Annotated in this window: 52 protein-coding genes and 2 rRNA genes (1 of these 54 only partly in view); 37 read left to right on the forward strand and 17 right to left on the reverse strand. The window is 40.0% G+C overall.

The genetic code is table 11. From position 1 onward, the window contains the following. Positions 1 to 935, forward strand: a 23S ribosomal RNA gene (locus AC0VXV_RS00630) (it extends 1,994 nt beyond the left edge of the window). Positions 936 to 997: 62 nt separating this feature from the next. Then, positions 998 to 1,113 (forward strand): 5S ribosomal RNA (gene rrf / locus AC0VXV_RS00635). Positions 1,114 to 1,192: 79 nt separating this feature from the next. Here rrf and AC0VXV_RS00640 read toward each other — a convergent pair. Further along, the gene (locus AC0VXV_RS00640; protein ID WP_475529904.1) at positions 1,193 to 1,864 is read right to left on the reverse strand and encodes a LytTR family DNA-binding domain-containing protein; all 672 of its coding nucleotides are present in this window, start codon (positions 1,862 to 1,864) and stop codon (positions 1,193 to 1,195) included. A 215-nt stretch (positions 1,865 to 2,079) separates the two neighbouring features. On the opposite strand from AC0VXV_RS00640, the gene aceA reads away from it, so the two are divergent. From aceA to AC0VXV_RS00665, 5 genes are all read left to right on the forward strand, one after another. Beyond that, positions 2,080 to 3,363, forward strand: coding sequence for an isocitrate lyase (aceA, locus tag AC0VXV_RS00645; RefSeq protein WP_475529905.1), 1,284 nt, complete (start codon positions 2,080 to 2,082; stop codon positions 3,361 to 3,363). Positions 3,364 to 3,791: 428 nt separating this feature from the next. Beyond that, complete coding sequence (locus AC0VXV_RS00650; protein ID WP_475529906.1) at positions 3,792 to 4,967, forward strand: pyridoxal-phosphate-dependent aminotransferase family protein; 1,176 nt, start codon at positions 3,792 to 3,794, stop codon at positions 4,965 to 4,967. Positions 4,968 to 5,095: 128 nt separating this feature from the next. Then, on the forward strand, positions 5,096 to 6,835 hold the full coding sequence (gene ade, locus AC0VXV_RS00655; RefSeq protein WP_475529907.1) for an adenine deaminase: 1,740 nt from the start codon (positions 5,096 to 5,098) through the stop codon (positions 6,833 to 6,835). Positions 6,836 to 6,885: 50 nt separating this feature from the next. Then, positions 6,886 to 7,596 carry a glycosyltransferase gene (locus AC0VXV_RS00660; protein ID WP_475529908.1) on the forward strand — a complete coding sequence of 237 codons (711 nt, stop codon included), beginning with the start codon at positions 6,886 to 6,888 and terminating at the stop codon, positions 7,594 to 7,596. An 85-nt stretch (positions 7,597 to 7,681) separates the two neighbouring features. After that, positions 7,682 to 8,065: a YkvA family protein gene (locus tag AC0VXV_RS00665; RefSeq protein WP_475529909.1), complete on the forward strand. Its 384-nt coding sequence runs from the start codon at positions 7,682 to 7,684 to the stop codon at positions 8,063 to 8,065. Positions 8,066 to 8,116: 51 nt separating this feature from the next. Here the strand turns inward: AC0VXV_RS00665 and AC0VXV_RS00670 are convergent, their stop codons facing one another. From AC0VXV_RS00670 to AC0VXV_RS00685, 4 genes are all read right to left on the reverse strand, one after another. Continuing rightward, a complete protein-coding gene (locus tag AC0VXV_RS00670; protein ID WP_475529910.1) occupies positions 8,117 to 9,064 on the reverse strand; it encodes an N-acetylglucosamine kinase in 948 nt (315 codons plus the stop codon). Further along, positions 9,057 to 10,580 (reverse strand): argininosuccinate lyase, encoded by a 1,524-nt coding sequence (gene argH / locus AC0VXV_RS00675; RefSeq protein WP_475529911.1) that lies wholly within the window; start codon positions 10,578 to 10,580, stop codon positions 9,057 to 9,059. Before argH ends, AC0VXV_RS00670 begins: the two co-directional genes overlap by 8 nt. A gap of 131 nt (positions 10,581 to 10,711) precedes the next feature. Next, the gene (locus AC0VXV_RS00680; protein WP_475529912.1) at positions 10,712 to 11,626 is read right to left on the reverse strand and encodes an EamA family transporter; all 915 of its coding nucleotides are present in this window, start codon (positions 11,624 to 11,626) and stop codon (positions 10,712 to 10,714) included. An 18-nt stretch (positions 11,627 to 11,644) separates the two neighbouring features. Continuing rightward, the gene (locus AC0VXV_RS00685; protein WP_475529913.1) at positions 11,645 to 12,205 is read right to left on the reverse strand and encodes an N-acetyltransferase family protein; all 561 of its coding nucleotides are present in this window, start codon (positions 12,203 to 12,205) and stop codon (positions 11,645 to 11,647) included. Positions 12,206 to 12,354: 149 nt separating this feature from the next. Here AC0VXV_RS00685 and AC0VXV_RS00690 point away from each other — a divergent pair, with 149 nt between their 5' ends. The 5 genes from AC0VXV_RS00690 to AC0VXV_RS00710 all read left to right on the forward strand — a co-directional run bounded on the left by AC0VXV_RS00690 (position 12,355) and on the right by AC0VXV_RS00710 (position 16,565). Continuing rightward, positions 12,355 to 13,302, forward strand: a complete 948-nt coding sequence (locus tag AC0VXV_RS00690) for a carbohydrate kinase family protein (RefSeq protein ID WP_475529914.1) — start codon at positions 12,355 to 12,357, stop codon at positions 13,300 to 13,302. 278 nt (positions 13,303 to 13,580) lie between these two features. Next, on the forward strand, positions 13,581 to 14,687 hold the full coding sequence (locus tag AC0VXV_RS00695; protein WP_475529915.1) for a helix-turn-helix domain-containing protein: 1,107 nt from the start codon (positions 13,581 to 13,583) through the stop codon (positions 14,685 to 14,687). Between the two features lie 12 nt (positions 14,688 to 14,699). Further along, positions 14,700 to 14,900, forward strand: coding sequence for a PLD nuclease N-terminal domain-containing protein (locus AC0VXV_RS00700; protein ID WP_475529916.1), 201 nt, complete (start codon positions 14,700 to 14,702; stop codon positions 14,898 to 14,900). Beyond that, positions 14,897 to 15,796, forward strand: a complete 900-nt coding sequence (locus tag AC0VXV_RS00705; protein ID WP_475529917.1) for an ABC transporter ATP-binding protein — start codon at positions 14,897 to 14,899, stop codon at positions 15,794 to 15,796. The genes AC0VXV_RS00700 and AC0VXV_RS00705 overlap by 4 nt, the downstream gene beginning before the upstream one ends. After that, the gene (locus AC0VXV_RS00710; RefSeq protein WP_475529918.1) at positions 15,783 to 16,565 is read left to right on the forward strand and encodes an ABC transporter permease; all 783 of its coding nucleotides are present in this window, start codon (positions 15,783 to 15,785) and stop codon (positions 16,563 to 16,565) included. Before AC0VXV_RS00705 ends, AC0VXV_RS00710 begins: the two co-directional genes overlap by 14 nt. A gap of 91 nt (positions 16,566 to 16,656) precedes the next feature. On the opposite strand, the gene AC0VXV_RS00715 is transcribed toward AC0VXV_RS00710, so the two are convergent. Further along, positions 16,657 to 17,337 (reverse strand): YetF domain-containing protein, encoded by a 681-nt coding sequence (locus AC0VXV_RS00715; protein ID WP_475529919.1) that lies wholly within the window; start codon positions 17,335 to 17,337, stop codon positions 16,657 to 16,659. Between the two features lie 183 nt (positions 17,338 to 17,520). On the opposite strand from AC0VXV_RS00715, the gene AC0VXV_RS00720 reads away from it, so the two are divergent. Further along, positions 17,521 to 18,720, forward strand: a complete 1,200-nt coding sequence (locus AC0VXV_RS00720; RefSeq protein WP_475529920.1) for an MFS transporter — start codon at positions 17,521 to 17,523, stop codon at positions 18,718 to 18,720. Positions 18,721 to 18,762: 42 nt separating this feature from the next. On the opposite strand, the gene AC0VXV_RS00725 is transcribed toward AC0VXV_RS00720, so the two are convergent. The 5 genes from AC0VXV_RS00725 to AC0VXV_RS00745 form a co-directional block, all read right to left on the reverse strand. Then, positions 18,763 to 19,443 (reverse strand): LutC/YkgG family protein, encoded by a 681-nt coding sequence (locus AC0VXV_RS00725; RefSeq protein ID WP_475529921.1) that lies wholly within the window; start codon positions 19,441 to 19,443, stop codon positions 18,763 to 18,765. Next, positions 19,440 to 20,867 (reverse strand): LutB/LldF family L-lactate oxidation iron-sulfur protein, encoded by a 1,428-nt coding sequence (locus tag AC0VXV_RS00730; RefSeq protein WP_475529922.1) that lies wholly within the window; start codon positions 20,865 to 20,867, stop codon positions 19,440 to 19,442. Before AC0VXV_RS00730 ends, AC0VXV_RS00725 begins: the two co-directional genes overlap by 4 nt. Before the next feature lie 19 nt (positions 20,868 to 20,886). Then, complete coding sequence (locus AC0VXV_RS00735) at positions 20,887 to 21,603, reverse strand: (Fe-S)-binding protein (RefSeq protein ID WP_475529923.1); 717 nt, start codon at positions 21,601 to 21,603, stop codon at positions 20,887 to 20,889. Between the two features lie 109 nt (positions 21,604 to 21,712). Then, complete coding sequence (locus AC0VXV_RS00740) at positions 21,713 to 22,417, reverse strand: FadR/GntR family transcriptional regulator (RefSeq protein ID WP_475529924.1); 705 nt, start codon at positions 22,415 to 22,417, stop codon at positions 21,713 to 21,715. A gap of 68 nt (positions 22,418 to 22,485) precedes the next feature. Next, positions 22,486 to 23,172, reverse strand: a complete 687-nt coding sequence (locus AC0VXV_RS00745; protein ID WP_475529925.1) for a histidine kinase — start codon at positions 23,170 to 23,172, stop codon at positions 22,486 to 22,488. A gap of 332 nt (positions 23,173 to 23,504) precedes the next feature. Between AC0VXV_RS00745 and AC0VXV_RS00750 the strand changes: the two genes are divergently transcribed. The 13 genes from AC0VXV_RS00750 (at position 23,505) to AC0VXV_RS00810 (ending at position 33,869) form a co-directional block, all read left to right on the forward strand. Beyond that, complete coding sequence (locus tag AC0VXV_RS00750; RefSeq protein WP_475529926.1) at positions 23,505 to 25,916, forward strand: Na+/H+ antiporter subunit A; 2,412 nt, start codon at positions 23,505 to 23,507, stop codon at positions 25,914 to 25,916. Continuing rightward, complete coding sequence (locus tag AC0VXV_RS00755) at positions 25,903 to 26,325, forward strand: Na(+)/H(+) antiporter subunit B (RefSeq protein WP_413079875.1); 423 nt, start codon at positions 25,903 to 25,905, stop codon at positions 26,323 to 26,325. Before AC0VXV_RS00750 ends, AC0VXV_RS00755 begins: the two co-directional genes overlap by 14 nt. A gap of 1 nt (position 26,326) precedes the next feature. After that, complete coding sequence (locus AC0VXV_RS00760) at positions 26,327 to 26,665, forward strand: Na(+)/H(+) antiporter subunit C (RefSeq protein ID WP_008407452.1); 339 nt, start codon at positions 26,327 to 26,329, stop codon at positions 26,663 to 26,665. After that, entirely contained in the window at positions 26,658 to 28,142 is a 1,485-nt protein-coding gene (locus tag AC0VXV_RS00765; RefSeq protein ID WP_413079876.1) for a Na+/H+ antiporter subunit D, read from the forward strand. The genes AC0VXV_RS00760 and AC0VXV_RS00765 overlap by 8 nt, the downstream gene beginning before the upstream one ends. A gap of 14 nt (positions 28,143 to 28,156) precedes the next feature. Next, positions 28,157 to 28,639 (forward strand): Na+/H+ antiporter subunit E, encoded by a 483-nt coding sequence (locus tag AC0VXV_RS00770; protein WP_413079877.1) that lies wholly within the window; start codon positions 28,157 to 28,159, stop codon positions 28,637 to 28,639. Continuing rightward, positions 28,636 to 28,920, forward strand: a complete 285-nt coding sequence (locus AC0VXV_RS00775) for a Na(+)/H(+) antiporter subunit F1 (RefSeq protein WP_475529927.1) — start codon at positions 28,636 to 28,638, stop codon at positions 28,918 to 28,920. Before AC0VXV_RS00770 ends, AC0VXV_RS00775 begins: the two co-directional genes overlap by 4 nt. After that, positions 28,898 to 29,302 (forward strand): Na+/H+ antiporter subunit G, encoded by a 405-nt coding sequence (locus tag AC0VXV_RS00780; RefSeq protein ID WP_350479775.1) that lies wholly within the window; start codon positions 28,898 to 28,900, stop codon positions 29,300 to 29,302. Before AC0VXV_RS00775 ends, AC0VXV_RS00780 begins: the two co-directional genes overlap by 23 nt. A gap of 485 nt (positions 29,303 to 29,787) precedes the next feature. Continuing rightward, complete coding sequence (locus tag AC0VXV_RS00785; protein WP_475529928.1) at positions 29,788 to 30,159, forward strand: GntR family transcriptional regulator; 372 nt, start codon at positions 29,788 to 29,790, stop codon at positions 30,157 to 30,159. A 4-nt stretch (positions 30,160 to 30,163) separates the two neighbouring features. Continuing rightward, complete coding sequence (locus AC0VXV_RS00790) at positions 30,164 to 31,051, forward strand: ATP-binding cassette domain-containing protein (protein WP_475529929.1); 888 nt, start codon at positions 30,164 to 30,166, stop codon at positions 31,049 to 31,051. Next, positions 31,017 to 31,730: a silver transporter gene (locus AC0VXV_RS00795; protein WP_475529930.1), complete on the forward strand. Its 714-nt coding sequence runs from the start codon at positions 31,017 to 31,019 to the stop codon at positions 31,728 to 31,730. The genes AC0VXV_RS00790 and AC0VXV_RS00795 overlap by 35 nt, the downstream gene beginning before the upstream one ends. 38 nt (positions 31,731 to 31,768) lie before the next feature. Next, a complete protein-coding gene (locus tag AC0VXV_RS00800; RefSeq protein WP_475529931.1) occupies positions 31,769 to 32,398 on the forward strand; it encodes a glucose-6-phosphate isomerase in 630 nt (209 codons plus the stop codon). 37 nt (positions 32,399 to 32,435) lie between these two features. After that, positions 32,436 to 33,254: a metallophosphoesterase gene (locus tag AC0VXV_RS00805; protein WP_475529932.1), complete on the forward strand. Its 819-nt coding sequence runs from the start codon at positions 32,436 to 32,438 to the stop codon at positions 33,252 to 33,254. A gap of 258 nt (positions 33,255 to 33,512) precedes the next feature. Continuing rightward, positions 33,513 to 33,869, forward strand: a complete 357-nt coding sequence (locus AC0VXV_RS00810) for a rhodanese-like domain-containing protein (protein WP_475529933.1) — start codon at positions 33,513 to 33,515, stop codon at positions 33,867 to 33,869. Between the two features lie 195 nt (positions 33,870 to 34,064). Here the strand turns inward: AC0VXV_RS00810 and AC0VXV_RS00815 are convergent, their stop codons facing one another. Beyond that, entirely contained in the window at positions 34,065 to 35,240 is a 1,176-nt protein-coding gene (locus AC0VXV_RS00815) for an alanyl-tRNA editing protein (RefSeq protein WP_475529934.1), read from the reverse strand. A gap of 134 nt (positions 35,241 to 35,374) precedes the next feature. On the opposite strand from AC0VXV_RS00815, the gene AC0VXV_RS00820 reads away from it, so the two are divergent. Then, complete coding sequence (locus AC0VXV_RS00820; protein WP_413079883.1) at positions 35,375 to 35,683, forward strand: DUF6509 family protein; 309 nt, start codon at positions 35,375 to 35,377, stop codon at positions 35,681 to 35,683. Between the two features lie 35 nt (positions 35,684 to 35,718). Here AC0VXV_RS00820 and AC0VXV_RS00825 read toward each other — a convergent pair whose 3' ends face one another. The 3 genes from AC0VXV_RS00825 to AC0VXV_RS00835 form a co-directional block, all read right to left on the reverse strand. Further along, the gene (locus AC0VXV_RS00825; RefSeq protein WP_475529935.1) at positions 35,719 to 36,174 is read right to left on the reverse strand and encodes a helix-turn-helix domain-containing protein; all 456 of its coding nucleotides are present in this window, start codon (positions 36,172 to 36,174) and stop codon (positions 35,719 to 35,721) included. A 213-nt stretch (positions 36,175 to 36,387) separates the two neighbouring features. Continuing rightward, positions 36,388 to 37,989: a gamma-glutamyltransferase family protein gene (locus tag AC0VXV_RS00830; RefSeq protein ID WP_475529936.1), complete on the reverse strand. Its 1,602-nt coding sequence runs from the start codon at positions 37,987 to 37,989 to the stop codon at positions 36,388 to 36,390. Between the two features lie 154 nt (positions 37,990 to 38,143). Beyond that, positions 38,144 to 39,082 (reverse strand): Gfo/Idh/MocA family protein, encoded by a 939-nt coding sequence (locus AC0VXV_RS00835; RefSeq protein ID WP_475529937.1) that lies wholly within the window; start codon positions 39,080 to 39,082, stop codon positions 38,144 to 38,146. A 165-nt stretch (positions 39,083 to 39,247) separates the two neighbouring features. Here AC0VXV_RS00835 and AC0VXV_RS00840 point away from each other — a divergent pair, with 165 nt between their 5' ends. From AC0VXV_RS00840 to AC0VXV_RS00860, 5 genes are all read left to right on the forward strand, one after another. After that, positions 39,248 to 40,579 carry an FAD-dependent oxidoreductase gene (locus AC0VXV_RS00840; RefSeq protein WP_475529938.1) on the forward strand — a complete coding sequence of 444 codons (1,332 nt, stop codon included), beginning with the start codon at positions 39,248 to 39,250 and terminating at the stop codon, positions 40,577 to 40,579. Between the two features lie 592 nt (positions 40,580 to 41,171). After that, a complete protein-coding gene (locus AC0VXV_RS00845; RefSeq protein ID WP_475529939.1) occupies positions 41,172 to 41,417 on the forward strand; it encodes a spore protein Tlp in 246 nt (81 codons plus the stop codon). A 228-nt stretch (positions 41,418 to 41,645) separates the two neighbouring features. Next, positions 41,646 to 44,243 carry a cation-translocating P-type ATPase gene (locus AC0VXV_RS00850; protein ID WP_475529940.1) on the forward strand — a complete coding sequence of 866 codons (2,598 nt, stop codon included), beginning with the start codon at positions 41,646 to 41,648 and terminating at the stop codon, positions 44,241 to 44,243. Positions 44,244 to 44,410: 167 nt separating this feature from the next. After that, the gene (locus AC0VXV_RS00855) at positions 44,411 to 45,406 is read left to right on the forward strand and encodes a nucleotide kinase (protein ID WP_475529941.1); all 996 of its coding nucleotides are present in this window, start codon (positions 44,411 to 44,413) and stop codon (positions 45,404 to 45,406) included. A gap of 194 nt (positions 45,407 to 45,600) precedes the next feature. Further along, entirely contained in the window at positions 45,601 to 46,383 is a 783-nt protein-coding gene (locus tag AC0VXV_RS00860; protein WP_475529942.1) for an SDR family oxidoreductase, read from the forward strand. Between the two features lie 63 nt (positions 46,384 to 46,446). Here the strand turns inward: AC0VXV_RS00860 and AC0VXV_RS00865 are convergent, their stop codons facing one another. Then, entirely contained in the window at positions 46,447 to 46,800 is a 354-nt protein-coding gene (locus AC0VXV_RS00865) for a YbgA family protein (RefSeq protein WP_475529943.1), read from the reverse strand. 252 nt (positions 46,801 to 47,052) lie between these two features. Here AC0VXV_RS00865 and AC0VXV_RS00870 point away from each other — a divergent pair, with 252 nt between their 5' ends. From AC0VXV_RS00870 to AC0VXV_RS00880, 3 genes are all read left to right on the forward strand, one after another. Continuing rightward, the gene (locus AC0VXV_RS00870) at positions 47,053 to 48,348 is read left to right on the forward strand and encodes an acetamidase/formamidase family protein (RefSeq protein WP_475531376.1); all 1,296 of its coding nucleotides are present in this window, start codon (positions 47,053 to 47,055) and stop codon (positions 48,346 to 48,348) included. Positions 48,349 to 48,459: 111 nt separating this feature from the next. After that, on the forward strand, positions 48,460 to 48,978 hold the full coding sequence (locus tag AC0VXV_RS00875; RefSeq protein ID WP_475529944.1) for a hypothetical protein: 519 nt from the start codon (positions 48,460 to 48,462) through the stop codon (positions 48,976 to 48,978). A gap of 199 nt (positions 48,979 to 49,177) precedes the next feature. Next, positions 49,178 to 50,620, forward strand: coding sequence for a Fe-S-cluster redox enzyme (locus AC0VXV_RS00880; protein WP_475529945.1), 1,443 nt, complete (start codon positions 49,178 to 49,180; stop codon positions 50,618 to 50,620). A gap of 45 nt (positions 50,621 to 50,665) precedes the next feature. Here AC0VXV_RS00880 and AC0VXV_RS00885 read toward each other — a convergent pair whose 3' ends face one another. Beyond that, positions 50,666 to 51,850 carry a CaiB/BaiF CoA transferase family protein gene (locus tag AC0VXV_RS00885; RefSeq protein WP_475529946.1) on the reverse strand — a complete coding sequence of 395 codons (1,185 nt, stop codon included), beginning with the start codon at positions 51,848 to 51,850 and terminating at the stop codon, positions 50,666 to 50,668. 655 nt (positions 51,851 to 52,505) lie between these two features. On the opposite strand from AC0VXV_RS00885, the gene AC0VXV_RS00890 reads away from it, so the two are divergent. Continuing rightward, positions 52,506 to 56,963, forward strand: a complete 4,458-nt coding sequence (locus AC0VXV_RS00890; RefSeq protein ID WP_475529947.1) for an S-layer homology domain-containing protein — start codon at positions 52,506 to 52,508, stop codon at positions 56,961 to 56,963. A 206-nt stretch (positions 56,964 to 57,169) separates the two neighbouring features. Next, positions 57,170 to 57,643: an IS200/IS605 family transposase gene (gene tnpA, locus AC0VXV_RS00895; protein ID WP_475529517.1), complete on the forward strand. Its 474-nt coding sequence runs from the start codon at positions 57,170 to 57,172 to the stop codon at positions 57,641 to 57,643. Positions 57,644 to 57,671: the final 28 nt, after the last annotated feature.

Below are 57,671 nucleotides of genomic sequence, written 5' to 3' on the forward strand. Positions count from 1 at the left end.
CACGAAAGGCGTAACGATCTGGGCACTGTCTCAACGAGAGACTCGGTGAAATTATAGTACCTGTGAAGATGCAGGTTACCCGCGACAGGACGGAAAGACCCCGTGGAGCTTTACTGTAGCCTGATATTGAATTTTGGTACAACTTGTACAGGATAGGTAGGAGCCAGAGATCTCGGAGCGCCAGCTTCGAAGGAGGCGTCGGTGGGATACTACCCTGGTTGTATTGAACTTCTAACCCATGCCCCTTAGCGGGGTAGGAGACAGTGTCAGGCGGACAGTTTGACTGGGGCGGTCGCCTCCTAAAAGGTAACGGAGGCGCCCAAAGGTTCCCTCAGAATGGTTGGAAATCATTCGTAGAGTGTAAAGGCATAAGGGAGCTTGACTGCGAGACCTACAAGTCGAGCAGGGTCGAAAGACGGGCTTAGTGATCCGGTGGTTCCGCATGGAAGGGCCATCGCTCAACGGATAAAAGCTACCCCGGGGATAACAGGCTTATCTCCCCCAAGAGTCCACATCGACGGGGAGGTTTGGCACCTCGATGTCGGCTCATCGCATCCTGGGGCTGTAGTCGGTCCCAAGGGTTGGGCTGTTCGCCCATTAAAGCGGTACGCGAGCTGGGTTCAGAACGTCGTGAGACAGTTCGGTCCCTATCCGTCGTGGGCGTAGGAAATTTGAGAGGAGCTGTCCTTAGTACGAGAGGACCGGGATGGACATACCGCTGGTGTACCAGTTGTCTTGCCAAAGGCATCGCTGGGTAGCTATGTATGGACGGGATAAGTGCTGAAAGCATCTAAGCATGAAGCCCCCCTCAAGATGAGATTTCCCATTACGCAAGTAAGTAAGACCCCTGAAAGACGATCAGGTAGATAGGTTCGAGGTGGAAGTGCGGTGACGCATGCAGCTGACGAATACTAATCGGTCGAGGACTTAACCACATTTTATTGCGCAATTCAATGAAACGTTTATCCAGTTTTGAAAGAATGAAATTCTTTCATAGTGAAGTGATGATGGCAAAGAGGTCACACCCGTTCCCATACCGAACACGGAAGTTAAGCTCTTTAGCGCCGATGGTAGTTGGGGGCTTCCCCCTGTGAGAGTAGGACGTCGCTTCGCACATGTAAAACCCACTGAGAAATCAGTGGGTTTTTTTGTTTTGTTATTTCTTTTTTTAGCCCTGTCACTCTATCACATTTTAAAACTCCAGAACTGCCCGTAAGTTATTGATATAGGATTGACTTACAGGTAATTCTACGCCATCCTTCAGCTGAACAATAAAGTTAGAAGTCAGATCCCGCGAGATTTTCTTTATATAGCAAATATTTATAATATAGGAACGATGAATACGAAGAAAGTTATTGGGTAGTCGAGTCTGCAACTCTTTAAGTGTAATGGCTGTTTTGTATTGCTCACCTTTGGAGTAAAACCATGTACGCTTTTGCAGACTTTCAATATGCGAAATTTCATCAATCGAAATGGGTATCCAATCTTCTATTTGTTTCCCTGTTAAAAACTGATACATATCTGAACTCTTTACTTTAAATAGTGGGGGCAGGACGACAACTAAAGCTCCTTGTTCACCGTTTACCAAAATCGGATACCCAATCGCATAATAAGGTGTTTCAAAAAGTGTATTCTCCATAACTGCATCTACTTTTTTTCCTGTTTGAAGTACTTTATAAGCGATACTGTCTTTCGGAACTGCGGAACCTACTTTCAATGAAAAATGGTGATGACCTGTACTGAAATAAATAAAGCTATTGTTTACTGCTATTGCAATCGATGCATCTTGAGGAATCCAATCTTCTAAAATAACTTTATACTGATTTAAAATGCTCTTTTCGATTTCAATATTTTGTAATGACAATACAAATCCACTCCTTCTGTATTATTGCCTAAATGATAATTCATCCGCCAAATATACCCATTCATCCTAAATTAAAGTTAATTTGTCAGAAAATAATGAAAAATTAAACATTCTGTTATACATTATATTACATCAAGATGTTCTGTTATGGAACAGTTAATTACAAATTTTTCTAACAGAATATCCATACACAATGGGGAAGGTGGAAATTTATTATGTCAACTCGTCAAGAAAGAATCGAAGCTTTACAAAAGGATTGGGCAGAAAACTCACGTTGGAAAGGAATTGAGCGTGGCTATACAGCAGAAGAGGTTGTAAAGTTACAAGGTTCATTCATCCAGGAGCAAACATTAGCAAAACGAGGATCTGCTCGTTTATGGAAGTCATTACATGAAGCACCTTTCATTAATGCTTTAGGTGCTTTAACGGGGAATCAGGCAGTACAGCAAGTAAAGGCAGGTTTACAGGCAATCTACTTATCAGGGTGGCAAGTAGCGGCTGATGCAAACCTTTCTGGTCAAATGTATCCGGACCAGTCTTTGTATCCGGCAAACTCTGTACCAGCAGTAGTAAAACGTATTAACCAGGCGCTTCAGCGTGCTGACCAAATCGACCATGCGGAAGGCCGCGATGATGGTTTTGACTGGTTTGCACCGATTGTAGCTGATGCGGAAGCAGGCTTCGGTGGTCCATTAAACGTATTCGAATTAGTTAAAGGGATGATTGAAGCGGGTGCTGCTGGTGTGCATTTAGAAGATCAATTAGCTTCTGAGAAAAAATGCGGACACTTAGGCGGGAAAGTATTATTACCAACACAAAACGCTGTACGTAATTTAATTGCTGCACGTTTAGCAGCTGATGTGGCAGGCGTTGATACAATTTTAATCGCACGTACAGATGCAGATGCTGCTGACATGGTAACATCGGATATCGACCCACGAGATGCAGAGTTCTTAACGGGTGAACGTACTCCAGAAGGATTCTACCGTACTAAACCAGGTATTAAGCAAGCAATTGCACGCGGGTTAGCTTATGCACCATATGCAGATTTAATCTGGTGTGAGACTTCTCACCCGTCATTAGAAGAAGCTCGTGAGTTTGCTACTGCAATCCATGCTGAGTACCCAGGAAAAATGTTAGCGTATAACTGCTCGCCTTCATTCAACTGGAAAGCTAAGTTATCAGATGAAGAGATTGCAGAGTACCAACGTGAGTTAGGTAAACTTGGATACAAATTCCAATTCATTACACTTGCTGGTTTCCACAGCTTAAACTACTCAATGTTCGAGCTTGCGCATGACTACAAAGACAATGGTATGGCTGCTTACTCTAAACTACAACAAGCAGAGTTTGCTGCTGAAAGTAAAGGTTACACTGCTACTCGTCACCAACGTGAAGTAGGAACTGGTTACTTTGATGAAGTATCGCAAACAATTTCAGGTGGTACATCTTCGACAACTGCTATGTCCGGCTCTACTGAAACAGAGCAATTTGTATAAGATTGAGGTTTAGTAGGCAGTGTTATGATTATAATCATAAACGGGGAACTGCTTATTCGGATTAACGTATTCCTTTTCTTCTATCTTACCGATTCAAGTGACATTGGGGAATGTGCACTAAGTAAATAAGCGTTATGCCGAAGCGACTATTGAAAGAAAAGTAAGATGTGGAAGAGGAATAATTTCTTGAACTTGAACAGCTTGACTACTATGAAAACTGCTAAATCGAATTGGAACGCGGTTTAGTATGGGATGCCTCCCAACATATAAGGAAAACTAAGGGGTTTTTATAAAGATGAATGTCTTTTTAGCTTGGATGGGGCTAAAAAGGCATTTTCTGTTTTGTAGAAATAAAGGAGTTCTAGTAAAGAGTAGAGAATGTTATATAGATAGAATATTTTTACTATTAAGAAAAGGGTGTAAAATCAATGAAAAATAAAGAATTATTATTAGTACCTGGGCCGACACCGGTAATGGATGAGATTTATGATGCTTTGGCAAGTGAAACGAGAGGCCATACCGATCCTAGGTTTGTAGAAACATTTAAAAATGCGCTTGCCAATACGAAAAAGCTGTTTAATACAGATGGGGAAGTATATGTTGTAGCGGGTTCAGGTACATTGGCAATGGAAATGGCAATAGTAAATACTATTGCAAAAGGTGAACGCCTGCTTGTTATTAGCCATGGCTATTTCGGTGATCGATTTACACCACTTGCAAAAGCATTTGGAATTGAAGTTGATGTACTGCAGTCAACATGGGGTGAGCGTGTAGACGCAACGCTTGTTGAGGAAGCAGTGAAGGCTAACAATTATAAGGCGGTAACAATTACACATGCCGATACATCTACTGGAGTCGTGTCGGATTTAGAAACACTTGTACCGATTATTAAAGCATCTGGTGCACTTGTCATAGTCGATGGTGTTGTCGCAACAGCGGCATTGCATGAGGACATGAGTAAAGCTTACGGTGAAGAAGACTATAAAATTGATATTGTTTTAACAGGATCCCAAAAGGCGATCGGTATTCCTCCTGGGCTGGCGATTGTCGCTTTCGGTCAGCAGGCATTGGCTGCCCGTGAACAAATCGTGACAGTGCCGGCCTATTATGCGGATATACATAATTGGCGCAATATTATGGATAACCCAGCAATGTATTTTGCGACGCCTCCGGTTAACTTAATTTACGCATATGATGTTGCATTGAATATTGTATTAGAAGAAGGTATGGAGAAACGTGAAGCGCGTCATATCGCATTTGGTAAAGCGATCCGTGCGGCACTGCGTTCTTACGGGATGACACCATTGGCTAATGAAGAAGTAGCTGCGCCGACATTAAGCTGTATTTTATATCCTGAAGGTATTGAAGATGGCAAGTTCCGAGCAAGTCTAGCGAATCGCGGCATTATCGTAGCGGGTTCTTTAGCCCACTTAGCAGGAAAAGCGTTCCGCATTGGACATATGGGGAATACGACAGCGGAAATGCTGGAGCAGGCGATTGTTGTGATTGGTGAAGCATTGCAAGAGCAACAGCTGCAAGTCGATATTGAAAAAGCAAAAGGCATATTTACTAAAGAGATAGAAGCTGCAACGGTACAAAGCTAAAAGCTGCCAGAAAAGCTATATAGAGATTTGGTGCAATTATAGGAAAGGGGACGGTGCGATTTTTGAAGCGTTCCCTTTTTTATTTAATTATTAAAAAATTATAGTGTGAGATAACCAGGGGGTGGCATATGAAGCAAATTATCGATCAATCTCAAAAACGAGGTAAAGCGGATTTCATTATTCAACATGCGCAAATTGCCGATGTCTTTAATTTACGTTGGCGACAAGGCGATGTTGTAGTGGCAAACGGCAAAATTATTGCGGTTTCAGAGCCAGGTGAATTTGAAGCGGAGCAAGTAATAGATGCAAGCGGAAAATATATTGTACCGGGGTTTATTGATGCACATATTCATATTGAATCATCCATGCTTGTACCAAAACAGTTTAATCGAATCGTGCTTCCACATGGTGTAACGGCTGTCGTTACAGACCCGCATGAAATTGCGAATGTCTCAGGAAAAGCAGGATTGAAGTTTATGCTGCAGGATATTGAAGATGTCGAAATGGATATTTACTTTATGCTACCTTCCAGTGTACCGGGGACCTCTTTTGAAAATGCAGGAGCTGTGCTGACGGCAAAAGATTTAAAAGAATTTATCGGTCATAAGAATGTATTAGGTTTAGCAGAGGTAATGGATTTTCCTGCTGTACTGAACGGGGAAAAGGAAATGCTCGCAAAACTAAAGCTTGCTCAAGAAAATGGGATGGTCATTGATGGTCATTGTGCTGGCTTAACAAGTTGTCAAATACGTGGTTACCGGGCAGCAGGAATTACAACAGATCATGAATGCGTAACAGCCGAAGAGGCATTGGACCGAGTGGAGCAGGGGATGTATGTGTTGATCCGGGAAGGTTCAGCAGCCAAGAACTTAAAAGCTATTTTACCTGCTGTAACAATGGCGAATGCGCGGCGTTTTGCTTTTTGTACGGATGATAAGCATTTGGATGAACTGATGGAGCAGGGAAGCATTAACTACGCAGTGGCACTTGCGATTGCGGAAGGAATGGATCCTTTACTGGCGATTCAGCTTGCATCATTAAATGCCGCTGAATGTTATCGTCTGAAAAATAAAGGCGCGGTTGCTACAGGCTATGATGCAGATTTTATAGTAGTTGAGGATTTGCAGACGATGAAAGCACTGGCTGTATGGAAAAATGGCAGAAAAGTTGCGGAAAATGGAGAAATGCTATCACCAATCCGGGAAAAATCTACTGTGGAAACAACCATTTTACAGTCGATGCATTTACCAGAGCTGACAGTTGAAGATTTACGCTTGCCGTTTACAGGTAATCGGGCAAATGTAATAAAAATTGTGCCAAACCAACTCATTACAAAGCGGGTTGAGGTGGAAGTCGACGTAGCAAATGGACATTTTGTACCGTCGATCGAAAAGGATTTATTGAAGCTGGCAGTTGTAGAGCGGCATCACCACGTTGGGACAAAGGCAGTCGCAATCGTACAAGGTATTGGCATTCAAAGCGGTGCTGTAGCGACAACGATTTCCCATGATTCACATAATGCGATTGCCGTAGGAACAAATGATGAAGATATGTTAATTGCACTTAAGGCACTTCAAGAAATTCAAGGTGGGCTTGTCGTAGTAAATGAAGGAGAAGTGATTGCTTCGCTCATCCTGCCAATCGCAGGTCTTATGACAGATGCTCCTGCTGAACAGGCTAAGAAAGAGCTGCAGAAATTACATGAAAGTCTGCATACCATTCATCCTACACTTGACTATCATCTATTTCTGACTTTATCATTTCTCGCTTTGCCGGTTATTCCTGATATTAAGCTTACAGATACAGGATTGTTTGATGTAACAAAATTTCAGCATATTCCCGTTGAGGTTATAAATGCTGATGAATAGCTTTCTATTCTAGATTTTTTCATTAAATATTCTATGAAGGAGCATGCAAAATGGAACAAGTCATTGTTATGATTCCAGCGCTAAACCCTTTACCGGCTCTACTGCAATTTGTCAGGAAGCTGAATGCATTGCCGATTGCCAATGTTATTGTCATTAATGATGGCAGTGAAGAAAAATATAACGGTCTATTTGAACAACTACAGCAAGAAGGTTGCGAAGTATTAACACATGACAAAAACCTGGGGAAAGGCCGGGCACTTAAAACAGGGATGGAGTATATACTGAAATCCCGATTGCCGGCAAAGGGAATTATTACAGTAGGAGCGCATGGTCAGCATTCTGTATTGGATGTGGAACAGGTGTTATCGAGTACGAAAATCTTTTCTGACGGGATTATATTAGGTATTCGCGATTTCAAAGATTCAGACTACCCGTTAATTAGTAAACTGCAAAACCGTGCCTACTCGATGATGTTTGAACTGTTTATCCGTAAACGTTTGCTCGACATCCAAACAGGATTACGTTACATTCCAAGAGGACATCTGCCATGGCTTTTTAAAGTGAAGGGAGAGTCTTATCACTATGACACGAACATGCTGATTGAGGCGATTAGACGAAAAGTTCCTGTCTACGAGGTGCCGATCGGTCATGCAAAGCTCCGGAAAAATTCAATTATTTACTATGATGAAGTATTGAACCCGACAAAAATATTCCAGCAACTTTGGTCAAATTTCCTACATAAAAGGCAAAATACGAAATGAATCTTTTCTTAATGCGAAAACGTATAGGATTACGAGTCGCATATTTGAGGAATAATAATGTAATAGCAAGGAAAGGAGCATTCGTATGAGCGAACAATATAACTTCGAAAAAATGATTGAAGGCCAAGACCAACATTATTCAGATAAAAAGTTTCTGCATAAAATGAAAAAAACAGGTGGAGGGTTAGGCTATAAAGCGATGCAGGCAGCAGCCACACTTTACGTTGCCCTGCGTAGTCCGGACATGCCTAAATCGAGTAAACTCATTGTTTTAGGAGCGCTGGGGTACTTCATTTTACCATTGGATTTAGTTGTTGATTTCCTTCCTTTATTCGGTTTAACCGATGATGCTTTTGTCATCTTAACTGCACTGGGAAAAGTGTATTTATCGATTACAGATGAGATGAAGGATGAGGCAAAAGGGTTAATCGATTCTAAGCTTGGAAGTCAGGAAGACGTAGTACAGTAAAAGATAAAATCCCCTTTAAGCAAATGCTGCAAAAAGGGGATTTTTCTATGCCTACTTAACAGGGTGGGCACCGTTCAATTCACGTAATCCACGATTGAAAATAGCTTCAATCGGCTTCTCCTCACATAACTTCAATGTTATGTGAGGGTGTGTTGTTTGGAGCTGTGTAGTTATTAACTCAACCAGCGCAGGATTATTTTTTAAAATCCCGCCATTTAAATACAGTGTATGGACTTTATTTGCATAACCTGCATTTTTTAATGTTGTTGCTGCCAATAAAACAAGTTCATCCGCTGCTTTTTGCATAATTTTCTGTGCAACGGCATCACCCATTTCGACCGCCTGTTGCAAATAAGAACTGAAGCTGGCCAATCGGGCATTTGTATAATCCGCTGAATAAATGAGATTGAACAATTCATCTGTGCTATTAACATGATGGCCTGCTAAAACAAGTTCTGTTAATATGGTCGACTTGTTGCGTCCGTCAGCAGCGCGGAAAATCGATTTCGCAATATGTTTTCCAATCCAGTAACCGCTTCCTTCATCACCAATCCGGTGTCCCCAGCCGCCACCACGGCTAATCTTGTCATTCATAAGACTATAGCAAATAGCCCCTGTACCCGAAATAAGCAGGCTTATATTGTTCTTCCCAAGTCCCTTTAACGTTGCTTCAACATCATTTTCTATGAAAATTTGACCGAATGTAAAAGGGGAACGGGCGATACTTTCTTCAATAATTTCCTCGATTATCTTTTTGTCCTGATCGGTATCAATGCCGGAAAGCGCAAAGATTGCTACATCAATAAACAGACTCGGTAAATGGGCTGCTGCACTCCTGAGCAGGCCGGTAAATACATGTTGGACATGTTCAATTCCAACAGCCTGGTAATTCGAACCTGTGGAAGTAGCGGTAAATAGTTCACGCCCATCTGTAGAACGAATGCTCATTACTGTTTTTGATGCACCACCATCAACGGCAAATACATAACGATTACTCATGTTCCGTCCACTCCTTTAAAAATTGTTCCAATCGATTTTCGGCTTTTAAAATTGCCTCTGTCTTTTCTCTCAGCCAACTTTCAAGGTGTACCGTATCATCTTCTGCCTGTTTTAGCGACTTTCGCATTGTTGCAGGCGCAGGCCCTCCCTTTAATGTACGTATATTAACGAAGTACTCCGGCTGAATCGCCTGGTAAAAGGCAATCTCATTAATTTGAAGCGGCTTTCCTGTAACTTCCATGCATTTCTCGTTTGCCAAGTTCCATGTCAGGCTTGCGAGTGATTCTTTATTATTTGCCATCAGTTCCCGCACACATAGGCTGACAATTTTATGTGACTGGCGGAATGAAATACCCTCGGAGCGTACGAGGGAATCAGCAAGCTCTGTTACGTTGGCAAAGCTGTTTTGCGCACGTTTCAGCAAGTTTTCCTTATTCACATCCATCGTGAGGATCATACCTGCAAAGAGCTTATATATCCCGACTAAACGGTCAATTGCCCTCCATAAATATGGTTGCATATCGTCTTCCGTATCGACAATATCCCCAAATGGTGTATTGTGGACCATCTGTAGTACTGTTGCCGCATCCCCGACAACCGATGAGAGCAGCGAACGTGTATGCTCAATGGAAACAGGGTTCCGTTTTTGAGGCATAATGGAGCTGATCTGTACATAAGGACTGGCAAGCTTAAAAGCATTGAATTCCTGCGTTGCCCAAAGTAAAAAGTCTTGCGATGTGCGCCCTAAATTGAGGGCAGCGAGCTGGACGATGCTAGCCGCTTCCGCGATATAGTCAGCACCGGCAACGGCATCCCAGGCATTTTCGATTAAGTCATCAAATGCAAGTAATTCTTGCATTCGTTCGCGGCTAATCGGGAACCCTGTTGTTGTCAAAGCAGCCGCGCCCATACTGCTGCGGTTAATCGTATTGTATGCGGCCTGCATTCGTTTATAGTCCCTAGTGAGCTGATCAATGACAGCCTTTAAATAATGGGCAAACGTTGTCGGCTGTGCCTGCTGTGTATGTGTATAGCCAATCATGATCGTCTCTACATGCTCTTCGGCAAAGACGAGCAGCGATTGACGTAAATTCAAAAGTTCCTGCATGAGCGTGAGCATCTTTTTACGTAGTGTCATTCGGTAAATGGCGATTCCCATATCGTTTCTGCTGCGTCCAATATGTAAATTTCCGGAAATATCGCCTCCGAGTTCGATTAGCTTGTTTTCAATCCGAAAAAACAAATCTTCAAATTGCGGGTTATAATCACGGGTTTTATAATATTCCAGATCAAGTTTTTGAATAGCTTGACCGATGCGACATGCATTTTCTGGGGTAACCAATTCCTGTTCTTCAAGCATCTTTAAATGGGCAATATGAATTTGAAGCATCGCATCCAAAAAATGCTTGCGTGCCTCATCATAAGCGGGCTGTAAAACCATTTGACGATAACTATTGGAAGGAAATAAAATTCCTTCTTTTTCATTTATTAGATTGCGGTAATTCTGAAAGAACATGTTGAATGGGCCTCCAATCAAATGATAGAAACTACTTCCTAATAATCTCATTCTACAATTATTAGAAAATTTTATCAATTCAAATAAATAATGTAAACTAATAGGAAATATAAAAAACAGCCGCCCTAAAATTAGGACAGCTGCTGTGTTTGATCGATAACACGTACTTTTTTTGAAGCAAAATAGGATGGCAATACCATACCGAACAGTACAAGTACGATACCGAAAACTTGGAGAAGCGTTAAATTTTCATTTAATACAATGACAGATACTGTAATTGCTACAGGCAGCTCCATTGCACTCAAAATTGGTACAAGTGCACCACCGACTTTTGGCGCGGCAATCGAAAATAGTAAAATCGGCAAAATAATACCGAAGAGCCCGAGAGCCAGACCGAACTTCCAAAGACCACCTGTCAATTGGCCGTTCCATACAATTTCAGGCGATAAAAAGATACAAACGATGATCAGTGATACAACAGATAAAATAAATGTACGTCCAATCGTCGTCACTCCTTCAACAGGCTGAGCGTTAAATTGCATAAAAGCAGCAAAAGTAAAGGCGGCCAATAACCCTAGTGCCCATCCTTGCCAAGCGATTTGAGATAAATCTACATCAATTACACCGGCAGCAAAAATCGTGCCTACAAATAAAAATACTAACGAGATTAATTCAATACGTGTTGGCAGGCGTCTTCTCAGGAAGCAGTCCATGAACAATCCAATCCATGTGAATTGGAACAGCATAACAACTGCCAATGATGCAGGTAAATAATTTAGGGAGTGTCCGTAAACAATACCCGTAATCGCTGTACATGTCCCGGCTAAAAGTAAAGTGATGGCACCTTTCTTTGAAAGCTTCGGTAATGTGCGTTGTGTTACAACAAAGAGCACGAGTGCGAGTAAAAATCCAACGAAATATTGGCTCGTCACGGCTTCTGACGATGTATAGCCGTGCTGCATAGCAACTTTTACAATTGTTGATAATACTCCGTAACTACTAGCCGCTATTACGATCAATAGCGGGTAAATCCAGTTTTGTTTCATTTAGTGTTTCTTCCTATTCTAAAGCGATTTCACCATATGATGAAATGGCTCATTAATTATTGTCCAGCTTTCGATTGTACGATAGCCTATTTTTTCATACAAGCGCCGTGCATCGTATTTCTCTAGTTCCACATTTAGAGAAATTTTTTCGAAGCCAAGCTCCTTGCCTTTTTGCTCGGCAAATTGCAAAAGGAGCGTACCGATGCCAAGACCGCGCGCTTTTTTTGAGACACAAATGGTATCGATGTAATATTCATCCATATGTGCTTCGACATCCAATGTAGTCTGTATTCCCTTTTGGGCCAGCTGCTGTTCAAGCTGGCGATCGAGCTTGTACCCGAGACGGCCTTCATAAAGCACGACAATCCCAACTATTTCCCCTTGTCGTTCCGCTACAAATGTATTCAAATAGCTGTGTCGATTTGTCGTTTCTGTGACATACTGTTCTAAAGCAGCTAAAATCCGTGAAAATTCCTCTTCACCAGTCAAATTGTTTGCAATGTCTCCGATTGCATCATAAATTAAAGGTGCGACAGCTTTCGCGTCATTTCGATCTGCTTGTCGAATGGTAATGGTCATTACAATCATCTCCTTACCGAACAAAGTATAACAGAAAATAAATTCATTCGCGAAGAAAGCATTAGTTTCAGAATAGTATAAAGTTTTATAAATATATCTTTTCTATGGTAAATTAGTAAGAACATACAACGTCGGAGGTTAGACAATTAATGAGTCAAATAGACAAAGAATTCATCTTAGTTTATGGAGATGCATTCGTTGATTATATTGCAAATGATCAGACCAATACTTCATTTACGAAGTATTTAGGTGGCGCAACAATCAATGTTGCAGCAGGGATTAGTCGTATTGGGGCACCTTCAGCACTTATTACAATTACAGGCGATGATGAAACATCGGAATTTTGCCGTCAGGAGATTACAAAAGAAGGTGTGAATCTTGATTTCTCTGTATTTGATGCGAAGAAGCGTGTAAGTGGTGTATATGTGCATTTAACTGAAAAATGTGAACGAGTATTTAAAGATTATGTCGATGAGACGCCGAATTTACAAGTAACGCCTGAGCAGTTACAGGAAGAAGCATTCAAACGTGCTTCGATTTTAAATGTTTGTTCAGGGACGATGTTTGAAGAAACTGCATTAAAAACAACACGTGCCGCAGTGGATATGGCCAAGGATAAAGGAGCGATCATCGCAATCGATGCGAATATCCGTCCGCTTCGTTGGGAATCCGAGGAAATCTGCCGTAAGACGATTACTTCATTCTTTGAAGATGCAGATATTTTAAAGCTTACTGATGAGGAATTATATTTCCTGACAGAAACAACAACAATTGAAGAAGGTCTTCAAAAATTGGATGAGCTGTTAGTACCGATCGTGCTGGTTACAGTTGGAGCCGATGGAGCTTATGCAGTATTAAACGGTGAAGTAACACATGTTCCGGTTGAACGAGTTATTCCGGTAGATACAACAGGCGCAGGCGATGCGTTTATGGCAGGCGTACTCCGTTATGTTCATTTCAATGGTTTACCTACAGTAAAAGAAGATTTAGTCAGCTGTGTCGCATTCGGCAACAAACTGGGCGCAATGGCCGCAACTAAAGCCGGTGCGTTAACGGCACTGCCAAGCTACGAAGAAATTAAGCATTTAATTAAATAAATTTTATATAGAGCAAGCTGTCTCCGAAGTGTTTTACATTTTGAAGGCGGCTTTTTTTATTGAACGCAATGTGGGTTGCGGTTATTGGAACAAGTGAGGGGTTTATTAAAGATGAGTAAGAATAGCAGGGAACGGGGGATTCACTTAGTGATGATTATAGAAACCCCACCTCTACCTACTTAGCGAAACCAGCAGTTGACAAAATCTCCTTTTTGAAAGAATTAGTCGCTATTAAACAGCCAACTTTCTTTTTATAATAGGTGTAAGAGGTGAGGGGGATGAACAACTTTCAATTTGCGGCCATTTTTACAGAGCGCCGCAAGCAACTGCAAGTGACACAAGAGGAAATTGCACGGCATGTCGGAGTATCAAGGGCAGCTGTTTCAAAGTGGGAGAAAGGGCAAAGTTATCCGGATATTGCATTGTTGCCAAAGCTTGCAACATTTTTCAATATTTCAATTGATGCACTGCTCGGTTATGAGCCGCAATTGACGGATGAACGAATTTTAAAAATGTATGCGGAATTAGCACAGCGCTTTTCAAAGGAACCATTTGCTGAAGTGGATGCAACAATTGATCAACTCATAGAAGAATATTATAGTTGCTTTCCGTTTTTACTGAAGATGGCGCAGCTTTACGTCAATTATTTTAATATTGCACAGGAAAAAGAAGCTGTTGCGGACAAAATCCAGAGTCTTTGTAAACGTGTTAAGGAGTTCAGTGGGAATTACAGGCTGAAAAACGAGGCGAATTTACTTGAGGCATATACGTATATATTAAAAGGGGAACCTCAGCATGTGCTCGAATTATTAGGGGAGGATGCTGTAGTTCAGCTTGGGACTGAGCAGCTTATCGCTACGGCACAAACTATGCTCGGCAATATAGAAAAGGCGAAGGAAATTCATCAAGTCAATATGTATCAGCATTTGCTGTATATGATAACAAATGCGAATGAAGCGCTTAGCTTGGAAATGGGAGATGTCCCGTATTTTGAACAGTCGGTAAACCGGATTGAAACGATAATTGACACTTTTCATTTAGATAAACTGAATATCCATAACACGCTTCTGTTTTATTTAAAGGCAGCGAGCGGCTATGCTGCACAAAATAATATAGAAGAGGCAATTCGTTTTATTGACCGCTATGTAAAAATTTCTATACAAATCGAATTTCCGCTTAAACCCACTGGCGATCAATATTTTTACTTGCTGGATAATTGGATTGCAAAGGAAGTTATGCTGAGTACACAATCACCCCGGGATGAGGAATCGATCAAAAGATCCATTTATGAAAGTATTGCAGATAATCCGATGTTGGCAAGTGTGCAAAACGATATGCGCTATAAAAGTTTACTCGTCAATTTAAAACATCATTTAAAAATTTAAGGGGGATTTAAAATGGATAAATTATCGAATATTCCTTGGGGACTCATTGCGCCGTTATTAGTATTGCAATTGGTGCTTGGGGCGGTTGCCATTGTGGATATTGTACGCAGTTATGAGACGCGCGGCCCGAAATGGGTATGGGTGCTCGTATCAATGTTTGTTAATACACTCGGACCGGTCGCCTACTTTCTGTTCGGACGGAAAAGCCAATGATCTGTATTGAAGTGAATGGCCTCACAAAGCAATTTGGTGCAAAAAAAGTAGTGGATGATTTATCGTTCACTTTGCCTATGCATACATCTACAGCGCTGATCGGTCCGAATGGCGCAGGGAAAACAACTGCACTTTCGATGCTTTCTAATATACTAAAGCCGACAAGCGGCAAAATCATCATGCCGGATGTAAAGGATATTCGCAGTGCAATCGGCTTTTTACCTCAGTATCCCCAGTACTATTCCTGGTTGACTGCACTTGAATATATGGAGATGGTGGGCGGTTTAAGCGGTCTTGAAAAGCGTTCATTAAAAAGTGAATGCAAAAAGATGCTGGAATTTGTAGGTTTGCAGGATGCGATGAATAAAAAGACCGAGACGTTTTCAGGCGGAATGAAGCAGCGCTTAGGTATTGCCCAGGCAATAGTTCATAAACCAAAGCTCCTGCTGCTGGATGAACCGGTATCGGCACTTGATCCGGTTGGACGTCGGGAAGTGATGAACTTATTGAAGGAAGTACAGCAGCAAACGACGATTTTGTACTCAACGCATATTTTAAATGATGCTGAGGAAATGACCGATCAGCTGCTGTTTTTACGGGACGGCAAACTTGTCGAACAAGGTTCACTTACAGAGGTGAAGCAAAAGTTTGAGGAACCGCGCTATAAAATAACGTTCAAAAATGCGGAAGAAGCACTGCAATTTGTCAGTCAGTCTACAGGAGCTGTTGCTAACGGAATAGCAACATATGTGGAAATTTCAGATGAACGCCCATCGATGCAGCAGTTGCTTCAGCAGTTGGCGGCATCACCATATGAAGTTGTAAAAGTGGAGCGGGAAACGGCAAGCCTGGAAGAAATCTTTATGAAGGTGGCGGGGAAGCATGCAGCAATTTAAAGCATTAGTTTTAAAAGAATGGCGTGAAAGTGTTCGCAGCTTTAAAATTTTATGGATTCCGCTCGTTTTTGTCTTGCTCGGTATTAGTGATCCGCTCATGAACTACTTTATGGAAGATATTTTGCAGGCGGTTGGCAATATGCCCGATGGATTTATGATGACAATGCCTGAATTTCAGCCGGCTGATCTGCTTATTGCATCAACTGGTCAATTTCAGACAATTGGACTGCTCGTATTGATTACTGCCTATATCGGGTCAGTAAGCAGGGAGCGCCAAAATGGTACTGCAACCCTTCTCTATGTACGTCCGATGTCTTTTACAGCACTGTTTTTCAGTAAATGGATTGTTGCAAGCACAATTGCAATCATCAGTGCAATGGCGGGCTATGCGGGGAGCATGTATTATACAGTACTGCTTTACGGACCGGTTGATTTAGCGAAGTTTTTGGCGATGCTTGGTACGTATTGTATTTGGTTAATGTTTGTTATGGCACTGACTGTTGCTATGAGTGCAGCATTCCAAACATCGGTCGCTGCTGCTGTTACCATTATTCTCATTCCAGTCGGTCTGCTTGTTGACACATTAATCGGCAGTTTTTGGAGTGTCACACCTTGGAAGCTCGCAAAATACGGTACAGGCCTTCTTACAGATAACGTATTAATGGAAAATTATTGGTATACTTTACTCGTTGTCCTCATCCTAATTGTTGTCATAGTGGGGATTGGTATTAAGATGAGCAAGAAGAATATTCGTTATTTAAAAGTATAAATAGTAAGCAGAAATCATTGTATTTCAATTGATTTCTGCTTTTTTGTATTAACTTCCAGGAAAATTAGGAATATAATGAGAGTTAATTGTTTTATGAAGGTGGACTAGCATTTTTTATACTAATATAGAGCGATCCATTTTCTAAAATTTGCGCATAATAAACTTTATCGATGTCATGGATATTTTTCTTTGCTAATTTTTTTCTGAGCCAGTCTTCAGTAAGCTGAAGCTCCGTTAAGTTTTTTTGAATAATTTGCCCATCCGAAATCAATTCCATTGGCAAGTATTGAGGGGCAGGGGCAGATACGGATACGTCTTCTGTTGTTGCGGTCCGGGCAAGCGGCTTTTTCAGGACACTTAATTCTCCATTTGTTTCAAAAACGGCATAAAGTACTTCATCAAACGAGAAAATGCTCTGTTCACGCAACAGCATAGCAAGCTCGTCCGGATGAAGCCGTGCTTTTCTTAATTCACTATTTAAAATGACACCGTTACTGATGACAATCGACGGTTTATCGTCAAAAAGAATACGTGCTTTTGATGATCTGAATGAAATATAGCTGACGGCAATTGTTAATACAGCCCATACTATTAAAGAAACTATACCATCTAAAAATGGAGTTTCCACTTGAGTCGAAATTTCAGCAGCAATCGAACCAAATGTGATACCCGTAACATAGTGGAAGAAAGTGAGCTGACTCACTTGCTTTTTACCGATAATACGAGCGAGTATTAGAATTGCAAAAAATGAACAGCTTGCTCGTAAAATCATTTCACCAAGGTTCAGTTCTATAATAATCCCTCCTTATAAAGGGTAGTATGAAGAATAAGAAATAAACTATGCACCCTTAACACATTCAATATGCGAGGTGAAATTGAGGAGAAATTATAATCATCTTGCTGAATAAAAAAATTGTGCGAAATGTTATCGATCTAGCAGAAAGAATGTGAAAAAATGTCGACTACAACAATAAAACAATCAAACCCTGTCTATCCAATTATGGTCTCAATAGGGGTTTGTCACTTAATTAATGATACGATGCAGGCAGTTATACCGGCAATGTTCCCATTATTGGAGAGGGACTTAGGATTAACGTTTACACAGCTTGGTATGATTTCATTTGTACTGAATATGGTTGCCAGTCTGTTACAGCCGGCTGTCGGATTTATGACAGATAAGAAGCCATTTCCGTATGCATTACCGCTTGGGATGGTGAGCTCGTTTATCGGGCTGACAATGCTCATATTAGCAGGCGAATACTGGATGATTTTAGTGTCGGTCCTATTCTTGGGACTTGGATCAGCTATTTTCCACCCGGAAGGTTCACGCGTATCGTTTATGGCTGCAGGTAATAAGCGCGGCTTAGCTCAGTCTATTTATCAGGTGGGGGGCAATAGTGGACAGGCATTAGCACCATTACTAAGCGCATTCATCATTTTGCCATTCGGGATGTACGGCGTTTCCGTTATTCTTATTTTTACATCGATCGGTATCTTTTTATTAACGAAAATATCGATGTGGTATAAACGTCAGCTCGAAGCGGAAAAAAGATCAAAAATCAAAAAAATGCTGATTTCGTCCTTGCCTCCTTTAACGAAAAAGCAAGTGGGAATGGCTTTACTCGTGCTGCTGTTCATTATATTTGCCCGTTCATTTTACGTTACGAATATAACAAGTTTCTATGTCTTTTATTTAACGGAACAATATGGGATGAGTGTTGAGCGCGGTCAGCTGTTTATCTTTATCTTCATGGCAGTTGGGGTTGTAGGCACATTTTTTGGTGGTCCATTATCAGATCGCTTCGGTCGGAAAAATGTTATATTGCTGTCGGTGATCGCACCGATTCCGTTTTGCTTGGCACTTCCGTTTGTTCCGTTGCCTGCTGTAATGGTTTTACTCATTATTATCGGATTGCTGATTATGGTTAGCTTTACAGTAACTGTTGTATATGCACAGGAACTTGTCCCATCGAAAATCGGTACAATGGCCGGTTTAACAGTCGGTGTTGCATTCGGGATGGGTGCAATTGGCTCGGTTGTTATCGGAATCCTTATCGATAAGATGGGCATTCACTTTACAATGAATGCTATATCGGTACTGACATTATTATTGCTCGTAGCATTTTTCCTGCCGCGTGATCGAGTAGGGGAATAGGAAAATAAAAGAACTTCGGATTTTTATGTCCGAAGTTCTTTTTTAATAATCCTCCACCAAAATATATGTCATTCTCACGGGTCCGTGCACGCCGACGACTAAGTTCATTTCGATATCTGCGGAGTTGCTCGGTCCTGTAATGAAATTAATACAGGACGATACATGTGACTGCTCTCGTAAAAACTGAGCGGCTTGTGTCATGCGTGGAACGATGCTGCTTTTCGGTACAATAGCAATCGAATTTTCAGGCAAAAATGAAAGCGTTCGGCCAACTTCAGGTGACGCTTGAAGCATAATTGTGCCGGATTCCGCTAATGTCACGTTGCTGATTACGACACCGACATTTGCCTGTTCAGCAAAATCAATATTTTGTTCGCCGTTAGTAGCTTGCCACTTTAAATGTTCATATTGTTCAAAAACCGGGAATACATTCAAAACTCTAAAACGCGGATCATTGCTGTAAATTACACGCCCACCGCCGTAGCCTGCAATTGTTTCATTTAATATTTCAGGCAACTGCTGCTGTGTGCATTTTTTTAATGTAGTGTGGATATTCAAACATTGTTCTCTCAACACTTCGATAAGGTCTTCCATCGAAGCATCCTTCAATACTTCGGTTTGAGGGAGGTGTTTCCAGTTTCGTTCCGGTTTTGTTAAAGAAGGGGCGGACCTGCCAAGACGAGCAGCGACAGTTTGTAAAAAGGGTTCTCGGTTTTGGATCATTTAGATTTGCCTCCTTTGTTATGCTGTTCAAACCAGTCACGGAAACGTTCTTTTTGCACGGAAGGAAAATCACGATACGCTGTCCAGTTTTTCAGAGGGCCGGGACCATTTGTAATTTTCTCGTTTTTCGTGAACGGTTTCATAACGGTTGAAGCTACTTTAGTGCCCAACTGATAGATTGATTGCGTAGAAGTACCCATTCCAAATGCCTGCATTAGCAAACTTTCACTAATCGGGGCACGGCCTTCCCGTTCAACGATTACTTCCCGATGCTTGTGAAGCAATTGATGCAACGGAATTTTCACTGGGCATACATCCGTGCATGCGCCGCATAAAGTGGAAGCGTAAGGCAGCTCTTTATAATCCTCATAACCACCCAATAAGGGGGATAACACTGCACCAATCGGACCCGAGTAAATAGATCCGTACGTATGGCCACCGACATGGCGGTAAACAGGGCATGTATTAATACATGCAGCACAGCGAATGCACTGTAAAATCGACTGGAATTCGCCGCCTAAAATCGTAGAACGTCCATTGTCCACAATGACTAAATGGAATTCTTCGGGACCATCGACTTCGAGCGCTTCTTTTATGCCTGTCAGCACTGTAATATAGCTCGTCAACTTCTGGCCAACCGCGCTGCGTGTCAGCATACCGACGAGAACTTCCATTTCCTCAAATGTGGGTACTAAACGTTCCATCCCCATAACGGAAATTTGTGTTTTCGGCAATGCAGTTACTAAATCCGCATTTCCTTCATTAGTTACTAAACAAACAGAACCTGTTTCGGCAACGGCAAAATTGCATCCTGTAATCCCGATATCCGCCGTTAAGTAATGATTACGTAAAACTTTACGGGCATGCAGTGCTAGTTCTTCAGGTTGGGAGGAAGCTTTATAGCCAATTTTTTTTTCAAATACTTCCCGAATCTGATCTTTATTTTTATGAAGTGCCGGTGTCACGATATGAGAAGGCGGGTCATGGTCATCAAGCTGTAAAATATATTCGCCTAAATCAGTTTCAATCACTTCACATCCGAGTTGTTCCAAGTGTGAGTTTAAATTGATTTCTTCGGTTACCATCGATTTTGCTTTCACTATCTTTTTTGCATTTTTCTGTTGGGCAATTGCTGCAATGTATTCGGTAGCTTCTTCCGCAGTTTGTGCAAAAAATACATGACCGCCTCGCGCTTCAACATTTGTACTCAATTCATGTAAATAGTAATCAAGGTTTTCCAATACATGCTGCCGGATTTCTTCTCCATGATTGCGCCATTCTTCCCAATCTAAAGGGTCAACAGCAGCGCTCCGTCTCGTTTGAAAACGATGTTGAGCGCCGGCTACAGCACCGCGCATAAAATCGTTTTCCAAGTTGGACGAAAGACGTTCATTAAATTTTTGCTGACTGATTTTCATCGCCATTTGAAACACGTCCTCTCTATTAGCGGCTATTCAATATTTCTGCGATATGCATTGTTTTAATGTCAATGTTTTTCCGGTCAATCCGTCCGCCGATGTTCATCAGACATCCCGCATCAGCACCTATTAAATAATGGACAGCAATTTGCTCGGCAGAATCAATCTTTTCGTCTACCATTTGTTCTGAGATCGGTCCCATTTTAATGGAGAATGTGCCGCCAAAACCGCAGCAATTTTCTTTTAAAGGCATTTCCAACAGTTCAAGACCGTCTACATTCTGGAGCAATGTGAGAGGAGCCTGCTGCACTTTCAATAATCGTGTCATATGACAGGAAGGGTGATAAGTAGCCGTTCCGTTCAGTTTTGCTCCAACATCTTCAATTTTCAGTACATCGACAATAAATTGTGTAAGTTCATATGTCTTGTCTGCAATTCGTTGTGCCTTTTCCTGCCAAAGCGGTTCATCTTTAAAAATATGAATATATTCTTTCAGCATGTATGCACAAGAACCTGATGGACAGACGATGACTTCTGCATCTTCAAAAACTCGAATTGTGTTTTTCATCGTTTCTTTAGAAGCTTTTACATAGCCGCTATTATAGGCTGGCTGACCACAGCAAGTTTGGCCTTTTGGAAAACTTACTGTACAACCTAAGCGTTCCAATAACTCAACCGTGTTTTTTCCGATATTACTTTGAACCATATCGACTAAACATGTAGCGAATAATGATACATTCATCCAATCCCCCCTGTTCCATTAAATTTACAACTTTCTGACAATTAAGTCAACAGGTCATCTGATGACTTAAGAAATTAGGACTTAAAGAGAATAATATCGTATTAAAACATTATTGGTTGAAAAGTAAGGATTCAACAGTCTCAAGATGTTTTGCCATCGCCTTTTTAGCCTGTATATCATCTGCATTTACTAAAGCATTGTAAATCGCGGTATGTTCTTCGTGTAAATTGTATAGAGCAGCGTGATCCGTAGTGGATAAAATGGAACGGGTATGCTGGATTTGGCGTGCAATCGGCTTTGAAACACTTTGCAGCATCGAAACGAGTAAAGGGTTGTCCGCTGCTTCAGCGATGACTGCATGAAATTGCATATCGGCGTTACTGCTTGCCTCAGGATCTATTAGCGCATCGTTCATTTTACTGAGCGCTTCTTTTAATTGTTCAAGCTGACGAGCCGTTCTGCGTTTTGCAGCATTTTCAATTAATCCTAATTCCAAAATTTTTCGTACTTCAAATATTTGCTGTAAATCCTGCTGTGAAAAGGAGGCGTATGTAGGAATATTTAATGAAATATCCTGTGCCGTTACTTTGCGAATATAAGTTCCTTCTCCTTGGCGGATTTCGATAATACCACGTGCCTGCAGAGCAGTTAAAGCTTCACGAATTGCAGAGCGGCCAACTTCAAAGTTTTTTGCAAGCTGTTCAACTGAATCCAATTTATCACCAGGTGAAATTTCCCCGAGCGTAATCTTTTGTTCAATAATAGCAGCTATTTGTTCATATAGTTTTTTTGTTTTTGGTACTTCAAATTTCATATTATTAATCCTTTCTAAATAAAAATTCTAAAAAAAGCTGTTCCAATAACTTGGAAACAGCTTTCGTATTAAGGTTTTAATGATGTAAAACGATCTTTAGGAAGAACTTCAGGGTTGTTAACAGTACCTTCTGTTATATCAGCCTCTAAAAGTTTCCCGTTATAATTAAACTTGAATATGCCATTATCGAAGTCTGTCCCGATTTCCTTAAAGAAAATCCCTTCCAGAGCCACAATTTTAGGGCATGTAAACACGACTTTATAATAATCATTTTCCTGGATGATATAAGCACGAACACCTTTTTCGTAAACATCGATCAGTTCATCCTCAGAAGGACGCTTTACCGATACTATATGAAAATCAACGAATGGTACTTCTTTTAAGAGAACGTTCAAGAAAGAACCTTTTGTGATTTCCTCCCAGCGGCTTTGAGCACTCTGACCTACGATGATTTGCGTAATATTAAAGTCCATTGCAATTTCTGTAATCACTTTATAGAATGGACGTTTTTCATTATCCTTAATAATGAATTGTTCTACTTCCAATTCATCAGTCAGTTCCTTCCACTGTTCGATATAGCCGGATTTTTCCGCATCAAATGCATCAAGTGGCTTTGAATCAACAGTCAACACATATAATGGGCAGTCAAGTAATGTAGCAAGCTTGTGTCCTCGGCGAATTAAACGCTCACCATTTTGTCCGTAATATACACAAACCAAAATACTTTCGTCTAATCGGCCTTTAACATGTTTCATTTTAGTTCGCACCTCTTTTTCTTATCCTATAATAATGAATTGAATCCGAATATATTTTGAGAAATTAAGCATAATTGAGATAAAACGAAGGCTATTACAGTGCAATGCACCCATTATTATTGTATACTTATTTCTAAGATGCATATTTATATTCAGTAAATTTTTTGTTATATTTTTGCTTTTGTAATTTTTATTAAATTACTCTTGTTTGAAAATATATTCCCCATATGCCACATTATTATGAAGATAGTTATATAGATAGTCAAGTGTGATTGTTCGAATGCCGAACTTTACATATTTTATTGGCTCACTCGGTTAGGAGGTTATTGCTTTTGCTTATTGCTTTTTCGATTATGCTTCCGTTTCTTGCTGCAGCATTAATCCCATTAATATACAGGAGATTTAAGAATATACATTTAGGTTGGTTCGTATTAATTGTCCCTGTTGCCTTATTTTCGCTTTTAGCTACATATATCCCTCGAATTGCCAATGGCGAAGTGTTCATAAAGACATTTGAGTGGATCCCCTCTTTCGGTATTAATATTACTACTTATTTAGACGGCTTGAGTATGATTTTTAGCTTACTCATTACTGGGGTAGGCAGTTTAGTAATACTTTACTCAATTTTCTATTTATCAACGAAAGAATCATTACACCATTTCTATTGCTATTTACTATTATTTATGGGCGCGATGTTAGGCGTCGTCTTTTCGGATAACTTAATGGTGCTTTATGTATTTTGGGAGTTAACGAGTGTATCGTCATTCCTGTTAATTGCATTTTGGCATCATCGTAAAGCATCCCGTGCAGGTGCGCGGAAAGCAATGACCATTACCGTTTCTGGTGGTGTTGCGATGCTTGCTGGTTTTTTAATGTTATATGTTGCATCCGGAACGTTTAGTATTCGCGAAATTATTGAGAATTTGGATGTCGTGCAATCGAGTGTGTATTTTGTTCCGGCAATGTGTCTTGTACTTTTAGGTGCGTTTACAAAGTCAGCACAATTCCCGTTCCATATTTGGCTGCCGGATGCGATGGAAGCACCGACACCTGTTTCCGCCTATCTACACTCTGCAACGATGGTAAAAGCGGGTATTTACTTAGTAGCTCGTACAACACCGATTTTTGGCGGGCATGAAGTATGGTTTTGGGCAGTGAGCGGGGTAGGTCTTCTAACATTATTCTGGGGTTCCTTCAATGCGGTTCGTCAGTATGATTTAAAGGCACTGCTTGCATACTCAACAATTAGTCAGCTTGGACTGATTATGTCTTTATTCGGTCTTGGTTCTGCAGCACTGCATTTTGGATATTCAACACAATCGGTAATTTATACGCAGGCTACATTTGCTGCACTATTCCATTTAATCAACCACTCGACATTTAAAGGCGCGCTCTTTATGATGGTCGGAATCGTCGACCATGAAGTAGGAACACGCGATATTCGCAGATTAGGCGGATTAATGTCGTTAATGCCCTTTACATTCACGATTGCTGTAATCGGAAGTGCCTCAATGGCAGGTTTACCACCATTCAATGGCTTTTTAAGTAAGGAAATGTTCTTTACAGCAACTTTAAAAATTACACAGCTTGATATTTTCTCACTTGATAGCATCGGTCTTTTATTCCCGATTATCTCCTGGGTGGCCAGTGTTTTTACGTTTATTTACTGTGTCATTATCGTCATGCGTACATTCTTCGGGAAGATACAGCCGGATCGTCTGGAAAAGCCACCACATGAAGCGCCATTTGGTATGTTAATATCACCATTTATTTTAGTTGCATTCGTTATTGGAATCTTTATATTCCCGAATGTTTTAGGACATTATATTTTAAGTCCGGCGATGGCAAGCATTTACCCAATGTTCCCATCCGTAGAGGAAATGACACCTCATATCGCAGCATGGCATGGTTATATTAATACGGAACTTATTATGACATTTGGTGTCATTGTTGTAGGTGTTTTCTTATACCGTACATTAAAAAAATGGCGTCCAGTCTATCAGTTAATTCCGCAAAGCTTTACATTAAATGCGATTTATGAACGTGTCATTAATTCAAGTGAGGGTGTATCAGGACGTGTAACAAACCGTTATATGAATGGTAATTTAACTTATTATTTCGTTTATATATATGTGTTTTTAGTCACTCTGCTTGCAGGGTATATGATTTATGCTGACGTATTCAGCTGGGATCCTTCAAAAGACTCGGTTGTTGAGCCTTATGAATTAGTTCTTGTATTCGTTATGATTGCGGCTGCAATTGCAATCATTTTTGCCAAGCAGCGTATTACAGTCGTGCTGTTGAACGGGGTACTCGGTTATTCTGTTGCCTTTTTCTTCGTAGTATTTAGAGCCCCGGATTTGGCGCTCACGCAGCTTGTCGTTGAATCGGTCACAACAGCGCTGTTCTTACTATCATTTAAATATTTACCGAAGCTTAAAAATGAGTATATTTCGAAAAGCTGGCGTTTTGCGAAGATTACAATTTCGATTGCGGTCGGTGCAACTGTGACACTAATCGGATTAGCTGTAATGAATTACGATCGTTTTGAACCAATTTCAAAATTCTTTGAGGACTCGTATGATTTGGCGGGCGGGAAAAATATCGTTAACACGATTTTAGGTGATTTCCGTGCATTTGATACGATGCTTGAAGTAGTAGTACTTTTCATTGCAGGTCTTGGCGTCTACACACTTATTAAGCTTAAGGCGAAAAAGGGGGATGCAGACGTTGAAAGTAAATGATGTTATTTTAAAATCAGTCGTACGAGGCGTTGTGTTCATCGTCTTTACGCTAGGTATGTATTTATTTTTTGCGGGACATAATGCTCCGGGTGGTGGATTCATCGGCGGATTAGTGCTTGGCTCGGGCATTGTCCTGCTATATTTGACGTACGACATTGAAACCGTGCATAAAGGCATGCCTTTCGATTTTAAAAAAGTTGCTGCAATCGGTGTATTGCTGGCGACAGGTTCGGCGATTGCCTCAATTTTCTTTGATGTACCATTTTTAACACAGACAGATGGCTATTATAACCTCCCGTTAGTAGGAGAGAAGCATTTGTCGACTGTTACGATTTTTGAAGCAGGTGTCGCATTGACGGTTGTCGGTACACTCGTAACGATTATTTTAAATATAAGTGAGGATGAATAGTATGGAATCATTAATGATTGTACTTGTCGGTATTCTAGTGGCAGTCGCTACATATTTAATCCTCTCTCGTAGTGTCATACGTGTGATTGTCGGCACCGCCATTTTATCTCATGCCGTTCACCTATTGTTATTGACGGTCGGCGGGTTAAAGAAGGGGAGTGTGCCGTTATTAGGTCAAGCGGCAGCACCGTATACCGATGCTTTGCCACAAGCATTAATCTTAACAGCAATTGTAATTAGTTTTGCCGTTACGGCCTTTTTACTTGTGCTGGCTTATCGTATGTATTTAATGAACGGAACCGATGATCTAGGGGAACTTGGAGGGTCATCAGATGAATAATATAATTGTTTTACCAATGATTGTGCCGATTATAACGGCCGCATTATTAGTATTTTTAAATAACAATATTAAACTTCAACGTGTTGTAAGTTTAGTAACTATGATTTTTATAATAGGGATTTCTGTTGTCCTGTTACAGCTTATTCAGACAGAAGGTATTATGCGTATAGACTTTAGTGGTTGGGCACCGCCGTTCGGTATTTTATTTGTAGCCGATTCATTTTCGGTACTTCTTGTTTTAACGGCAAGTATCGTTACGGCAATCTGTTTAATTTATGCTTTTTCCACAATTGGCGAGCGTCATGAAAAAATGTATTTTTATCCGTTTGTCTTGTTCTTACTGGCAGGTGTGAACGGTTCGTTTTTAACAGGCGATATTTTCAATTTATTCGTTTGTTTTGAAGTAATGCTTTTAGCGTCATATGTATTAGTTGCATTAGGCGGGGGAAAGATGCAGCTGCGCGAGTCGATTAAATACGTGCTCATTAATGTTGTCGCATCATGGATTTTCCTCGTTGCACTGGCGTTTATGTATGGAACATTAAAGACGCTTAATATGGCGCATATTGCACAGCGTGTTGCAGAAGCCGGCCAAGATCCGTTATTAACGGTTGTGGCACTTGTTTTCCTAATTGTTTTTGCTTTAAAAGGAGGCTTGCTGCTGTTCTTTTGGCTTCCTGGTTCATACAGTGTGCCTCCAACAGCAGTACAAGCATTATTTGCGGCGCTATTAACAAAAGTCGGCATGTATGCATTGTTCCGTACGTTCACGCTCATGTTCCCGTTACAGCCGGAAGTTACGCATACAGCGATCGGTGTGATGGCAGGGCTGACTATTATAGCGGGATGTATGGGCGCATTTGCCGGGCGAGATGTTCGGACAATTGCTACGTATAACGTCATCATTAGTGTTGGCTTTATAATGGTGGCACTTGCGATCGGAACTGAATCGGCAATGGCAGGCGCGGTTTATTATTTAATCCACGACATGCTTGGTAAGGCGCTACTGTTTTTACTTATAGGTACAATGGTGCTATTAACAGGGGAAATTGTCGTGAAAAATATGAATGGATTAATTCGAATTTATCCGGTATTTGGCTGGCTGTTCTTTATTATGATGTGTGCACTTGTCGGAATTCCACCGTTAAGCGGATTTATCGGAAAAGTATTGATCGGCCAGGGTGCTGTTGAAGCAGAGGCCTATATTTTACTGGCCTTGGCATTCGGCTCGAGTATCATCGTACTCTACTCATTAATGCGTATTTTCCTTGCTTCATTTTTTGGAGAAACATCGATTAATGAAGAGGACAAAATTCGGATGCCACGCGGTGCGATGGTATCGTTTGTGCTATTGACGATTTGTATCGTTGCTTTAGGAGTTGGCGCAGAAGGGCTGGCAGTTTATGTGAATGATGCAGCTTACACATTATCCAACCCTTCCGTATACATTGATGCGATATTAAATACGAATAAATAAAGGAGGGTGAGCACATGTTAGGTCAATTTATTATTAATTTATTTATTGCGGCGCTTTGGTTTTTGTTAAAGGATGATCCAACTGCAGACTTTGCGACGTTTATGTCAGGCTTTTTAGTCGGAACATTGATTTTATATGCTATGCACCGATTTTTCGGAACACAGTTTTACTTGCGTCGTGTATTAAAGATTATTAAGCTCATCCTCATATTTATTCGAGAGCTGCTTTCATCAAGTATTTCTGTATTAAAACAAGTACTGGATCCACAGATGAATTTTACACCGGGTATTTTTACTTATGAAACAAAATTAAGAGGAGACTACCAAGTGACGACATTGGCCCTGTTATTAACGTTGACACCGGGTTCTGTTGTAATGGAAGTCTCAGAAGATAACAGTACGTTTTATATTCATGCGATGGATATAGAAGAATCGAAAGAAACGGTACTCCGTTCAATCGGCAAGTTTGAACGTGCCATTTTGGAGGTGACACAATGATCGATTTGATTTTAAAGACGGCACTTGTTCTATTTATGGTGGCAATCGGACTATCGCTATTCCGTGTGATAAAAGGGCCGTCATTGCCTGACCGCGCAATCGCTCTTGATACAATTGGTGTCAATCTAATTTCTGCGATCGCCATCGTGTCGATTGTTTTAAAAACAAAGGCATTTTTGGAAGCCATTTTAATATTGGGGATTTTAGCATTTATCGGAACGATTGCATTCTCGAAATATATAGAAAGAGGTGTCATTGTTGAGCGTAAATCAGCTGATTGAATTAATGGCGGCACTTCTTATCTTGTTTGGCGCAATTGTGAGTGTCATTAGCGCATTCGGCATGATACGTTTACCAGATGTGTACACACGCTCACACGCAGCAACGAAAAGTGCGACACTCTCTGTATTGCTTTGTTTGTTCGGCGGGTTCATTTACTTTTGGATACATGATGGCTATGTGAGTATTCGCCTCATTTTAGGAATTATCTTCGTTTTCATTACAGCACCTGTTTCCGGGCATTTAGTATGTCGCGCTGCATATCGTTCACGCGTACCACTAGCTGAAGGTTCTGGAGACGATGCGTTAAATGAAATCCTGTTCGGCGAAGAAAATTTGCAAGTAAAAGAAGAAGTGGAAGCTACATTGAAAGAAATTAAGTAATGAGTTGAAAAGCATTTTAAAAGTGATGACATGTCGCTTTTAGAATGCTTTTTTTAGTGGATAAAAAATAGGGCATTGTGGATAACTTGTAGATAAAGTTTCGCATTTATCCATAGGTAAGGGGACAGTTATATATTTTTTAACTAAGCATTAGTACAAGAAATTAAATTATTCGTTTTTTTATGAGAATTGGTAGGTTTAACTTAGAAAGATGTGACGATTTTTAGAACAAATGAAAATATATTCGAATATTTTTTTGAAATCTTGTTCTAAAATAGAATTCCACAATATTTTTTGTGGATAAGTATAATGCAATCTGTTGAAAAATCGTGATTAAATTGTGGATAATCAACGTTAATGTGTATAACTTTGTGGATAAATAGTATATGTGGATAATATTTCTCGATTTATTGACAAATAAGCTCGTTTTTTATATAGTACATTACAACACTAATGCACCGGATAACTTGGAAAGGAGGATCTCTTTGATTTTTAATACACAGAGTACGATGCCTATTTATATGCAAGTAGCGGAATGGATCGAAAATGAGATATTGGCGGATCGGCTGCTTCCGGAAGGAAAAGTTTATTCCCAGTATCAGCTTGCCGAAATTTTTAATATTAATCCGGCGACCGCAGGAAAAGGGCTGACAATTTTAGTAGAAAAAGAAATTTTATATAAAAAGAGAGGGCTTGGAATGTTCGTAATCGGGGATGCAAAACATCGGATTTTAACAACCAGACGAAGTGATACATTGACGAAGATGGCAAAGGAAATCGTAGAAGAAGCAAAACGTTTAGGCGTGATGGATGAAGATTTGATTGAACTGATCAGCCATATTCAAAAGGAGGGGTGAACGAATGATTTTTTGCGAACAAGTGGAAAAACGATACGGCAGGAAAATGATTTTGACACAGTTATCTTTTGAAATTACGGAGCCAAAGATTATTGGGCTTATTGGACGCAATGGTGTCGGCAAGTCGACATTGCTAAAAATATTGGCAGGGCATGTAAAAACGTCGGACGGAAAAATTGAAGTCGTTGGTAAAAGACCATTTCAAGATTTAACGGTTGCAGCAAACACCATTTTTATCGAGGATGCGATGACATTTCCATCTGTGATGAATTTACAGGAAATTCTTGAATCGGGTGAAAAGTTTTATAAAAACTTTGCAACAGAATTAGCGTTTGAACTATTGAAGTTTAGTCGGATATCCGAGAGAAATCACCACCACCACCTATCAAAAGGTCAAAAAGCAGTGTTCAATTTAATATACGGTATTGCCAGCCGCTGTGCGATAACATTGCTGGATGAGCCAACGAATGGCATGGATGAGAAAATCCGTGATGATATGTACCGCGTTATTTTAAAGGACTTTCTGGCATATCCACGTATAATGATCATTTCCAGCCATTATTTAAATGAAATTGAGCATTTAATCGAAGACATTTTACTGTTGCATGAAGGGAAAGTTGAGTTATTCGCACCTGTTGAAGAAGTGCAGCAGCTTGCAGTAAAGCTAGTAGGGCAAAAAGAGAACGTGGAGCCGTTATTAAAAGCGTATGAAGTGCTTGTGTCATATGAAAACGACCCAATTTTTGAAGCCATTGTGAAAAACAGTGGATTGCCATTACCTGAAGGAGTGAGGATGCAAAATCTATCGGCAAGTGATGTATGCAAAGTGTTGACGACATCGAAAGGAGGTTCCGTTGATGACATCTATCGTAACAGTAAGTCCAATGCGTAATATTTTTGAGCAGGTGAAGTGGAAATGTAAGGCGTATAGCTCGATGTTCAGTACGGTGTTAATAGTATATATTTTAATGGGGTTACTTTCAGGTGGTATGAGTGGCACTGTAGGAAGAGGCGTCAGTTTTGCAAATTATAAAGAGAAATTCTATTCACTGGACGGATTTTTCATTTATACAATCATGCTAATGTTGATTTTAGGGTGGATGCTCGCTTCGAAGCAGCTTTCCCGTCAAAACTATTCGATTGTAACGACAAACCTGACAGAAGTCGTATCGACAGGAATATTCTTTATAGTTTTATGTATTTTTACACTTGCAGCTGCGATTAGCACTTTAACTATTTCGGTTTTAATCAATCTGTTGAGTACGGGAGAGCAGAATATATATTACGACTCTACTATATCACTTACTGCAATTAGCGGTTTTATTGTTTGTGCATTACTCGCTGCATCGATCGGCTATTTTTTGCATGCTGTGTTTGATTTCTCAAAGATCGCTTTTATCATACTCGCTGCCGGTATCTTCTTGCTAATTCGGCAATATACGTATGATACATGGCAGTTTGTTTTTGGTGATGGAACAATGCAGATTATCGGGCGAAGTGCTGTTTATGTCATTGTTATTTGGCTTCTGATTGCATTGATCCGCCAGAAAAGAGAGGTGACACGCATATGAGTGGTGTTTTGATACTTCTCCTAATAATAGGTATAGCTATGATATTTACAAACATGTTAGTTTCAAAGGTACAAATTTGGAAGCCGAAGCGGACGTTTTGGTTTGCAGTAGTTTACTTTAGTTGTGGAATAGTAGCGCTTGTTTATTTGCTGTTTGTGTCGGGCAATGTGGAAAAGTTTGCTTCTGATAAAGTTTTACAGCAGCAAATGGAGGAAACTGAGCAGCTGGAGATAGATTTAAAAAATCGCCGGTTTGAAAGTTTGAAAGAAGAGCACTTAAAATTTACAAAAACTTTTGAAGCAACGGAAGAAAATATTGAAGTTGTACGCAATCAAACAGGCCATTACTTACCGGTCGTTATTTCATGGACGGATTCGGCTGACAATAAAATAGAAGCTTCTTATTATGAAACACCGCTGTACTTGAATCGAGTTTATATTTCGCCGTATGTTATAGCACCAAAAATTGAGTGGAATGAAAATAAACTGTACATTGTGGAGAGCGAAACGGAAATCATGGCGAAATCAATGCGTTTGTCTATGGAACTATTTAACTCTTCTGAGTATGAAAGCTATAATAATCCACTCAACGAATTAATTGGTAAACGGATTTTACACTTGAATGTTCCGAAACAGTTCAATATTATTGATAAGGATGGGTGGTATTAGTAGCTGCTTAAAACTCACAATGAATTGAGCGAATAAATTGAAAAAGTTATTGAAAATAATCATTTTTATAGGTATTGTCTATCTATTTTTATATATAAATAATAATTGGCTTGTCACAACCGATTATGTACATGAATCAGAGAAAATTCCGGAGAGCTTTGATGGCTACCGGATTACCCAAGTGACCGATCTTCATGATGCGACATTCGGTGAAAATCAATCACGGTTAGTAGAAAAAGTAAGGGCTACCAAACCGGATGCTATTTTCATAACAGGTGATTTAGTTGATAGTCGCCGCTATGACTTGGAAAACAGCTTGCAGGCTGTCCGCCAGTTAGTCGATATTGCGGACGTATACTATGTACTGGGTAACCACGAAGTTGCATTGAATTTAACAGATGAAATTTATACGGCTTTAAGTGAGCTCGGTGTCCATGTATTGCCGAATGATGCGGTACAGTTGGAGCGTAACGGAGAGCACATCGTCATTGCGGGTATTGAGGACCCGTTAATGGGAAAAGAAGTGGGCCAGTCGATTGATGAAGCGGTTTACAATATGGATCCGGATGCATTCACAGTGTTATTGTCGCACCGTCCTGAGCTGTTTGAGGCATATGTTGAAAAGGATATCGATTTAGTATTAACAGGGCATGCACATGGTGGCCAAATTCGTCTGCCATTTATCGGAGGGCTTTTTGCGCCAACACAAGGATTCATGCCAAAATACACTGCAGGAATTTATAAGCAGCAGGAAACGGAAATGATAGTAAATAGGGGATTAGGGAACAGTCTGTTTCCTTACCGGATCTTTAATCTGCCTGAAATTTATGCTGTTGAGTTGAAAAAGGAAAGCTAGTTAGTAGTTTTCTAATATATGCTGCGTGTTTTCTAATAAACTCAGAAAAGCTCTAATATATTGTGAATGGCTAATAAATGAACAAGAAGTTCTAAAATAGGGTCCCTTTCTTCTAATAAACAGGTAAACTGTTCAAATAAAGTATTCCATTGTTCTAATAAAATCGAAGGGGCAATTCCGTTTCTAATAGCGCAAAATATTCGTAAGCTTGTGCAGAGTATCGTAAAATAAGTGAAAACAGATTTTAGGAGTATGCAAATGGAAGGGATTATTACATTACTTGCAATGGTGGGAATCATTGTAATGATCGTGCGTTTTATGCCGAAAAAAGGCGTGAAATATATTACGACAAAAGAACTGCAGCCTTTACTGGAAGACGAGAAATATGTATTTGTGGATGTCCGGACGGAAAAAGAATATAAAGAGGCCCACATTCCTCAGTTTATTAATCGTCCGCTTGGAACTTATTTAGGGGATTTGCCGAAAGATCGGCCTATTGTTGTCATTTGCCAAAGTGGTGCGCGCAGTAATAAAGCATGCAAGGAACTCGTAAAGCTCGGTTATACCGATATAACAAATGTTCGACGAGGGATGAATGGACTACGGGCAGGATAAAGCAGTAGAAGCTAACGAATGGTTCAACCCATCATTAGCTTCTTTTTCATTTATCCCGCATTAACGGGTAGTAAGACGCCAATCTCCAGGTTTAGGCAGGGCAAAGGAATAGGCGGGAGATCAACTACCCGTAAAAGCCCGATTGGTTCAACTAACAATCCGTAGGGGAAAACCCCCACGGATTGAAGTTTCACTTTATTGTACAGCTTCTTTCATTGCCTCAATCAGCGCTTCAGCTGAAACGGTTTTTTCACCGCCGCCTTGTACAAGTGCATCATTTCCGCCGCCTTTACCATTAATGAGAGGTAAAGCAGCTGCAGAAATATCTTTCATCGATTTTGTTTGCTCACTTCCGCGTGCCGCAACAAATTGTAGCTTGTCTTCATTATTTGCAACGAGCAGGGCGATTACATCACCGTTTTGCTGTGTAATAAAACGTGCCAGCTTCTGCAGGCTCTGAATCGAGCGGTTTTCAAATGTCGCTGCAGCAACTGTTTCGCTTGCTAATTCTTTTGCTTCGAATTCAAGAAGGGCTTCTTGCGCTTCCGTTAAATTCTTCTCAGTTTGTTTTGCTGTTTTCGCGAATTTACGCAACGCATCAGCTGCCTCTTCTTCCGGTGCGCTCAATTGGCGTGCCACATCGCTTAAAACTTGTTTACGCATAGCCAGCTGCTGTAAAACGCGATTACCGCAGACGAAGTGTACACGAATCTGCTTCTTCATTTTCTCTGTAGATAAAATTTTCAACAAGCCTACTTGTCCGGTAGAAGTAGGATGTGTACCGCCACAGCCATTGTAGTCATAGTCTGGGATAATGACTAAACGGATATCTTCGTCGACTTTTACATCTTTCCGTAAGTTATACTGCGCTAATTCTTCTTTTGTCACCCATTTAGTTTCAATCGGACGGTTTTCCAAAATAATTTCGTTAGCCCGTTTTTCTACTGCTGCCAGCTGATCTTCCGACACTTCGCCAACATTTAAATCGATTGTGACAAGCTCTGTTCCTAAGTGGAAGCTCACTGTCGCCATATCGAATAATTCGACAAAGGCTGCTGTTAAAATATGTTGTCCCGCATGTTGTTGCATATGGTCGAATCGGCGCGACCAATGAAGTTTCCCGGATATTTCCCCGGAAATATTCGACACATCGGCTTCCGTATAATGACGAATTTCCTCTTCAATTTTCTCAACATCGATAATTTCCAATTCATTAATCCAGCCGGTATCATGAGGTTGCCCGCCACCAGTAGGATAAAATGCAGTATTGTTTAGTACGATAAAATTTCCTGTTTCGTCTTTACCTGTTTTCACCACTTGTGCCGTAAATTCTTTCATCATTGCATCTTCGTAATAAAATAGATTTTTCAAAGTCCATCACTCCTTAATTTCTAGTTTGTCATATGAAAACGTTGCTGTCACGGTGTAATTGAATGATTGTTATTTGACGCGGGGCAATTTTCGTTTATGATAAAATAGAAGCATTTCCCGGAAGGAGCATGAATATGAATATTACGCAATTTTCAATAGAAGAAATTTTAGATCCGACAAAGATTATTGAAGGTAAGCGTTATGAGTTTTTATTAGATGTAGAAGTGGATGAGGAAGATGAACTGTATTCCGCTGCAGGATTAGAAATTCGCGTAATCGTTGGGGTAATTGACGACAACGTACGCATCGTGAACTATTTTATTACGGACAAAGCAAATAATGAGTTTTTGGATTTTGCATTGGAAGAAGACGAAGAGGCGATGATTTTAGCATTTTGCAAAGAGGAATTATCTGCTGATTCAAGTGAAACAGAAGCTGAATAATCAGTATAAAAAAGGTAGCGCATGCGCTACCTTTTTTAATCAATATATTTTGTTTTTAACTGGTCTGCAACAATTCCGCCGATTACCATTAAAGCTAACGGCAAGAAGTTTGATAGGATTTTTGGTAAGCCTTCAGGAATGACAACATCCATACCAGTAAAATGATTTAAGCCCATAATAATCAGTTTTACAACCAATAAAAATGCCCCTAATAAAAATACGCTATCAAAGAACGCTTTCCATTTCGGATACGCCAATTTCTTACTATCTCGAATTACTTTTTCTTTCAATTCTCCGTCACTCCTCAACATTTCATCGATAGTGATGCCAAACAAATCACTCAAATCAATGATTACTTCAATACTCGGATAGTTCTTCCCAGTTTCCCATTTAGAAACGGATTGGCGACTAACATGAATTTTTTCGGCAAGATCCGCTTGTGACCAACCTCTTTTTTCTCGCTCTTTTTTTAATCGTTCACTAAAAATCATGTGAGTCATTCCCTTCCTTGTTTTCAGTATTGATGAAGTATTCGGGTAAAGTAAAGATAGTTATAGGTGCGTGAGGGCGCAACCTCGTGTTGCCACGGCAATTTACGCAGTTTAATCATACATTAAGATGATCCAAAAAAGAAAAAATAGAAACAGGAGTATCCTGCAAAATTACTTTAACGGGATACTCCTGTTTTGTTTTAATAAAATATTTTACCAAGCGGCAATTGCGCCATCTGTACGTGGTTCTGTTCCACCGTACAATACGCCTGTCTTCTGGTCGCGCCATATAATTTGACCGCGTCCGAAACTGCCGCCATCGACTGCAACATGAATTTCATGGCCTTTACGCTGCAATGCATGCACTAAATAACTAGGAAAGTGCGGTTCGACTTCAATGCGCTTTTCACCAATCCATTGCCATCTCGGCATATCAAGTGCTGCCTGAGGGTTGAGTGCAAAGTCGATTGTGGATGTAACGACCTGGAAATGCCCTTGAGGCTGCATATAGCCACCCATTACGCCGAATGGACCAACCGCTTCATTATCCTTAGTCAAGAACCCTGGAATAATTGTATTGAAAGTTCGTTTTCCAGGCTTTAAGAAGTTCGGATGTGCTTCATCGAGAGAGAAGTCATACCCGCGGTTTTGAAGTGTGATACCCGTTTGAGGAATGACAACTCCTGAACCGAACCCCATATAGTTACTTTGAATGTACGATACCATATTCCCATCTGCATCGGCTGTAGCCAAATACACCGTACCGCCTTTTGGAATATCGAACCGTTTCGGATCAATTGCCGTATCTTTAATTTCGGCGAATCGTGATTCTCCATATGTTTTTGATAAGAGTGTTTCGACATCTACCGGCATGTCATTTAATTCTGTGACAAATGCTTTACCGTCCGTATATGCAAGCTTCATCGCTTCAATCTGATTATGTAATGTTTGTGCATCCTGCCATTTTGGCTCGGCATGCTGATAAATATTCAATGCCATTTGTGCAACAATACCCTGGCCATTCGGCGGGATTTCCCATACGTCATAGCCTTTGTAATGTACTTTAATCGGGTTTACCCACTCGGGCGTATAGCTTGCCAAATCTTCCTTTGAAATAAAGCCATTATGTTCTTTCATGAAAGCATCGATTTTATCTGCGATTTCGCCCTTGTAGAAAGCATCACCATTTGTTTTGGCAATTTTACGCAATGTATCTCCGTGTGCTGGGGAGTTCCATACTTCACCGATTTCCGGCATCCGTCCATCGATTGAAAATGTATCAAACCAGTGTTGGAATTCTTCGGATGTGAAATTCTTTTTATACTTTTTATAGGCAGATTGCCAGTATTGTCCGAGTGTTACGGAAATCGGATATCCTTCTTCTGCATAGGAGATGGCAGGGGCCAATACTTCGCTTAACGGCAATTTCCCGAATCGCTTCGATAAGGCTGCCCATGCTGATGGAGCGCCTGGAACAGTAACCGGGATAACTCCATGCATTGGAATTTTATCTAATCCCCGCTCTGTTAACGCTTCTTTGGAAATCGATTTGGCAGAAGGACCTGAAGCATTTAACCCGTAAAGCTCATCCTTCATCCAGACGAGCGCAAATGCATCCCCGCCGATTCCATTTGATGTAGGTTCAACAACAGTAAGTGCTGCTGCTGTTGCGATTGCTGCATCGACTGCGTTACCGCCTTTTTTCAAAATATCCAGTCCGGCCTGTGCTGCGAGCGGCTGGGATGTTGCGACCATTCCGCGATTAGCTATGACTGTATTACGTTTGCTTGGAAACGGATAATGTAAATAGTCCAAAAATAATCCCCCTTTTGATTTAATGACGCAATAAAAAGAATATTACAATTATTTTAGTATAAAAAGCAGGTTTTTACAATTTAAATATTTCACAATCCGAAATAAAAAAATGTTCGGAAAGGGGATTCGCTTTCCGAACAACTTCATAGTCATATTATTTTAGCAATTCATCAATCCAACGCTGCACTTTTAAGCCTTCCTCGAATGGTACGACAAATGCTTCCTCGCCTAAAATTACTTTTCGGCATGCCTCAAGCATTGTTTCAGGGGTTTCGGTAAGGGTAATTTCCACTTCCGGCTCATATGCTTTGCTTGTGTAAACTTCGGACCAGTTTCGTAATGTTACAACTTTATCTGTTCCGAAAATTTTAAAGTCGATGCGCTCTTCCTGTCCAATGCCTGCAAGCCCGTTAATGACCATTGGGATGCCGTTTACTGTTTTCGCCAAAGCAGATACTCCAACTTCGCACAGCGCTTCATCTTCAGGATAAGCTGTTTCATGCGCCAAAATTTCAACATCACCGAATAAATGGTGCGTTAATTGCAAATAATGCGGGAAAATCTCCCGAATAAACCCGCCTTGCTCACGTGAAGCAATCCAAGGGTTTTGCTGCCATTTACGCGGCCATTCAGGGAAATACGTATGCAACTCAATACGTGTAATGTCACCCATATCTTTTGCCAATTCTTGTTTTAGCCGATGGACTGCCGCACCGTACATTAACGGAAAATGCATCGCTGTTTGTACATTTGCTTCGTTTGCAATGCGTACCATCGTTTCTCCGTCTGTAGCATCATGGGCAAGCGGTTTTTCCGATAGAATATGTATTTTGTGCTTTGCGATCTCAGCCGCTAATGCTGCGTGGCTGACAGGCGGTGTGCCAATATACACCCAGTCCGGTTTTAAATACAATAGCGCTTGTAAATCATTAGTAGTGGGTACATTATATTTAACGGCCAATTGTGCTGTACGTGATTCATTCGTATCAAAAATTGCCGCAATTTCATAATGTTCATTTTGTAGTACTTGGTTAATAATGCGTTCACCGACAACACCGGTACCGATAATGCCAATCGTCGTTGTTTTAGTCATTTAGATTGCTCCTTTGCGAAATGTAGGATTTTTCTGATAGTTAGTGTAACATATTTTGGGAATACATAGGATTACAAAACATCAAGGAATGATATGCTATAAATAGAAACAGTTTTCGGTAGCATGTTAAAAGAAGAGAAAAGTGTATTGAGGAGTGGATCAAGTATGAAAGTTGTAGTTATAGGAGGCGACGCGGCAGGAATGAGTGCAGCAATGGAAATTGTGCGCAATAATAAGGCTGCCCACGTTGTCGTATTGGAAAAAGGGGAGGTTTATTCATACGGACAATGCGGATTGCCGTACGTAATTAACGGGAAAGTCCCTCATACAGAAGATTTGATTGCAAGGGATGTCGAGGAGTTCCGCTCGAAATACGGAATTGATGCACGCATTTTCCATGAAGTGACAGCAGTTGATACAAAACTGCAAAAAGTGAGTGGCATTGATGTAAACAGCAAGGAGCCATTCGAATTTATATACGATAAACTGCTCATCGCTACAGGAGCATCACCGACTATGCCGAAAATCGAAAATGCCCAATTAAAAGGGATTCATACAGTAAAAACAATTCCGCAAATGAATGAACTGATGGAACAGCTGCCGAATGTGAAGCACGTCACGGTCATCGGTGGGGGCTATATTGGTCTGGAAGTTGTTGAAACAGTACGGGAGCGCGGTCTGGATGTGCGTCTCATTCAACGCGGAAGCACATTAATGTCGATTGTTGATACGCAGCTGACAGATATTATTTATGAGGAAGCAGTCAAAAATGGTGTGGAAGTATTATTAAATGAAGATACGATAGGCTACGAAGGAACCGAATTTGTGGAGGCAGTTCGGACAAATAGTGGTGTGTATAAAACAGACCTCGTCGTCGTCGCGACAGGAGTACGTCCAAATACACAGTTTGCTCAAGGTTTTGCCAAGCTGGAAAACGGGGCACTTATTGTCAATGAAAAAATGGAGACTTCGATTGCTAATGTGTATGCGGCAGGGGACTGTGCATCTCATTTTAACCGTGTAAACCAAAAGGATGATTACTTACCGCTTGGGACGACAGCAAACAAACAAGGGCGAATTGCCGGGTTGAATATAGCCGGTTTTAATCAGAAGTTCCGGGGAATTGTCGGGACATCCATCTTAAAGTTTTTCGACCTGCATATCGGCATGACAGGATTAAATAATGAAGCCGCAGATCATTTAAATGCACTTGTAGAAGCGTATGTAATGGAAGTAAATGATATTGCAAGCTACTATCCGAATGTCCAGCCGATGAAGCTTCGAATGCTTGTCGAACAGCAAAGCCGCAAGCTAGTTGGTCTCCAAATAGTAGGAAAGCACGGTGTTGATAAACGGATTGATGTATTTGCGACAGCGCTTTACAATGAAATGACCTTTGAGGAATTGTTGGACTTGGATTTAGCGTATGCACCGCCATTTAGCGGCGTTTGGGATGCGATTATGCAGGCACCCAAACGCTATGGTAAAAAAGAATAAAACGTCAAAAGCTCCAGCTACTATTGGGAAATAGCTGGAGCTTTTTGGTGCTTAACTTCTATTAGTAGCATCTACCCACCTCTATGAAAGGTTGCAAGATGGCTGGAGGAAGTGTTTATATTTGTTTTAAGTGTGTGTATAAACACTCGCTAATTGAAGTTAAAACCTCGGGTGGATATCCAACGTTTGGATACAATTACGCTGTGACGTAATCGGCAAAGAGGTGTTAGTCAAATTTGTTCAAATTAATTATGTATAGTTATGCGTTCACTCATGCTAGCAGCTATGACTTTCTGCAAAGGTGGAATCATGATGAAGGCTCACTACTTGTTTTGAACTTAACCATACTATAGCGCATAATTATTAACAAAACGCCATTTTAATGAATATGTAAATAACATGTAAAATATCGAATTATATAGCAAAGCCTTTCGTATCAACGATTTGAAGGTATTTTTAGTGTTTTTTAAAATTATTTTATTGTATTTGTATAACAAAAATATGACATCTGTGACGAAATAAAGGAAAAATTATTTTGGAATAAATAAATTGAAGCAAAACAAACTAAATTTATCATCGAAAAGGAGGAATCATGATGAAAAACGACAGACATGATGTTTTTAACAAAGGATCGGAAAATGCGATAAGTTTAGGGAAAATGATTAACAATACAAAAGAAAATATACACGAGGCTGAAATTAGTAAAGAATTTGCATTTCCTGAGGAACTGGAAAATATTGAAGAAAAAAATGCACGTCGCAGAACAGCTATTGCCCAAATGGAAGAACAAATCAGAGAAAGAAAAGCAACCAAAGCTAGAAGAGACTCATTCAAATAGCCTTTTCTTAGTTTATAAATGAATAACCCGTTTTAAACGTTAATCTTAATTTTAGATTAACGTTTTTTTATGTATAAAACAGAACTAAGTTTTAAGAGATTTTTGTTCGGAAGTTTTCATTTTCATACTAAAACTATCATACAGTGTTTTGGGAGAGTTCTTCTATTTTAAATGGGATTGCTCAAAATAGTTATTTGCACCAACCAAATGACTTGAAGGAGGCTTTAAATGAAGGTAACAGAGTATTACCAAGCATCTGTACAAGAGGTAATGAAAAAGTTAGATGTGACGCAATATGGATTAACTGATTACGAAGTCCGTGGCCGCCAGAAAAAGTATGGCTATAACGAATTAAAAGAAGGAAAGCAGAAAAGTATTCTCCAAGTTTTCTTCGAGCAGTTTCAGGATTTTTTAGTGCTCATTTTAATTGTTGCGGCCATTGTTTCAATCTTCCTTGGAGATACAGACAGTTCCATTGTCATTTTAATCGTTATTATATTAAATGCCATTCTCGGAACGGTTCAGCATGCACGAGCAGAAAAATCATTGAACAGTTTGAAAGAAATGGCGGCACCCGTTTCAAAAGTTAAACGTAACGGGGAAATTATTGAAATACCATCTAGAAATGTAATAGTGGGGGACTTGCTCATTTTGGAAGCAGGCGATTCTATTAGTGCGGATGGACGAGTAGTTGAAAGTCATAGTTTGCAAATAAATGAAAGTTCATTAACAGGCGAATCTTTGGCGGTCGATAAAATAGCCAATACGATTGTTGAAACAGAGCTTGCGCTAGGAGACAGAAAAAACATGGTGTACTCCGGAAGCTTTGTAACAAATGGTCGTGGGGCAGTAGCAGTTACATCAATCGGGATGAACACGGAGATCGGAAAAATTGCTAAACTGATCGATAATGCGAAAGAGAAAAAAACACCTTTGCAAGTCAATCTTGATAAATTTGGAAAACGCCTTGCTATCGGAATTATCTTTATTTGTATCGTAATTTTCGCTTTGGATATTATTCGAGGGCGTGAGCTGATTGATTCTTTTATGTTTGCAGTTTCCTTGGCTGTCGCGGCAATTCCTGAAGCGTTAAGTTCGATTGTAACGATTGTTCTGGCAGTAGGGACTCAAAATATGGCAAAAGAAAATGCGATAATCCGCAAATTGCCTGCAGTAGAAAGTTTGGGAAGTGTTTCGATTATTTGTACAGACAAAACCGGGACGCTGACACAAAATAAAATGACTGTTCAGGAAGTTTATACGGGCGAGGAATTTTTCTCCTCCAACGAGCTGGAGCCGACCAACCCGAATCATAAAAAATTGCTCGATTTCGCAATACTGTGCAACGATTCCATAATGTTAAAGGATAAAACTATAGGGGATCCGACAGAACTTGCACTCGTAAAATTAGGACATGAGTATGAATTGAGCGAGCAATTGATCCGTGGGCTTCATCCGCGTGTTGCAGAAATTCCTTTCGATTCTACTCGGAAATTAATGAGTACCGTTCACCGAATGGGGAACCGGAATGTCATGATTACAAAAGGCGCAGTGGACGAGCTTATTCCCCGTATTAGCCGTATCGATTCAAGCAGCAGTTCAATTATTACGAGCAAGCAGCTGGAACAGATTAATCAAGCGAATGCTGCATTTTCGAATGCTGGATTACGGGTAATTGCCATTACGTATAAAGAAGTCTTTTCTTCCAATATAAGCGAAAAGGACGAGCAAGGCTTAACTTTTGTCGGACTAATTGCGATGATGGATCCTCCGCGTGATGAATCGGCACAGGCAGTTGCAGACTGTATTGAAGCGGGAATAAAGCCTGTCATGATTACAGGTGACCATAAAATTACGGCAATTGCGATTGCGAAACAGCTTGGCATTTTAAAAAGCCCTGATGAAGCAATTGAAGGAAAAGAAATTGAAAAGCTTTCGGACCGGGAACTGAAAAACAAGGTTGAAAGTTTCTCCGTCTATGCCCGTGTATCCCCGGAGCACAAAATTCGGATTGTAAAGGCTTGGCAAGAAAAAGGACATGTTGTTGCGATGACCGGGGACGGGGTAAATGACGCTCCGGCGTTAAAACAGGCTGAAATTGGTGTAGCAATGGGGAAAACAGGAACGGAAGTGGCCAAAGATGCGTCAGCAATGATTTTAACAGACGATAATTTTTTAACGATTGTCAAATCGATTTCGAATGGGCGGAGTATTTATGCCAATATTAAAAACGCGATTAAATTCCTGTTATCCGGAAATGCTGGGGCGATTTTCGTTGTTTTATATGCGACGCTTTTCACATTACCGGCTCCGTTTCTCCCGATCCACCTGTTGTTTATCAACTTATTGACGGATAGCCTCCCAGCGATTGCGATTGGTTTGGAACCGCATAATAAGAAGCTGATGAAGGAAAAACCGCGGAATATAAATGAGTCATTGCTAAATAAAAAATTCGTATTCCAAGTAGGATTTGAAGGACTAATTATTGCTGCAGTTACAATCATCGCCTTCCAGTTAGGCTTATCAACAGGTGATACAGCAGTTGCGACAACAATGGCGTTTGCAACATTATGTTTATCTAGATTGCTGCACGGATTCAATTGCCGCTCGGAAGATTCCATTTTTAAAATAGGAATTTTCTCGAACTTGGCAGTGTGGATTGCCTTCTTACTCGGGTTTACAATACTGAATTTTGTACTGATCAACGGGTTATTCGAGGTAGCCAATTTGACAAATAACCAATATTTAATGATTTACGGTTTATCATTAGTACCGTTAGTTATTATCCAGGTCCGTAAGCTGTTTTTCGGATCTGCCAAGGCGTAAATAGAAAATTTGATGAACAAAACAGAATATGGCAACTTATTTAGCCGGTTAACATAAAAATAAAGTTAACAAGGTTATGGAAGGATGACATTATTAGCACGACAATTAAACATTTCTTCGGCCAGGCAATGACAGGGCAGGGTATTAAAAATATTTATAAAGAGTTGATGGATGAAGCGAAAGCTGTGTATTTATTAAAGGGAGCGCACGGTTTCAAAGTTTCGGAGTTACTGCAGAAAATCGGGTCGCACTACTATGAAAAAAATGCACACATTGAGTTTTTCCATGATCCTTTATTTGAAAATACGGTCGAAGCTGTTTATATTCAAGCCCCTCATCGTATATTAATTGTTCAAGCGACAAACCCATCTATAGAACCGGAACTGCCAGGGGTAAGGGATCATGTCATTTCCCTTTATGACTGTTTGGATGAACATCACATTGCATTGCGTGGAAATTTGTCTTCGGTAAACGAATCGAAACAAGCCTACTACGACCGGTGCTTTACTAAGCTTTCAAATGCTATTCACATTCATGATGACTGGGAAGTAGAGACGAGAAAGCAAATGGAATGGAGCGGGTTGGATCAGCAGTTTGCTGAGTTGTCGAACAATCTATTTGGTGCAACGAATCGGCAGAAATCCGGCCAGCTTACTCACCGTTTACTTGGAACATTAACTCCAACAGGTGCTCAGGACACAGTACAAAGTATTACACAAAACCTAGAAAAGAGATTGTTTATTAAAGGTTATCCAGGAACAGGGAAGTCTTCGATGATGAAAAAGTTGGCGAACGAAGCGATAAGCAGAGGGTTTGATGTACAACTCGTTTGGTGCGGACTTGATTCCAATTCGATCGATATGGTCATTATCCCTGAACTGAAATTCTGTATTTTTGACAGCACGGAGCCGCATGTGTATTTTCCGGATGAAAATCGTCCTGGTGATGAAATTTTCGATATTGCCCAGCATTGTCATCCGACAGAAGAAGAGGAAAAGAATATAGAAGCAATCGTAGAAAAGTACAAAGCAACGATGGCAGATGCAAAACATTTTGCAGCAAAGTACGCAGAACAGGAAAGGAAAGTCCGTGAAGCAATAGATGCTGCTATCAATTTGGATGAATTCGATAAACGAACAGCCTTACTATTTGAGCTTTTTTAATTAAGATAAGAATTTTAATAGGCATGGGTCCGAATTCATACCGGATCCATGCCTTATTTTTAATGGTAGAACTAAATGGTCAGAATAATTTATAAGTTTTCGAAATAATAAATTTTTTAGGAGCTATAAATTTTACTCAAAAAGAAAATACTGTATGCTGATGGTGAGCTTTTCATTACAAAGGAGGACAACTCATGAATCGTTTTGAAGGAAAAGTTATAATTGTTTCTGGTGCAGGTTCGGGATTAGGACAAGCTGCCACATTACAGCTTGCAAAGGAAGGTGCAAAGCTTGTACTCGTAGATTTAAATCAGGCAGGACTGGATGAAACGAAGAAAAAAGTGCTGGAAGCAGCTCCAAATGCTGAAACATTGTTAGTGACAGCAAACGTAGCTACAGAAAGTGAAGTTGAAAATTTTGTGAATCAAACAGTTGAAAAATTCGGCAAAATTGATGGTTTCTTTAACAATGCGGGAATTGAAGGGAAGCAAAACTTAACTGGAGATTACGGTATTGATGAATTTCATAAAGTTATATCCGTCAATTTAAACGGTGTCTTCTATGGTATGAAATATGTGCTGAAAGTAATGAAGGAGCAAGGGTACGGCTCGATTGTCAATACTGCCTCGGTTGGCGGGATCCGCGGTGTCGGAAACCAGTCAGGCTATGCGGCTAGTAAACATGGTGTTGTCGGGTTAACGCGTAACTCGGCGATTGAATACGGCCAATACGGAATTTCGATTAAAGCAATAGCCCCGGGTGCGATTATGACTCCAATGGTAGAAGGATCACTGCGCCAAATGGGTGGCGATAACTGGGAGGAAGTCGGCAAGGAGTTTGTAAAGCCGAATCCGATGAGACGTTTCGGTAAGCCGGAAGAAGTCGGTTATTTAGTAGCATTCCTGCTATCAAATGAAGCGGACTTCATTAACGCAGCAGTTATCCCAATTGACGGCGGTCAGTCTTATAAATATTAAATGTTTTAATCCCCTTAAAACAAACTTTAAGGGGATTTTTTTCCATTAGATTCTCTTTCTTTTTTAACGATTCAATATCCGGCTTTCCCGTAAATACGTTACTTCGTATTCCTCTGCCAGTCCTTTTAAAAAGGTTAACAGTTCATTGAAATTTGTTGTTTGTATCAATTGTTCGTACTTTTTTTTCTCTTGTTCGGTTGCAACCTTTTTAAAATAACCCCACATATGTTGGCAAGCATTGCGCATGCTGCCTTCTGTTGGAGTTAAACTTAATGCCTGTTCGATCAGCGCTGAAATATCTTCATAAGAGGCTTTATTTTTCATCGCCTGACGAATTGCATTGTAGTGATTTTGGCTATAAAACATCACATTATATTTTTCCTCACGCCAAAGGATTTCCGTCTTTTTTTGATCCATAAAAGATTCCTCCTCCCGCTCCACTTTTGCATAATCTACTAGTTGTTCACATTATATAAGATAGATAAAAGTTTTGCTTTTATGAGGAGTCAAATCCAACTTATAGTGTAAAAAATTTGTATAATGAAGATAGCTTTTAAATTTACTGAATTTACTTAAAATTGAAGAGGAAGAGGGATTCCAATGGTAAATGAACTAACATCAGTGAATGGACAATTAACAGGAGAGTCGGTGTACCGGGATAAACCAGTTATTCAGGCTGCCGAAACAATATTCGTCAATGAATTTACAGATGGTGTGTTAAATCCGAATGCACCTATGTTAGGGCCTTTAAAAGATGGGGGTACAATCATAGCCAATACAGCTCCTGGTTGTTGGGGCCCAATGATTACACCGACGATTCGCGGAGGACACGAAGTAACGAAGCCCGTATATGTGGAAGGCGCGGAAGTCGGGGATGCAATCGTTATTCAAGTTAAGTCCATTCAAGTTACATCGATTGCGACTTCTTCGGGAACAGACGAAGCACAAAATGAACGTTTTATCGGAGATCCTTTCGTAAAGGTGAAATGCCCGGGTTGCGGAAAGCTTCATCCGCCGACAATTGTAGAAGGAATCGGTCAGGAGTCTATAAAATGTATGACTTGCGGGACGGATACAACACCATTTAAAATTTCCAACGGATATACGATGGCATTTAATTCAAAAGGGAATGTCGGATTAACAGTCGGAAAGGAAGCTGCGCGCCGGATTGCTCAAGACAGCAAAAATTATATGCGAACTCCGGAAAATTCGGTTCAAAATCCGATTACTTCATTCGCGCCGAGCGACCTTATCGGGGTACTTGCAAGAATGCGTCCGTTTGTCGGACAGCTTGGAACAACGCCATCAAAAGCAATGCCCGATTCTCATAATGCCGGTGATTTCGGAACGTTTTTAATAGGAGCACCGCATGAATTTACGATGACCGAAGACGAGCTGAATATCCATCGTACAGATGGGCATATGGATATTAACCGTGTGCGCGAAGGGGCTGTTGTCATATGTCCTGTAAAGGTTCCTGGTGGCGGTGTATATGTAGGGGATATGCATGCAATGCAGGGCGATGGTGAAATTGCCGGACATACGACTGATGTATCGGGTATTGTACAGCTACAGGTAAGTGTACTGAAAAAAGTGAACTTGGAAGGTCCCATCTTGCTGCCGATTGTTGAAGATTTGCCTTATACTGCAAGACCTTTTACGAAAGAAGAAAAGCGTATTGCACGGGAATTGGCTGAGGAATTTGGTGTGAAGCAGGTTGAGGAAAGTTTCCCGTTGTCGATTGTAGGAACAGGGGTTAACTTAAATGTAGCTACAGAAAATGCACTCGAGCGAGCGGCAAATTTATTTGAACTGACAGTGGAAGAAGTGAGAAACCGTGCAACCATTACCGGTGGAATTGAAATAGGAAGACACCCGGGTGTTGTAACTGCTACGGTTCAAATACCAAAAACACTTCTGAAAAAAGCCCGATTGTTTAAAACAGTTAAGCGTCAGTATGACTGAATGCCGTCCATCAATTGTTAATTGCAGTAATATCATAGTTAATTAGATAAGTTTTTGTTCTTTATTTTTTGGGAAATAGGAAATTACTAGAAAAGTAGAGGGGATGAAGCGATGCAGCCATTGATCAAGAAGATAGAAGCTCTTGTCATCTCGATTAGCGTTCAGTCCGGTATTGGTATTATTGAAGCAATTAGTGAAAAAGACGGCAATAAGAAAGTCATATTCCAAATTACATCAAAAACGCCTTTAATGACAAAGGACGGGCACCAAATTGGGGCATCTGCCATTCCGGTAAAGGCGAAAATTATTGCCTTTATCGATTCCAGAAATCCGTTGCCGATGGTTTCCCCGCCTCATACAACACCACTATTGATCATTTTTGATCAGTTTGATAAAGATGGCGAAGTATGTGTCGGTGCATTTGACCGGCAGCTTTACTGTGATCAGCTGAAGCTTAAACTCCATGTCAGTGAAAAAACGGAAATAGTGGATTTAATTGGAAAACGAGTGAATCAGAAGGATTTGGAAGGAAAGATGCTGTTCGTTTTTTATGACCGTGCAACAAAAAGCAAACCAGTGCAAGCCAATCCATCAAAAATTATCGTGACCTCTATTTTGCATAACGAATAGTTAAGAGGCATATCGATTTCTATTGTTAGTACGTATGTTTTAAGCAATATTTCATACGAATTGCTGCAAATGAAACGATATGCTATTTTTTTGTGGAATCAGCCTGAAGAAAAGTTAAAAATTCAAAAATGTTACATATACATTTATTTTTTGGTATATTTTTGTATAGAAATAAGGTGGAAAAATGGAGGGATCTTTGTTGTTGCTTTCATTTGATGAGCAGCTCTTTCAACAGACGAACGGACAAACAGGGGAAAAGCTAGAGCAAGCTTTGGAAGAAAAGTTTCTATTTGCAAAACAAACTGCGATTTGGGGCGCACCTATACAAAGCAATGAATTTTTGTTGGAGCAGGAGCGTGCAGAGAAATTTTGCTTTCAGTTAATCAAAAGCTATTGGGGAAGATTAGATTTATTTTTTTATGATTCAGTTAACGAGACGAATACAGTGAATGAAAAAATGGAGCAGTTTTTTGCCAAGCAGCAAAACAGAAAAGCGCTATTTTCATTTTTACATACACAGGGAGAAGTGGCATTTGACCAGCTGATTGAATATATTTTTTCAAAGCCAGTCCCTGTATCTCATATACAAACAGAACTTAAGAAAATTTATGTGTACAAAGTGAACAATCATTTTTTTGTGCAACCGATTTATAGTGCGAACGAAAAGTACTGGGAAATTATTGGTGCGAAAAAGATTTATTCACTGTTTTTACAAGTTCCTTTAATGAAGGTTGTGAGACCTGTTGAATTAATGAGGCATTTTAAAGCATTGCTTACCGGACAATTGACGGCGAATCGGATAGCGACAATCATTCATAAGCTTGTACAGAAGATTGATTATGAAAACCCGAAATCGGATGAAGTAAAGCAGCTGCATCTATTAAATGTCCGCACGCATTTTACGAGCGGGCGACGCCATATGCTAAAGCTTCGAAAATGCATTCAGGTATTACTGGAAAATTGGTCAAAAGGAAAGTTTGCATTGAATACGAAAGAGCAAACATTGCTTGGCTATATGTTGTTTCAGGAGGCGGTTTATAAAAGAGATTATCGGAGTATTTTACTGCAAGGAATGTATTTAATTGAGGAAGAGCGGATAAATAATCATGCGATCGAACTTGTTGTTGAATATGCGGATGTGTTGAGCAGCATGAACCCGCAGCCCGATACACTTGTGAAAGATTACCGGGAAAACTACTTGGAGCATGTCTTTTATGAACTGATTAATAGTGTTGTAAAAGAGGAGCAGTTTGAGCTTGGGATAGAGCTGTTGAAGAATTATGAGCTTGCGTCATGTGCAGCCATATTTCAGCTCCTTCATGCCGACGAAACGGAAACGATTCTGCATATGATCGAGGCAACTGTTCAACGCGATATTGCTCAATTTGTTGATGGTTCGCCACAAAATATCCGGGAATCAATCATTATTTGGCAACAGCAATATTTAAATAAAAACAGCGATTATAATCGTATAGCTGAAATGACATCTCAACATATATGTAATTTGTTGAAAATATTATTTTGGGCTGAAGAAGACCTGCTAGTGGAGAAACTGTTAGCGGTCTATAAGAAATATTTGCTCATACCGCATCATTTCCAATATTTGCGCCAGTTTATTGAGCGCCGTGTTGTACTATGTTAATAATGAAAAGGTGAAGCAATGCCGTTGCATGCTTCACCCTTTGTTTTATTGTAATACGCCATCGTTTGTTAGCTGTTCAATTTGTTCTTTTGTATAGCCGTAAGCAGTTAAAATTTCCTCGGTATGTTCACCTATTTTTGCCCCGACATGTTTGTAAGTCGGTTCAACACCGCTTATTTTCAAGGCTGTTCCAATATGGCGCTGCGAGGATCCGTCCGTTTTCTGAACATCTACAAGCATATTCCGTGCTTTTATTTGCGGGTGTTCGCAAGCTTCGTCAAATGTAAGTACCGGCTCTACACATCCATGGAAATCTTCATTGAAAATTTCAAGCCATTGATCAAATGTTTTCGAGCAAAACGCATCGGTAACTGCTTCTTTAAACCGTTGCTGTGTATAGTAGGAGTCATTAAATGTGCTGTCGATCAGTTCCGGAATGCCAAGCGCTTCACATAGTAGTTTGCGGAATTGTGGCTCCAGGCTGCCGACTGAAAAGTAACGACCGTCTTTCGTACGGTAGTAATCATAAAATGTTCCGCCATTTAAAATTTCCTCTTCCGGCTGAGGTGGACGGCCGCTTCCGAGATATTGCGTCCCATATAAAGCATTCATCGAAAACATCGCATCGGTCATCGAAACATCTATAAATTTCCCTTCACCGGTTTTTTCACGGTGAAGAGCAGCAGCTAAAATTCCGATAGCAGCGTGCATCGTCCCGCCTGCAATATCCGCAATTTGAATACCCATTGCAACAGGCTTTTTATCCTTCAAACGGGAATGATGGAGCACACCGCCAATCGATAAATAGTTATTATCATGGCCTGGCCGCGTTGCATATGGCCCGGTTTGCCCATAGCCTGTAATTGCACAGTAAATGAGGCGCGGGTTGTATTCACGCAGTGTTTCATAGTCGATTCCTAGGCGCTTCATCACACCAGGACGGAACCCTTCAATGACAATGTCGTAATCTTGGATAAGCTTTTTAATAATTTCAATGCTCTCCGCAGACTTTAAATTGAGCTGCAAAGATTTTTTTGAACGGTTTAAATGCTGATGGAAGTAAGATTCCTTGTTCTCATCATACGGCGGCATAATACGCATTAAATCAACACGACGCTCTGATTCCACATGAATTACATCTGCCCCGAGATCCGCAAACATCATTGACGCAAGCGGTCCAGGTAATAGAGAAGAAAAGTCCAAAACTTTTAACCCATTTAAAATAGTCATACCCATCCCCCTTAAGTGTTGAACAGTTGTTGTTGAATTATTAAATGATAATTTAGGAAAGTAGAAAACCTTTGCCTGAAAGTAGAAAGTATTGGTGACAAAGTGGAAAGTTCTGAGTGAAAAGTAGAACCAACCCAAAATGAGAGCTTTAAAAAGAAAAGAAAATGCCAACACTTTCAATAAAATATAAATATAAGAAAAAGAGACCCCTTATTTTCTAATTCTCTATTATCTATTATATTTTAAATACTCTGAAAATTATAGTGCGAAAATAAGCAAATTGTGCAGAAATATAGGATAAACAGACAGAGATAGTTTATTTTCTATTTTTTTTAAAAGGGTATCTATATTGAGGAATAAAATGGTATATTAGTGAATATTAACTAAGTATAGAAACCCTATTAAAGATTAGAAAATTTTTAGCTAGGGTAAAGTATGGATGGTTGGCTATTTATTTATAGAACGATTTTGCTTTATGACATTCAAGTCGGAGCAGGGCCGTTCCTTTTTTTTGTCCAAATTTAGAAATCCAGAATTAAAATGAAAAACTGCATAAATTTCATACAGTTTTGCGCACCGTTAGCCGATATAAATAATAGAAGTTTTTACTAGATTGAACATGTTACGACATTTCAAAAGGGAGGGATTTTCTAACATGGACTCGAAAAAAGCACAAAAACTTTCAAAGGCAGCGGTCGCAACGGTTTTGGCGACAAGTGGTGTGCTAGTCGCAATGCCCCACCAGGCAAATGCCTATTCTTTCAGTGATTTAAATCCAAATGCGGATTATTATGAGCCGATTATTGATTTAGCCAACCGTAAAATTGCAACAGGCTATTCAAACGGTACATTTAAACCGAATGCAGCAATTACTCGTGAAGATGCCGCAAAAATGCTGGCACTGACGATTGATGTAAATATAACTAATCCAAAAAACCCCGGCTTTAAAGACGTGACGGTAAATAACCCAAACTACCGTTACATCGCCGCATTGGCAGAGGCGGGTGTCATTAATGGCTATTCAGATAAAACCTTTAAACCCAAAGAGCCGATTACACGCGGACAGATGGCGAAAATTTTAACGCTTGGCTTCAAGTTTGGTATTTCCACAAAACTTAACCACGGTTTCAAAGACGTTACAAATAAAAATGCCAATGCTTATTTTATACAGACACTTTATGACCTGAATATAACAAAAGGTAAAACACCTGTTTCATTTGATCCTTTTAATACCGTAACACGCGGACAGATGGCGACATTTATTTGGCGTTCAGAAAAAGCGGACCGCGGCAATCCTGTCTACACAGTCGGGGATATTGTAGGAAATCAAATATACATAAACGGTGTCGCGTACACGGTGGCATCCCATTTACGCAGTATCATTAATGCGGGAAATCAAAATGTATTAAAAGGTGCTTACATCGAGGGAAGTTATTCAGGAAAGACCCTTCAAAATATTTCGAAGCTGACGATCAATGCGAGCGGTAGTTCTTCGCGTTTACTGGCGCTTGATGGGGGCTATTCTTCGTTTGCAGGGGAACTTGTCGTTCATGGAAGCTATGTGCGCTTCAAAAATATTAATTTTACCGGACGTGTAGAAGTTGCGGAAGCACCGCGACGTTCACTTGGCGCATTGGAAAATGTGCGTATTGCAAGTATAGGAAACTTCGCATCGTTTATCGATTGGGGAACACCTACAGATCCGGAAAATGAAGATTTCCTCAACCCTAGTGAAAACGAGAATTTACAGAACAAGCCGGACCCGACAAAGCCTGAGCACCTGCAAAAATACACAGAACGTATGGCAAACGTAAAGAAGTACGTGGACTTTGAAAACGCGGATATTCGTCATTTGTATGTAACTGCTGACCGTACATTTTTAAAGGCCAACTATGATATCGACCGCCTTACAGTACAAGGAAATGTAGCAAATGTGGAACTGTATGCAAGCCCGAACGCGATGTATATCGATACGGACTATAATGTTTCTATTTATGGCGTTCATGATATTCAATACATGTATAAAAACACGTTGAAAAATGTGTACCTGAATACAGACAGCACATATGATTATTATTACATTACATCAAGCAACGGCTTTACGAATCTTGGTACACATGCCTATATTTCTAAAGCGATCATCCCAAACAATAAAACTGTAAATGATGTGTTTGACGATTATAAAACGGATGATCCGAACATTGGGTATGTAGAGGATGAAAACGGAAAAGCGGTTGATCGTGATCCGGTGGAAAATACCATTGTTACCGATGTTACGTCCCCAACCATTACACAACTGGATGTGGCAGCAGGCGGATCGACAGCCGATGTGACATTAACAGCGGATGAAGATGGAACGTACTACTATGTTATTAAAAAAACAGATGAAAAAGCGCCAACAATTAGCGAGATTAAAACTGGCGGTACTAAATACAACGGCAATGGGCCAATCAAAATGGACGAGCCTGTGAAATTTACGGTATCCGGTCTGGAAACGATGACGGACTATGTCATTTATGCGATTGTTATTGATGATGCGGACAATGTATCGGAGAAGGAAGAACAGGAGTTCTCGACAATCGATAACCGACCACCGACATTCCGCCTCGATAAAGGCGAAACGATGTACGGCGGAAAGCGTGTACAATTTGTCATTAAGGGAATTACCGAGCCGGGTGAATACTACTACTATATTCGCGAAAAATCACCCGTTACGATGCCGGACCCGACTGTTGATGAAATTATGAAGCGCTATACAGGAAAAGGGACTATTACAAAACCTGATGATATCGTCATTACCGAAACTAAATATGGTGCAACTCCGGCAATCGGCGATATCAAGCCAAGTACAGAGTATGAAATTTATGCGGTGATGGTCGACAAATCGGGCAATAAAATGCGCAACCCTGCGCCAAAGATTACGTTGAAGACAGAAGCACCGGATACGACTTATCCGTATGTTATTAATTCAGAATTAATGCCTGCAAGTTCATCTAATTTAAATGAAGGTTATTTTTACATTTCAGTCAGTGAAGAGTTAGATAAAGCAAGTGCTGAAAATGTTAATAATTATGTATTATCAGGAACCGGCATTGTCAATCTTACAGGTCAAAAGGAAATCAAACCTAGTGAAGTAGTTTACTCTAATAAACGTATTCGTATTAAAATTCCTTCTGTTACAGCGTTAGTAAATGGGGATACCATTCGTGCGACGATATTACCAGGAGTAAAAGACTTAGCGGAGAATGAATTTGAAAGTGCACTAACAGCTCCAGGAGGAAATCCGCCACGTAACTATGCGGTTTATAACCATACTGATGCGTTAGCGCCAAAATTAAAGATCGATAAAGTTGAGGCTTCACCAACAGACAACAAATTTTTAATTGATGTAACGACTAATAAAGCTGGTACTTACTATTACATGATATTAGAGAAGGGATATTTTGATAAAAATTCTAATATTACACCACGCGATTTTGTAGATGAGTTTGATTCTGAAACAGTTACAGGGGCATTTCAGTCAAACGGCTTAAATGATTATTTAGCTAAAGGTTCAGGGTCGGCAGAAGTAGGAAAAATTAAGTTGCCGCCTATTTCAAGACCAAGTGGAGTTAGTGAATTTAAAGATTACTCCATTTATATTTTGCTGAAGGATCGTTCTGGAAAAATCTCAGTATGGGATCAAAAAACATTAATTACTGATACGAAGCCACCTTTAACTTCGAATTATAAAATTCAAGCACCAGTGACAGGTAATGATAGTTATAAAAATAAAACAGCTTTAATAACATTTAATGCAGATGAAAGCGGTACAATTCATGTTGCTGCTATTCCAAAATATAAGAAGGATTTACCGCCAAATAACAACAATTATATTTGGAATAAAGACTCTTCGGGAGAAAGTTATTTCAATACGGGTAATGGCAACCTAAATACGACACGTAGAGATATAAATATTATTGATGATATTAACACGTATAATAATGCTGCACGTTTGCAGTACTTTAAAGATTTTGGAATAAAAGCAGGAAAATATATTTCGAAAGAATATGAGGTTGGGAACCCTACAGTAACAATTGAAAATCTCGACCCTCATATGGAATACAACTTTTTAATCGGTGTGGAAGATGCATACGGAAACTTTACTGTTCGAAAAGTAGATGAGGACAAACCGTTAACTTCTTCAGATCAACCAAATGGTGAACTAATTGTTGAGAATTTTTATACAGATGGTGTGAAGCCACATATTATCGATTCAACTCGAAATGATGCGGTGAAACCAATAGACCAAGCATACGTTTTAACGGAAAATGAAGCTTTAATTTATAGAGAAAAGTTAAATTCGAGTGATGCTGACCAATTGAAATTTACCATTACATTCAATGAAACAATAATGCGCCAAAATACGGTAAATAATTTTAATAAGAGTAGTTTAAATGCTTCCAACTGGAAAGGAATTTTAAATATTACGGGAGACGGCGTATCGGAAGAAAATTTTGATTTTGTTTCTTATACTGAAGGTACTCCAGCTACAACAAATCAATCTACATTAGTAATTAAAGCAAAAGATGTTACAACAGCTAATAAAACAATAACTGTTTCAATGGAAGACTCAGTTGATGTATATGATTATAAAGGACATAATCGATTCGATATTTCCAAGATTGGTAAGTATATTTACCCGACTGAAGCACTGGCAGTTAATATTAAAGAAATCACGAACTATGGAAACTACTTTGTTCGAATTAGAGTGGAGTCTAGTATACCAGTGAAGCATGGTCAACGCTTCTACTATGCAGTTATGAATAGTAATGCATCTACACCTCCAACCTTTGAAGATGCAAGAGGAGCAGCGCAAGGTGGAATAAAAATAACAGGTATGACTATAGCTGGAACAAATATTATGGACGAAGCCCGTGACGGAAGCAGAATCTGGGATTTAACTTTACCATCCAATGCGACAAATGTATTTGGTGGTGGACAAAAAATCTACTTCTTTACTGTTGATAATTTCGGTAATATAATTCAGGCGAAAAATTCAGACAGTACTGCAAATCATGTTGTAATTCCATCCTATGTGACTACTCCAGCACCAAAACCTATTGAGGATTAACCTATATTTTCTTATTAATTACACTAATTCCAAACCAATCCTACAAAGCGAAAGCTGTGTGGGTTTGGTTTTTTATTTATGGAAACGAAAACCCCCTGCTATGCGGGGGGTTCTAAAAAGCTTTTAGCTATGGACAAAAAAAATACTCCAGTCGTACAATAAAATCAGGTCTGGTCAACCGATTACGTACGAAAGGAGCTCCAATATTGGATAATAAAAGTTTAGCACATACAACATGGAATTGTAAGTATCACATTGTGTTTGCGCCAAAATACAGAAGAAGAATAATCTACGGAAAAATAAAAGCGGACATCGGTAAAATATTACGTCAACTGTGTGAAAGAAAAGGCGTAGAAATCATTGAAGCTACAGCTTGTCCTGATCATATACATATGTTAGTGAGTATTCCACCGAAGCTTAGTGTATCTGCGTTTGTAGGGTATCTCAAAGGGAAAAGCAGTTTAATGATATTCGATCGACATGCAAATTTGAAATATAAATATGGAAACCGAAAATTTTGGTGTCGAGGATATTATGTGGATACAGTAGGGCGAAACCGAAAAGTCATTCAGGAATATATAAAAAATCAATTGCAGGAAGATATCCTAGAGGATCAAATGACGATGAAAGAATTCATTGACCCATTCACAGGGGAAGAATTAAATCGAAGAAAAAAATAAGTACACCGCTTTAGCGGTAGTCGGAAAA

Source organism: Solibacillus sp. iso_87 (genome assembly GCF_056173085.1).

Excerpts from the sequence above, each read along its gene's own strand:
- AC0VXV_RS00720 (WP_475529920.1), top strand. The coding sequence starts at position 17,521 with ATGTCGACTACAACAATAAAACAATCAAACCCTGTCTATCCAATTATG.
- AC0VXV_RS00710 (WP_475529918.1), top strand. The coding sequence starts at position 15,783 with ATGCAGCAATTTAAAGCATTAGTTTTAAAAGAATGGCGTGAAAGTGTT.
- AC0VXV_RS00670 (WP_475529910.1), bottom strand. The coding sequence starts at position 9,064 with ATGAGTAATCGTTATGTATTTGCCGTTGATGGTGGTGCATCAAAAACA.
- AC0VXV_RS00885 (WP_475529946.1), bottom strand. The coding sequence starts at position 51,850 with ATGACTATTTTAAATGGGTTAAAAGTTTTGGACTTTTCTTCTCTATTA.
- AC0VXV_RS00705 (WP_475529917.1), top strand. The coding sequence starts at position 14,897 with ATGATCTGTATTGAAGTGAATGGCCTCACAAAGCAATTTGGTGCAAAA.
- AC0VXV_RS00665 (WP_475529909.1), top strand. The coding sequence starts at position 7,682 with ATGAGCGAACAATATAACTTCGAAAAAATGATTGAAGGCCAAGACCAA.
- AC0VXV_RS00770 (WP_413079877.1), top strand. The coding sequence starts at position 28,157 with ATGTTAGGTCAATTTATTATTAATTTATTTATTGCGGCGCTTTGGTTT.
- AC0VXV_RS00745 (WP_475529925.1), bottom strand. The coding sequence starts at position 23,172 with ATGAAACATGTTAAAGGCCGATTAGACGAAAGTATTTTGGTTTGTGTA.
- AC0VXV_RS00760 (WP_008407452.1), top strand. The coding sequence starts at position 26,327 with ATGGAATCATTAATGATTGTACTTGTCGGTATTCTAGTGGCAGTCGCT.
- AC0VXV_RS00680 (WP_475529912.1), bottom strand. The coding sequence starts at position 11,626 with ATGAAACAAAACTGGATTTACCCGCTATTGATCGTAATAGCGGCTAGT.
- AC0VXV_RS00660 (WP_475529908.1), top strand. The coding sequence starts at position 6,886 with ATGGAACAAGTCATTGTTATGATTCCAGCGCTAAACCCTTTACCGGCT.
- argH (WP_475529911.1), bottom strand. The coding sequence starts at position 10,580 with ATGTTCTTTCAGAATTACCGCAATCTAATAAATGAAAAAGAAGGAATT.
- AC0VXV_RS00800 (WP_475529931.1), top strand. The coding sequence starts at position 31,769 with ATGATATTTACAAACATGTTAGTTTCAAAGGTACAAATTTGGAAGCCG.
- AC0VXV_RS00850 (WP_475529940.1), top strand. The coding sequence starts at position 41,646 with ATGAAGGTAACAGAGTATTACCAAGCATCTGTACAAGAGGTAATGAAA.
- AC0VXV_RS00845 (WP_475529939.1), top strand. The coding sequence starts at position 41,172 with ATGATGAAAAACGACAGACATGATGTTTTTAACAAAGGATCGGAAAAT.
- AC0VXV_RS00690 (WP_475529914.1), top strand. The coding sequence starts at position 12,355 with ATGAGTCAAATAGACAAAGAATTCATCTTAGTTTATGGAGATGCATTC.
- AC0VXV_RS00825 (WP_475529935.1), bottom strand. The coding sequence starts at position 36,174 with ATGATTTTTAGTGAACGATTAAAAAAAGAGCGAGAAAAAAGAGGTTGG.
- AC0VXV_RS00840 (WP_475529938.1), top strand. The coding sequence starts at position 39,248 with ATGAAAGTTGTAGTTATAGGAGGCGACGCGGCAGGAATGAGTGCAGCA.
- AC0VXV_RS00650 (WP_475529906.1), top strand. The coding sequence starts at position 3,792 with ATGAAAAATAAAGAATTATTATTAGTACCTGGGCCGACACCGGTAATG.
- AC0VXV_RS00725 (WP_475529921.1), bottom strand. The coding sequence starts at position 19,443 with ATGATCCAAAACCGAGAACCCTTTTTACAAACTGTCGCTGCTCGTCTT.
- AC0VXV_RS00685 (WP_475529913.1), bottom strand. The coding sequence starts at position 12,205 with ATGACCATTACCATTCGACAAGCAGATCGAAATGACGCGAAAGCTGTC.
- AC0VXV_RS00835 (WP_475529937.1), bottom strand. The coding sequence starts at position 39,082 with ATGACTAAAACAACGACGATTGGCATTATCGGTACCGGTGTTGTCGGT.
- AC0VXV_RS00865 (WP_475529943.1), bottom strand. The coding sequence starts at position 46,800 with ATGGATCAAAAAAAGACGGAAATCCTTTGGCGTGAGGAAAAATATAAT.
- aceA (WP_475529905.1), top strand. The coding sequence starts at position 2,080 with ATGTCAACTCGTCAAGAAAGAATCGAAGCTTTACAAAAGGATTGGGCA.
- AC0VXV_RS00810 (WP_475529933.1), top strand. The coding sequence starts at position 33,513 with ATGGAAGGGATTATTACATTACTTGCAATGGTGGGAATCATTGTAATG.
- AC0VXV_RS00715 (WP_475529919.1), bottom strand. The coding sequence starts at position 17,337 with ATGATTTTACGAGCAAGCTGTTCATTTTTTGCAATTCTAATACTCGCT.
- AC0VXV_RS00765 (WP_413079876.1), top strand. The coding sequence starts at position 26,658 with ATGAATAATATAATTGTTTTACCAATGATTGTGCCGATTATAACGGCC.
- AC0VXV_RS00700 (WP_475529916.1), top strand. The coding sequence starts at position 14,700 with ATGGATAAATTATCGAATATTCCTTGGGGACTCATTGCGCCGTTATTA.
- AC0VXV_RS00695 (WP_475529915.1), top strand. The coding sequence starts at position 13,581 with ATGAACAACTTTCAATTTGCGGCCATTTTTACAGAGCGCCGCAAGCAA.
- AC0VXV_RS00875 (WP_475529944.1), top strand. The coding sequence starts at position 48,460 with ATGCAGCCATTGATCAAGAAGATAGAAGCTCTTGTCATCTCGATTAGC.
- AC0VXV_RS00890 (WP_475529947.1), top strand. The coding sequence starts at position 52,506 with ATGGACTCGAAAAAAGCACAAAAACTTTCAAAGGCAGCGGTCGCAACG.
- AC0VXV_RS00735 (WP_475529923.1), bottom strand. The coding sequence starts at position 21,603 with ATGAATGTATCATTATTCGCTACATGTTTAGTCGATATGGTTCAAAGT.
- AC0VXV_RS00775 (WP_475529927.1), top strand. The coding sequence starts at position 28,636 with ATGATCGATTTGATTTTAAAGACGGCACTTGTTCTATTTATGGTGGCA.
- AC0VXV_RS00730 (WP_475529922.1), bottom strand. The coding sequence starts at position 20,867 with ATGGCGATGAAAATCAGTCAGCAAAAATTTAATGAACGTCTTTCGTCC.
- ade (WP_475529907.1), top strand. The coding sequence starts at position 5,096 with ATGAAGCAAATTATCGATCAATCTCAAAAACGAGGTAAAGCGGATTTC.
- AC0VXV_RS00860 (WP_475529942.1), top strand. The coding sequence starts at position 45,601 with ATGAATCGTTTTGAAGGAAAAGTTATAATTGTTTCTGGTGCAGGTTCG.
- AC0VXV_RS00820 (WP_413079883.1), top strand. The coding sequence starts at position 35,375 with ATGAATATTACGCAATTTTCAATAGAAGAAATTTTAGATCCGACAAAG.
- AC0VXV_RS00855 (WP_475529941.1), top strand. The coding sequence starts at position 44,411 with ATGGATGAAGCGAAAGCTGTGTATTTATTAAAGGGAGCGCACGGTTTC.
- AC0VXV_RS00740 (WP_475529924.1), bottom strand. The coding sequence starts at position 22,417 with ATGAAATTTGAAGTACCAAAAACAAAAAAACTATATGAACAAATAGCT.
- AC0VXV_RS00795 (WP_475529930.1), top strand. The coding sequence starts at position 31,017 with ATGACATCTATCGTAACAGTAAGTCCAATGCGTAATATTTTTGAGCAG.
- AC0VXV_RS00790 (WP_475529929.1), top strand. The coding sequence starts at position 30,164 with ATGATTTTTTGCGAACAAGTGGAAAAACGATACGGCAGGAAAATGATT.